This window comes from Helicobacter pylori (assembly GCF_017594925.1).
Taxonomy (GTDB): domain Bacteria; phylum Campylobacterota; class Campylobacteria; order Campylobacterales; family Helicobacteraceae; genus Helicobacter; species Helicobacter pylori_DP.
Genome location: NZ_JAALNT010000002.1, coordinates 112237 through 159115 on the forward strand (window position 1 = coordinate 112237; position 46879 = coordinate 159115).

General features: G+C 39.8%; 44 protein-coding genes and 4 pseudogenes (1 of these 48 cut by a window edge). 24 read left to right on the forward strand and 24 right to left on the reverse strand.

Annotated features, from left to right (window positions below; all coding sequences use genetic code 11):
• Window positions 1-271, forward strand: the 3' end of a protein-coding gene (locus G6069_RS01465) for a glycosyltransferase family 9 protein (RefSeq protein WP_197293146.1). It extends 770 nt beyond the left edge of the window; only the last 271 of its 1041 coding nucleotides appear in the window; its start codon lies beyond the left edge, outside the window; its stop codon occupies window positions 269-271.
• 81 nt (window positions 272-352) lie between these two features.
• A complete protein-coding gene (locus G6069_RS01470; protein WP_197293147.1) occupies window positions 353-1807 on the forward strand; it encodes a glycosyltransferase family 9 protein in 1455 nt (484 codons plus the stop codon).
• Between the two features lie 295 nt (window positions 1808-2102).
• On the opposite strand, the gene G6069_RS01475 is transcribed toward G6069_RS01470, so the two are convergent.
• Window positions 2103-2321, reverse strand: coding sequence for a DNA methyltransferase (locus tag G6069_RS01475; protein WP_231627794.1), 219 nt, complete (start codon window positions 2319-2321; stop codon window positions 2103-2105).
• A gap of 102 nt (window positions 2322-2423) precedes the next feature.
• Here G6069_RS01475 and G6069_RS01480 point away from each other — a divergent pair.
• The 3 genes and pseudogenes from G6069_RS01480 to G6069_RS01490 all read left to right on the forward strand — a co-directional run.
• Window positions 2424-2585: pseudogene (locus G6069_RS01480) on the forward strand (site-specific DNA-methyltransferase); the annotation flags it as partial.
• A 94-nt stretch (window positions 2586-2679) separates the two neighbouring features.
• A pseudogene (locus G6069_RS01485) lies at window positions 2680-3522 on the forward strand (type II restriction endonuclease).
• Window positions 3522-4427: a DNA adenine methylase gene (locus tag G6069_RS01490; protein ID WP_197293148.1), complete on the forward strand. Its 906-nt coding sequence runs from the start codon at window positions 3522-3524 to the stop codon at window positions 4425-4427. The pseudogene G6069_RS01485 and the gene G6069_RS01490 overlap by 1 nt, the downstream one beginning before the upstream one ends.
• 216 nt (window positions 4428-4643) lie before the next feature.
• On the opposite strand, the pseudogene G6069_RS01495 reads toward G6069_RS01490, so the two are convergent.
• Window positions 4644-5907: pseudogene (locus G6069_RS01495) on the reverse strand (glycosyltransferase family 9 protein).
• Between the two features lie 234 nt (window positions 5908-6141).
• Between G6069_RS01495 and G6069_RS01500 the strand changes: the two are divergent.
• From G6069_RS01500 to trpA, 7 genes and pseudogenes are all read left to right on the forward strand, one after another.
• A pseudogene (locus tag G6069_RS01500) lies at window positions 6142-6336 on the forward strand (glycosyltransferase family 9 protein); the annotation flags it as partial.
• A gap of 230 nt (window positions 6337-6566) precedes the next feature.
• Window positions 6567-8069 carry an anthranilate synthase component I gene (trpE, locus tag G6069_RS01505; protein ID WP_197293182.1) on the forward strand — a complete coding sequence of 501 codons (1503 nt, stop codon included), beginning with the start codon at window positions 6567-6569 and terminating at the stop codon, window positions 8067-8069.
• Complete coding sequence (locus G6069_RS01510; protein ID WP_197293150.1) at window positions 8066-8650, forward strand: aminodeoxychorismate/anthranilate synthase component II; 585 nt, start codon at window positions 8066-8068, stop codon at window positions 8648-8650. Before trpE ends, G6069_RS01510 begins: the two co-directional genes overlap by 4 nt.
• Window positions 8647-9654, forward strand: a complete 1008-nt coding sequence (gene trpD / locus G6069_RS01515) for an anthranilate phosphoribosyltransferase (protein ID WP_197293151.1) — start codon at window positions 8647-8649, stop codon at window positions 9652-9654. The genes G6069_RS01510 and trpD overlap by 4 nt, the downstream gene beginning before the upstream one ends.
• A complete protein-coding gene (trpCF, locus tag G6069_RS01520) occupies window positions 9647-11005 on the forward strand; it encodes a bifunctional indole-3-glycerol-phosphate synthase TrpC/phosphoribosylanthranilate isomerase TrpF (RefSeq protein ID WP_197293152.1) in 1359 nt (452 codons plus the stop codon). Before trpD ends, trpCF begins: the two co-directional genes overlap by 8 nt.
• A gap of 1 nt (window position 11006) precedes the next feature.
• Window positions 11007-12188, forward strand: a complete 1182-nt coding sequence (gene trpB / locus G6069_RS01525) for a tryptophan synthase subunit beta (protein ID WP_197293153.1) — start codon at window positions 11007-11009, stop codon at window positions 12186-12188.
• Window positions 12185-12973, forward strand: a complete 789-nt coding sequence (gene trpA, locus G6069_RS01530; RefSeq protein WP_197293154.1) for a tryptophan synthase subunit alpha — start codon at window positions 12185-12187, stop codon at window positions 12971-12973. Before trpB ends, trpA begins: the two co-directional genes overlap by 4 nt.
• A gap of 344 nt (window positions 12974-13317) precedes the next feature.
• Here the strand turns inward: trpA and G6069_RS01535 are convergent, their stop codons facing one another.
• From G6069_RS01535 to secG, 22 genes are all read right to left on the reverse strand, one after another.
• Complete coding sequence (locus G6069_RS01535; RefSeq protein WP_197293155.1) at window positions 13318-13602, reverse strand: hypothetical protein; 285 nt, start codon at window positions 13600-13602, stop codon at window positions 13318-13320.
• A gap of 176 nt (window positions 13603-13778) precedes the next feature.
• Window positions 13779-15158, reverse strand: coding sequence for a phosphomannomutase/phosphoglucomutase (locus G6069_RS01540; RefSeq protein ID WP_197293156.1), 1380 nt, complete (start codon window positions 15156-15158; stop codon window positions 13779-13781).
• Window position 15159: 1 nt separating this feature from the next.
• On the reverse strand, window positions 15160-17565 hold the full coding sequence (locus G6069_RS01545; RefSeq protein ID WP_197293157.1) for a DUF7494 domain-containing protein: 2406 nt from the start codon (window positions 17563-17565) through the stop codon (window positions 15160-15162).
• A complete protein-coding gene (nuoN, locus tag G6069_RS01550; protein ID WP_197293158.1) occupies window positions 17555-19033 on the reverse strand; it encodes an NADH-quinone oxidoreductase subunit NuoN in 1479 nt (492 codons plus the stop codon). Before nuoN ends, G6069_RS01545 begins: the two co-directional genes overlap by 11 nt.
• Complete coding sequence (locus G6069_RS01555) at window positions 19020-20558, reverse strand: NADH-quinone oxidoreductase subunit M (protein WP_197293159.1); 1539 nt, start codon at window positions 20556-20558, stop codon at window positions 19020-19022. The genes nuoN and G6069_RS01555 overlap by 14 nt, the downstream gene beginning before the upstream one ends.
• 3 nt (window positions 20559-20561) lie before the next feature.
• Window positions 20562-22400, reverse strand: coding sequence for an NADH-quinone oxidoreductase subunit L (nuoL, locus tag G6069_RS01560; protein WP_197293160.1), 1839 nt, complete (start codon window positions 22398-22400; stop codon window positions 20562-20564).
• 2 nt (window positions 22401-22402) lie between these two features.
• Entirely contained in the window at window positions 22403-22705 is a 303-nt protein-coding gene (nuoK, locus tag G6069_RS01565; RefSeq protein WP_000579758.1) for an NADH-quinone oxidoreductase subunit NuoK, read from the reverse strand.
• A complete protein-coding gene (locus G6069_RS01570) occupies window positions 22702-23250 on the reverse strand; it encodes an NADH-quinone oxidoreductase subunit J (protein ID WP_000464221.1) in 549 nt (182 codons plus the stop codon). Before G6069_RS01570 ends, nuoK begins: the two co-directional genes overlap by 4 nt.
• Entirely contained in the window at window positions 23243-23905 is a 663-nt protein-coding gene (nuoI, locus tag G6069_RS01575) for an NADH-quinone oxidoreductase subunit NuoI (protein ID WP_197293161.1), read from the reverse strand. Before nuoI ends, G6069_RS01570 begins: the two co-directional genes overlap by 8 nt.
• Before the next feature lie 10 nt (window positions 23906-23915).
• On the reverse strand, window positions 23916-24905 hold the full coding sequence (nuoH, locus tag G6069_RS01580; protein WP_001277308.1) for an NADH-quinone oxidoreductase subunit NuoH: 990 nt from the start codon (window positions 24903-24905) through the stop codon (window positions 23916-23918).
• The gene (locus tag G6069_RS01585) at window positions 24902-27424 is read right to left on the reverse strand and encodes an NADH-quinone oxidoreductase subunit G (protein WP_197293162.1); all 2523 of its coding nucleotides are present in this window, start codon (window positions 27422-27424) and stop codon (window positions 24902-24904) included. The genes nuoH and G6069_RS01585 overlap by 4 nt, the downstream gene beginning before the upstream one ends.
• Window positions 27421-28401: a hypothetical protein gene (locus G6069_RS01590; protein ID WP_197293183.1), complete on the reverse strand. Its 981-nt coding sequence runs from the start codon at window positions 28399-28401 to the stop codon at window positions 27421-27423. Before G6069_RS01590 ends, G6069_RS01585 begins: the two co-directional genes overlap by 4 nt.
• Window positions 28402-28403: 2 nt before the next feature.
• Complete coding sequence (locus G6069_RS01595; RefSeq protein ID WP_000819168.1) at window positions 28404-28634, reverse strand: NADH-ubiquinone oxidoreductase subunit E family protein; 231 nt, start codon at window positions 28632-28634, stop codon at window positions 28404-28406.
• On the reverse strand, window positions 28631-29860 hold the full coding sequence (gene nuoD, locus G6069_RS01600; protein WP_197293163.1) for an NADH dehydrogenase (quinone) subunit D: 1230 nt from the start codon (window positions 29858-29860) through the stop codon (window positions 28631-28633). Before nuoD ends, G6069_RS01595 begins: the two co-directional genes overlap by 4 nt.
• A 1-nt stretch (window position 29861) precedes the next feature.
• Window positions 29862-30659: an NADH-quinone oxidoreductase subunit C gene (locus G6069_RS01605; protein WP_164866218.1), complete on the reverse strand. Its 798-nt coding sequence runs from the start codon at window positions 30657-30659 to the stop codon at window positions 29862-29864.
• The gene (locus G6069_RS01610) at window positions 30659-31138 is read right to left on the reverse strand and encodes a NuoB/complex I 20 kDa subunit family protein (RefSeq protein WP_001183508.1); all 480 of its coding nucleotides are present in this window, start codon (window positions 31136-31138) and stop codon (window positions 30659-30661) included. The genes G6069_RS01605 and G6069_RS01610 overlap by 1 nt, the downstream gene beginning before the upstream one ends.
• Window positions 31138-31539 carry an NAD(P)H-quinone oxidoreductase subunit 3 gene (locus G6069_RS01615; protein ID WP_001183537.1) on the reverse strand — a complete coding sequence of 134 codons (402 nt, stop codon included), beginning with the start codon at window positions 31537-31539 and terminating at the stop codon, window positions 31138-31140. Before G6069_RS01615 ends, G6069_RS01610 begins: the two co-directional genes overlap by 1 nt.
• 101 nt (window positions 31540-31640) lie before the next feature.
• Complete coding sequence (locus G6069_RS01620) at window positions 31641-32330, reverse strand: SIR2 family NAD-dependent protein deacylase (protein WP_097717029.1); 690 nt, start codon at window positions 32328-32330, stop codon at window positions 31641-31643.
• Complete coding sequence (locus G6069_RS01625; protein WP_197293164.1) at window positions 32327-32791, reverse strand: RDD family protein; 465 nt, start codon at window positions 32789-32791, stop codon at window positions 32327-32329. The genes G6069_RS01620 and G6069_RS01625 overlap by 4 nt, the downstream gene beginning before the upstream one ends.
• Window positions 32781-33386: an orotate phosphoribosyltransferase gene (gene pyrE, locus G6069_RS01630; protein ID WP_079373442.1), complete on the reverse strand. Its 606-nt coding sequence runs from the start codon at window positions 33384-33386 to the stop codon at window positions 32781-32783. The genes G6069_RS01625 and pyrE overlap by 11 nt, the downstream gene beginning before the upstream one ends.
• A 3-nt stretch (window positions 33387-33389) precedes the next feature.
• On the reverse strand, window positions 33390-33947 hold the full coding sequence (gene frr / locus G6069_RS01635) for a ribosome recycling factor (protein WP_197293165.1): 558 nt from the start codon (window positions 33945-33947) through the stop codon (window positions 33390-33392).
• Window positions 33947-34549, reverse strand: a complete 603-nt coding sequence (gene secG / locus G6069_RS01640) for a preprotein translocase subunit SecG (RefSeq protein ID WP_197293166.1) — start codon at window positions 34547-34549, stop codon at window positions 33947-33949. Before secG ends, frr begins: the two co-directional genes overlap by 1 nt.
• A 121-nt stretch (window positions 34550-34670) precedes the next feature.
• Here secG and G6069_RS01645 point away from each other — a divergent pair, with 121 nt between their 5' ends.
• The 12 genes from G6069_RS01645 to G6069_RS01700 all read left to right on the forward strand — a co-directional run.
• Window positions 34671-35393 (forward strand): methyltransferase domain-containing protein, encoded by a 723-nt coding sequence (locus G6069_RS01645; protein WP_197293167.1) that lies wholly within the window; start codon window positions 34671-34673, stop codon window positions 35391-35393.
• A 70-nt stretch (window positions 35394-35463) separates the two neighbouring features.
• The gene (gene trpS / locus G6069_RS01650) at window positions 35464-36444 is read left to right on the forward strand and encodes a tryptophan--tRNA ligase (RefSeq protein ID WP_197293168.1); all 981 of its coding nucleotides are present in this window, start codon (window positions 35464-35466) and stop codon (window positions 36442-36444) included.
• A complete protein-coding gene (locus G6069_RS01655; RefSeq protein ID WP_197293169.1) occupies window positions 36445-38226 on the forward strand; it encodes an extracellular solute-binding protein in 1782 nt (593 codons plus the stop codon). It begins immediately after the preceding gene.
• Window positions 38223-39269 carry a microcin C ABC transporter permease YejB gene (locus tag G6069_RS01660; protein ID WP_000562622.1) on the forward strand — a complete coding sequence of 349 codons (1047 nt, stop codon included), beginning with the start codon at window positions 38223-38225 and terminating at the stop codon, window positions 39267-39269. Before G6069_RS01655 ends, G6069_RS01660 begins: the two co-directional genes overlap by 4 nt.
• An 8-nt stretch (window positions 39270-39277) precedes the next feature.
• Window positions 39278-39856, forward strand: coding sequence for an SH3 domain-containing protein (locus G6069_RS01665; RefSeq protein WP_197293170.1), 579 nt, complete (start codon window positions 39278-39280; stop codon window positions 39854-39856).
• A gap of 7 nt (window positions 39857-39863) precedes the next feature.
• Window positions 39864-40655, forward strand: coding sequence for a shikimate dehydrogenase (locus G6069_RS01670; RefSeq protein ID WP_197293171.1), 792 nt, complete (start codon window positions 39864-39866; stop codon window positions 40653-40655).
• Window positions 40655-42589, forward strand: a complete 1935-nt coding sequence (locus G6069_RS01675; RefSeq protein WP_197293172.1) for an RNB domain-containing ribonuclease — start codon at window positions 40655-40657, stop codon at window positions 42587-42589. Before G6069_RS01670 ends, G6069_RS01675 begins: the two co-directional genes overlap by 1 nt.
• Window positions 42579-43601 carry a DNA polymerase III subunit delta gene (gene holA, locus G6069_RS01680; RefSeq protein ID WP_197293173.1) on the forward strand — a complete coding sequence of 341 codons (1023 nt, stop codon included), beginning with the start codon at window positions 42579-42581 and terminating at the stop codon, window positions 43599-43601. The genes G6069_RS01675 and holA overlap by 11 nt, the downstream gene beginning before the upstream one ends.
• 129 nt (window positions 43602-43730) lie before the next feature.
• Complete coding sequence (gene rpsF, locus G6069_RS01685) at window positions 43731-44153, forward strand: 30S ribosomal protein S6 (protein ID WP_197293174.1); 423 nt, start codon at window positions 43731-43733, stop codon at window positions 44151-44153.
• 9 nt (window positions 44154-44162) lie between these two features.
• Window positions 44163-44708 carry a single-stranded DNA-binding protein gene (locus G6069_RS01690; RefSeq protein WP_000482424.1) on the forward strand — a complete coding sequence of 182 codons (546 nt, stop codon included), beginning with the start codon at window positions 44163-44165 and terminating at the stop codon, window positions 44706-44708.
• 22 nt (window positions 44709-44730) lie between these two features.
• The gene (gene rpsR, locus G6069_RS01695) at window positions 44731-44988 is read left to right on the forward strand and encodes a 30S ribosomal protein S18 (protein WP_000440196.1); all 258 of its coding nucleotides are present in this window, start codon (window positions 44731-44733) and stop codon (window positions 44986-44988) included.
• A 475-nt stretch (window positions 44989-45463) separates the two neighbouring features.
• Window positions 45464-46879: SabA family sialic acid-binding adhesin (locus G6069_RS01700; protein WP_197293175.1), on the forward strand; the 1416-nt coding region annotated here is incomplete at its 3' end.

The following is a 46879-nucleotide window of genomic DNA, read 5'->3' on the forward strand; positions in this document are numbered from 1 at the left end:
CCATAGTTTAGTGGATTTAGCCAAATTGTGCGCGAATTTAAGCGTCTATATCGGGAACGCTTCAGGCCCTTTGCATGTGAACGCTTTGTTTGACAACCAATCTATCGGGTTTTATCCTAACGAACTCAGTGCTTCTATTGTCAGATGGCGGCCTTTTAATGAGCGTTTTTTAGGCATCACCCCGCCTAATGGCTCAAACGATATGGGTTTGATTGACATTGAAAAAGAGGGTGAAAAGATTGTGGGTTTTATCAATTACCGCAAGATGTAGCTTTGATAAGAGACTTTTTGCTATAATCATATCTTTGTTTATTCTTATGTTTGATTGAACGCTAAAAAATAGGAGCTATTTTTGAAATTTTTACTCTCTTTGTTTTTAAAATCAAAATTATCCTATCTTTATTATTACCCTTATATAGCTTTCGTTTTGATGGTTGCAACCATTGCAAAAATTCCTCTTATTCAAAAAATTCCTGTTATTAGAAGGTTCTTTAACAGTCGTTATTCCTTTCAAAAAGATAGCCTTATTCGCATCCAAAACCAACTAGACAGATTGCTCACCCTTACAAAGCCTGCTCCTCCACCCATTCGTAAAAAAACCTTATGTTTTATCCGCTTGGACATTATTGGAGATTATATACTCTATCGCAATTTTTTACCTCTTTTTAAAAAATATTTTGAAGATTATGAAACCACCTTTATTGGAAACACCGTTATTAAGGACATAGCGACCCATTGCGATTCCCAATATATAGATAAGTTTATCTTTTTAGATAACGCTTATTGGGAAAAATACTTGCGGATTGGTGCTAATGGCTCACGCCTTTCAAAATTAAAAGAATTGTTATTTTTTCTCCCAAAGTTCATGAGAAAACGCTACGAAGATGTTTCTAATTTAAGAAAAGAAAGCTATGAGATATGCATTAATAGTTCTATGTTTTATTTTTCAACTAAAGAAGACGCTATTATAAAGCACTTGATTGCCGAAAATAAAGTGGGGGTTTTTTGCACCCACCCAATAGAATCTTTCTTTAGGACTGATTATAGAAAGAGAGGGGAAATTAGAAAAAGCTTTTACACGCATTTATTCTACCCTAAAGAAGTGCCGCAATTTCTCTATGATTCCAATCAAGATTTTTTTCAGTCTTTTTTTAAGCATTTTAAAGGCGTGGATATAGGGTTTGTTGAACTTGAATTAAAACTCCCCATCGCTTTTGAATATGAAAAGTTTAAGAATATTCTAAAGCCACCTTATGGTGTGTTGAATCTCGGGGCTAGCGATGATTTTAGAGTGTATAAGCGCTTTGATGAGATGATCTATTTTTTAAATCCTGACTACCAACTCGTTCTTTGCGGGAACTCTAAAGAAGATGAAAAGCTTGCCCATTCCATTCTAAAACGCCACAAAAATGCCATTTCTTTAGTCAATCAAACCGGTTTGATAGAATACCTCTATCTTTTAAAGAACGCTAGTTTTGCGATGGGCAATGAGTCTTCTATCACGCATTTGAGCGCTTGTTTGAAAATCCCTTATGCGTTCATAGTCTCTTCAGGTCTCTCAAGCCCAAGATTCCACCCCTACCCAAAGGGAATTGGTCCTAATATCCACATGATCTATCCAAGGGATTTTCAAAAAATAATTTCTAGGTCTAATGGGATATTCAAAGCCATGACTATGCCGCACCCGCCAGTGGATTTTGTGAACCCGCAAGATATTATTAGCGCCATTAAATGTTTTGCACCCCATCTCTTGAAAGAAGATGCGCCATCTAATACCAACGAAACAACCTATTTTGAACGAGTTTGATTGCGTTACAAGCTTTTAGAAGATAACTTCAGCTTTAGATGGTAAAAAGCATAGAAATCTGCTTTTGACTGAGTAATGATATAAACTCTTTTCAAATTCACGCTCTTAAAAAGGCTTTATTTTTCAACGAAGACGCTTGGACTTTTGACTTTAATAGATAAATCAGGTAAATATGGACAATCATAACCCTACCACTTTCTAATATCCATTCCCATAAACCTGATACAAGTTTTCCTTATACCTAAACTCACACTCTTTTAAATGGAGTAAATGGTTGATTTATGAGTGGTTTTTGCTATGTTAAACGATACAACAAAAACGCATAACTCCCCGATCCATTCACATGCAAATCGCAAAGCATGCCCGTTACAAAAACATTAGAAATGGGGCTTACTTTAGAGCCTCTATCGCAAATGAGAGCGAGATTAGGTAAGGCAGAATAAAGGGAAGGCTGAACCTCCGCCTCTGCGATAGATATTGTTGTCGCTCGCTTCTTTGCTGATGAATGCGGCATCAAAGTCAAAATCTCCGATGGCTTTGGCTTGGCGCGATAGGATAAGGGCGATATTGGTATTAAATGGGGGGTATAACTTTGTAGCGAGTATTATTTGGAAACAATTTAAACGCGCTAGAAAAAATGGGCGTGGATATTAAAGAGACTTTAGAAAATTTATGGGGGGTTGGAGTGGAGTTTTTCAATGAAAAAATGGTGAAATTTAAAGGGAATGATAAAGAAGTAGAGATTTTAAAAGCCTTAAAAGAAGCGCTCATTTGGTAAGGAGAAGCAAATTTTTACAACACTAAAAGCGATAACTTTCGTGTTATAATTAGTTGGATACATTTGGTAGCAATTGAGTGTTTGAAAGGTAGTTATGGAGTCAGTCAAACAAAATTTTATTGAAAAACTTAAGGTTTTTGCAACAGAATTAACTGACCATGTTACAACCCAGTTGGGAGATTGGAAAATCAAAGGATTTATTGATATAGATAAAAATATTTATACAATTTCATCAGATACTAAAATTATTTCAAAAATTCTTGAAATCCAACTTTTTCCTAAGTTTAAAACATTTGCTAAGAAAAATGGGTATGAAATCATTATTGCTGAAAAATAAAATTGGTATCCTGATCTATCTTTTGTGTGCGAGAAAAATCCAAACATCAAGTTTGCTGTAGATATAAAAACAACTTATCGATTAGATGATTGCTTGGGTTTTTGTAATGGTTTTACATTGGGTTCGCATGGTGAATATTTTAGGAATCGCGCTAGCACAAAAAATACCCAATTCCCCTATTCGCATTATCTGGCTCATATTTGTTTGGGTATTTTATACACACGATCTGCCTCTAGCGGTATAGATGAAACAGAAATTTTACAATTAGAAAAGTTGGATAATATTACTTCTGTTATCAAAGATTTTATATTTTTTGCTGAAGAGAAATGGAAAATCGCTAGCGATAAGGGCGGGAGTGGCAATACGGCTAATATTGGCAGCATTCAATACATTGATGATATTTTGCAAGGGAATGGCGTGTTTAAAAATCTTGGCGAACAAATTTTTGATGAATATTGGATCAATCAAGGCATGTTAATGATACCTGATTTAAAAAATCAAGGTAGTTTTAAAAAACTGACAAAATTAGCTGATTTCCTTGAATTTAAAGGAATTGATATTCAAAAAATCAATCTTATAAAAAATAGGAGCAAGTCTTAATGATGAAAACACTGATCCAACCCATAAAATCCCAAGGTATTAAGACCAAATTAGTAAATTGGATTAAGGGGGTTTCAAAAAAGGTTGCATTTGAGCGTTGGGTTGAGCCGTTTATGGGGACAGGCGTTGTGGCTTTTAATATCCAGCCTAAAAGAGCGTTATTATGCGATAGCAATCCGCATTTAATCCATTTCTATCAAGCCATTCAAGATGAAAAGATCACTCCAAATATTGTGAGAGAATTTCTCAACGAAGAAGGTTTGAAATTATTGCAAAGCAATGGAGAATATTACTATGAAGTGAGGGAACGATTTAATAAAGATTGTGATCCTCTTGATTTTCTATTCTTAAATCGCGCGTGTTTTAATGGCATGATACGCTTCAATCAAAAAGGGAAATTCAATGTGCCGTTTTGTAAAAAACCGCAGCGTTTCGCCCAAAGCTTGGTTACTAAGATTGTCAATCAAGTAGAAAATACAGCAAAAATGATTAAAAGCAATCATTATGAATTCAAGTGTCAAGATTTCCAACAAACTATTTTAGAAACGAACAAAAGCGATTTAATTTATGCTGATCCCCCTTATATTGGAAGAAATGCAGATTATTTTGATTGCTGGAATGAAGAAAATGAAGTTACATTGCAACAAGTGTTGTCAAAATCCAAGTGCAATTTCATTCTTTCTACATGGTTTAGCAATAAATATCGTAAAAATGATTATATTTTTTCTATTTGGAAAAGTTACCCTATCGTAACTAAAGAGCATTTTTATCATGTTGGAGCTAAAGAAAATAATCGCAATATGATTTATGAAGCATTATTATCCAATATACAGATGAGCGATACAGATTTAAATAGGGGTATTAAAGACGCATTGACGCACAGATTAGAGATTAGTGCTCTATAACATGCATGCTAAATTTCTAATAAGGCAATTATCGTTATAATCTTTCTCATGTTTTTTAAGGAGCGTTATAATGAAAACGAACGAAGCGCAATTTTATTTGGAACAGACCTAATTGCATAATTACAATCTCTATTTACACCCCTTATCTAGTTAGCCACCCTAAAAGCAAGGATGGAAAACGGCGTTAGAATAATGGATGGCGTTGTTTGGACTGCTTTACACTTCTTCTATGAAGTAATCTTTATCAATATCATCAGGAGTGTTATCTTTTAATAAATGCGGGGCGTGCTCTTTGATGCTTGCTATCACGGCACTAGGTTTTATCGTATTCACATCTCGTTGTTCCCAAATTTTCTTTGATTCTCTAAGATTTGCAAATTCGGTGGGATAAATCACATGATGGGTAGCGCAAAGCGTTTTAGGATAAGGGTGAAAGGTCGCATAAGAACTGCCATTGCTTAAAATAAAGATGTAAGGCACTTTAAGAGCCGCTGCAAAATGAGCGATACTGGATTCATTCCCTAATGCAAATTCAGCACCCTTAATGATATAGGCGTATTCTAATAAGCTAGTTTTCCCTACTAATGATATGGCATTTTTATGAGCTTTTACCAATTTAGCAGCTTCTTTTGCTTCTGTGGGCGTCGTCCCGCAAATCACTAGCTGAATGTCTTCATTCAAATAACGCACAATCCTATTAAAATACCTATAACACCTAAAAAAATCGCTTGATCCCAAATTCAACACGCCATAGCGAGAACTCAAACCATTGAGTAAATTTTGCGAACTTTCTTTAAGAACAGAAAATGGTGGCAATTCCATGCCAAAAGGCACAGGAGCTAAATCCACTCCTTTAAAAATTTTGAAAAAAGCAGAAAATAAATCCTGATGGAATTCAAATAAGAATTTGCTCACCTTAGGGATATTGAAAAGATGGGTGTAAAAATGGCTGATTTTCCCATCGCTAACATAGACATAATGATGGCCCCTATCCACAAAAGGTTCATGCCTTACGCTAACCTTAAAAGAAGCGTCTAAGTGTTTCATCACTATATCATCTCTTAAAATGTCACCCCAAGGCAAAATGGGGTTAATGGCAATCTCGTAATGCGTTTTTTTAAGCATCAACAATTCATTGTAGCGCTTGATGAAAAATTTGAGCAAATAACGCAGAAATCTAAAAGCATGCTGCCTGCTGTGAATGTATCCATTATTATTGATTCCAAATGGAATGATCTAAGAAAATAAATTCATCAATATAAGGGCTATCGGCAACCACACTCAAATCTTTGATGATTGAATTGCCAATAAAAACAATTTTATAATCTTTGTAATACTCTTTGAAGGGGGCAAAAAAATTGCGCGTTAAAATATAATCGCCCACCACATCCAATCTCACAATGCACAAGGCTTTTTCTGTGGCGTTTTGGCGTTTAATGGGGGTGATAGAAAGCAGCTTGTCAATTAGGCGTTGCGTCATTTCAAAGAGCCTTAAGAGACCAATCGAAGTCTTTTGGTTAAAATAAGCGTATAACAGCACAATAGGTAATAGTAGTATTGCAATAGGTAATAGTAGTTTCAAAATATTAATCCCAAACAAAAATTTTATCTTGTAGTGTAACACAAATTTAAAACTTTGATACACCAGCACCACAGATTTAGGCACAGATCTAAGGCTAAAAACAATGATTAATGGCTTCATTAAGTGAGTCAAAACCCCTCTATTGGGTTTTATCCTAACGAACTCAGTGCTTCTATTGTCAGATGGCGGCCTTTTAATGAGCGTTTTTTAGGCATCACCCCGCCTAATGGCTCAAACGATATGGGTTTGATTGATATTAAAAAAGAAAGCGAGAATATTATGGGATTTATCACAAAAAATCTTTCTCATCACGCGCAAGAAAGATAACCGCAACAAACATTACGCAAGCGGTCTTAAAACGCTCAAAAATTTAATCGGATTGAAGCGGTTTTTCGCATTCTCATTAAAATTTCTAATTTCCTCATAAATTGAACCTTGAGAAATCCAATTTGAGTTTAAGTTAGATTAGCCCTTGCAGGCTCTATAAGGCTATTAATTTATTGCCCATTTATCTATTTCTTGTAAAATACGAGTTTATTTTTAGCGTGAAGAAATTGATGATTAGCCTGATAGAAAAAGCCCCTTACATTCCCTACCCCCTAGCTCTTTATGAAAAGTTAGAGCAACGGCACACCTTGCTTTTTGAAAGCGCTGAGATTGAGAGCAAAGCGCACACCAAATCCCTTTTAATGGCTAAGGCTTGTTTGAAGCTAGTTTGCAACCACAATATCGTAACCATCACTAGCCTAACGCCTAATGGTGGGGCGTTTTTACAAACATTGAGTGCGTTTTTCAAAACGCCTATACAGGACAATGCCCTAACCTTAATTTATACCAAAGATAAAAAAATCCAAGACGAGTTTTTAAAACTCTTTGAGCCTAGCCCTTTTGACGCTTTAAGGGGGCTTTTTAAAAGCGTTAAAACAAAACCCAAACACCCTTTTACGCTCTTTAGCGCGGGCGTTTTTTCTTTTGAAATGCTCAATTTTTTTGAAGATTTGCCCCACTTAAAAGCAAACGACAACACCGCGCATGACTTTATTTTTTATGTCGCGCAAAATTTGATCATCATAGATCATAAAGAAAAAAGCGCTGAAATCTTAGGGGCGTGTTTTGATGAGCGCTTTAAAACAGAGATAGCTAAAGAATTACAGGATTTAAAAGAGTTGGCTAAAAACATTAAAAGCGATTTTATCCCTAAAAAAGCTAAGCAAAGCACAGAAGTTAGCGTTAGTTGCGATGATAGCGAGTTTGAAAAAAGGGTGCTATCCTTACAAGAAGAAATCAAAAAGGGTGAGATTTTTCAAGCGGTGTTGTCGCGCAACTTTTATATGGAGTGCTTGGAGGGTTTGAGCGCGTATTATCATTTAAAGCTAACTAACCCTAGCCCCTATATGTTCTATATCAAAGACAGCGATTTTATCCTTTTTGGGGCAAGCCCTGAGAGTGCTTTAAAATACAACGCCTTAACGAATACGGCTGAGATTTATCCCATTGCTGGCACTCGTTTAAGGGGCAAGGACAAACAAGGGAATATTGATTACGATTTGGATAGTAAAATGGAATTTGATTTGCAACACGACTATAAAGAAAGGGCTGAACACATCATGCTAGTGGATTTAGCCAGAAACGACATGGCTAGGGTTTCAAAAAAACGCTATTGCGACAAGCTTTTAAAGGTGGATAAATATTCCAATGTCATGCATTTAGTCTCAAGGGTTGTGGGGGAATTGAAAAAAGGGTGCGATAGTTTGCATGCTTACAGGAGCTTTATGAACGCCGGCACGCTCAGCGGAGCGCCTAAAATCTCTGCGATCAAGCTCATTTACCAATTAGAAAACCAAAGGAGAGGCTCTTATGGAGGGAGCGTGGGGTATTTAAATAGCGAGGGCTCTATGGATTCTTGCATCACAATCCGTTCATGTTTTGTCAAAAACAATAGGGCGCTGATCCAAGCAGGAGCTGGCATCGTGTTAGACAGCGTGCCGCAAAACGAAGCGAATGAAACAAGAGCCAAAGCGCAAGCCCTTATTGATGCGATCAGGAAAACAAGCTTATGAAAATCTTTTTTATAGATAATTTTGATTCTTTCTCTTATAATTTGGTGTATGAATTAGAGTGTTTGGGTTATGAAGTGGCCGTTTATCAAAACGATATTGAGCCTGATTACCTTATGGATTTGATGAAAAAAGAATCAAAAATCTCCTTATTGTTCATCTCACCCGGGCCTGGTAACCCTAGTAATTCAGGCAATCTTTTAAAAATCATTGCAATGGCTAAAAAGAAATTCCCCATTTTAGGGGTTTGTTTAGGCTTACAAGCCTTAGCGCAAAGCTATGGGGCTAAAATCATAAGGAGTAAAGAAATCGTGCATGGCAAAGCGACGACTATCGCGCTCAAAAAGCATGCCGTTTTTAAAGGCTTAGGCGAGAGCATGGTGGTGGGGCGTTACCATTCTTTAATGGCGAGCGGGTTGCCTAAAAATTTAGAAGTGATCGCTGAGCATGAAAATATCCCTATGGCTATTGTCAATGAAGAAGATAAGATCCTAGCTTACCAATTCCACCCTGAAAGCATCATGACTTTACAAGGGAGGGCGTTGTTAGAGCAAAGCGTGGGGTTTTTAGAAGGGTTATTATGAAAGAGATTTTAAACACCCTTTATCATCAAAAAGACTTGAACGATGAAGAAGTCCAAAAGTTATTCACCCTCATTATCAACGAAAAAGTAAGCCCAGTGCAACTTGGGGCCATTTTGTGCGCTTTAAAAATCAAGGGCGAGAGCTTTAAGGAAATTAGCGTTGCTGCAACCACGCTTTTAGAGCATGCCCCTAAGCCTTTTAACAGCGGATTGGATTTAATAGACAATTGCGGCACAGGGGGCGATGGGTTAAAAACGATTAATATTAGCACGATTGCTGCGCTCATTGCTAGCTCTATGGGGTTATCTATGGCTAAACATGGATCAAGGAGCGTTTCCAGTCATAGCGGGAGCGCGGATTTGTTGGAAAATTTAGGCGTGAATATTGAAATGAACCCCATGCAATTAGAAAATTGTTTCAAACAAACGCGTTTTGGGTTTTTATTCGCGCCCTTATACCATCAAAGTTTTAAAAAATCCGCCCCCTTAAGAAAAGAGCTTTTCACTAAAACGATTTTTAATTGCTTAGGGCCTTTAATCAACCCCTTAAGGCCCAAAATCCAGCTTTTAGGCGTGTATGACAAATCCTTGTGTAAGACCATGGCGCTAGCGTTAAAGGCTTTGGGCGTTAAAAGGGCGATGGTGGTTAATGGAGGGGGGACAGATGAAATCGTGTTGCATGACATTACGCATGCGTGTGAATTGAAAAATAACGAAATTTTAGAGTATGACTTGAGCGCTAAAGATTTTGATTTACCCCCCTATGATTTGAAAGAATTACAGATTGAAAACGCCAAAGAAAGTGCTCAAGCATGTTTAGATATTTTAGAAAATAAAGGCAAAAATTCGCATACAATGGTGGTTGTGGCGAATGTGGCGAGTTTGTTGTATTTAAGCCATAAAGCTAAAGATTTAAAAGAGGGCGTGGGCATGACTTTAGAGCATTTAAAAACCAAAGCGCCTTATGCGCATTTGCAAAAAATCATAAGGTTAAGCCATGCCTAGCGTGTTAGAAAACATCCTTAAAGACAAACTCCTAGAAGTCGCTGTGCTCAAAAAAAATCACACTTTGCCCGCAAACATAACCCCAAGCGATAGGGATTTTAAAAAGGCGTTACTAGAAAAAAAAACTAGCTTTATTTTAGAATGCAAAAAAGCATCGCCCTCCAAAGGTTTGATCAGGAAAGATTTTGACTTGTTGGAAATAACGAAAACTTATGAAAAATTTGCCTCTTGCGTTTCAGTTTTAGCCGATTCTAAATATTTTTTAGGCTCTTATGAAAACATTAAGATTGTTTCGCAACATTCCACTAAGCCCATTTTGTGTAAAGATTTTATCATTGATGCTTTCCAGATCAAACTCGCTAGGGTTATGGGGGCTAATGCGGTGCTTTTAATGTTAAGCGTGTTAGATGATAAAAATTATTTAGAGCTTTTCAATCTCGCTAAATCTTTAAACATGAGCGTGCTGACTGAAGTTTCCAACCAGCAAGAAATTGAGCGCTTGCTCAAACTCCAATACGACATTATAGGCATCAATAACAGGGATTTACACACCCTGACAACCGACATTAATAACACGCTCAAATTACGCTCTCTCTTGCCTAAAGACGCGCTCGTTATCAGTGAGTCCGGTATTCATTCGCATGCGCAAATCAAAGCCCTAGCCCCTTATGTGAATGGCTTTTTAGTGGGCAGCTCTTTAATGAAAGAAAAGGATTTGAAAAAAGCGTGCGTTAAATTGATTTTAGGCGAAAATAAAGTGTGCGGGCTTACAAGGATTAAAGACGCTAAAGCCGTTTATAAAAACCATTTTATTTATGGGGGTTTGATTTTTGAAAAATCTTCGCCCCGATACATCAAGCCTAAAAAAGCCCTAAAAATCACAAAAGCGGTTAAAAAATTGGATTTTGTGGGCGTGTTTGTGAAAGATAAAATTAAAAAAATCCAAAAAATCGTTAAAAAACTTGATTTAAAAGCGGTGCAGCTTTATGGCTATTCGCCTAAAAAAATCGCTCAATTAAAAAAATCGCTCCCTAAAACTTGCGCGATCTGGCAAGTAATAAGCGTGATGAACGCTAAAGATTTAGCACCTAAAACTAAAGAGGCCTCTCTAATCTTATACGACACTAAGGGGGATAAAATGGGAGGCAATGGCGTGAGTTTTGATTGGGAAATTTTAGAAAATGTCAAAACGCCTTTCATGTTAGCTGGTGGGCTTAATTTGGATAACATTCAAAACGCCTTGAAAATTAAAGCGTTGGGTTTGGATTTCAATTCCGGTTTAGAAATAAGCCCTGGGATTAAAAATAAGGATAAAATCAAGCGCTTAGCCCGAATTTTAAGAGAGTACTAAGATGAATCAAAAAGCGTATTTTGGGGAGTTTGGAGGGAGTTTTGTGTCAGAGTTGTTAGTGCCTGCATTAAGAGAATTAGAACAGGCGTTTGATGCGTGTTTGAAAGATGAAAAATTCCAAAAAGAATATTTTCATCTTTTAAAGGATTTTGTGGGCCGTCCTAGCCCCTTAACCTTGTGTCAAAATATCGTTTCTAACCCTAAAGTTAAGCTTTATCTCAAACGAGAGGATTTAATCCATGGCGGGGCGCATAAGACTAATCAAGCTCTAGGGCAAGCCCTTTTAGCGAAAAAAATGGGTAAAACAAGGATTATTGCTGAAACGGGCGCTGGGCAGCATGGCGTTGCAACGGCTATCGCTTGCGCGTTGTTGGGTTTAAAATGCGTGATTTTTATGGGAGGCAAAGACATCAAGCGCCAGGAAATGAATGTTTTTAGAATGCGTTTATTAGGCGCTGAAGTGAGAGAAGTCAATTCAGGGAGCGCGACGCTTAAAGACGCCGTGAATGAGGCCTTAAGAGATTGGGCGAGCAGTTACAAGGACACGCATTATTTGCTAGGCACAGCCGCCGGGCCGCACCCTTACCCCACAATGGTTAAAACCTTTCAAAAAATGATAGGCGATGAGGTTAAAAGCCAGATTTTAGAAAAAGAAAACCGCTTGCCTGATTATGTGATCGCATGCGTTGGGGGGGGGTCTAACGCTATAGGGATATTCAGCGCGTTTTTAAACGATAAAGAAGTGAAACTCATAGGCGTAGAGCCAGCCGGTTTAGGGCTAGAGACTAATAAGCATGGGGCGACTTTGAATAAGGGGCGTGTGGGGATTTTGCATGGGAATAAAACCTATCTTTTACAAGATGATGAAGGCCAGATTGCAGAAAGCCACAGCATTAGCGCCGGGCTTGATTATCCAGGGGTGGGGCCAGAACACAGCTATTTAAAAGAGAGTGGGCGCGCGGTTTATGAAAGCGCAAGCGATATTGAAGCGCTAGAAGCCTTCAGGTTGTTGTGCCAAAAAGAAGGCATTATCCCGGCATTAGAAAGCTCACACGCCTTAGCGTATGCCTTAAAACTCGCTCAAAAATGCGAAGAAGAAAGCATTATCGTAGTGAATTTAAGCGGTCGGGGGGATAAGGATTTAAGCACCGTTTATAACGCTTTAAAAGGGGGTTTAAAATGAGGTATCAAAACATGTTTGAAACCTTAAAAAAACAAGGAAAAATGGCGTTTATCCCGTTTGTAACCTTGGGCGATCCTAATTATGAATTGAGTTTTGAAATCATTAAAACCCTAATTATTAGCGGGGTGAGTGCTTTAGAATTGGGGTTTGCTTTTTCTGATCCTGTGGCGGATGGCACCACCATACAAGCGAGCCATTTAAGGGCGTTAAAACACGCTTCTATGGCTAAAAATTTCCAGCTTTTAAAAAAGATTAGAGACTACAACCATGATATCCCCATAGGGCTTTTAGCGTATGCGAATCTCATTTTTTCTTACGGCGTTGATGGCTTTTACGCTCAAGCTAAAGAATGCGGTATAGATAGCGTTTTAATAGCGGATATGCCCCTAATAGAAAAAGAATTAGTCCTAAAATCCGCTCAAAAGCACCAAATCAAGCAAATCTTTATCGCCAGCCCTAATGCGAGCGTTAAAGATTTAGAACAAGTTGCTATGCATTCGCAAGGCTATATCTACACTTTAGCCAGGAGTGGGGTTACAGGGATAAGCCATGCTCTAGAGAACGATGCAAGCGCGATCATCAAAACCTTAAAAGCCTTTAGCCCCACCCCCGCCTTATTGGGCTTTGGCATTTCTCAAAAAGAACACATCACAAACGCTAAAGAAATGGGTGCTGATGGCGTGATTTGCGGCTCAGCGTTAGTCAAAATCATAGAAGAAAATTTAAACAATGAAAACGCCATGCTAGAAAAAATTAAAGGGTTTATAGGAGGAATGATTTTTTAAGGCTTTTAGGCTTTGTTGCGTTAAAAATTAAAGATCACAGATTAACATCATCATCAGGTTTTATTGCATGCACATTATTATTGGGTGTATTTTTCTAAATCTGTGAAAGGCACTGTTCTTGTTGTATTGGGCTTTCCGATTCTAGGCATACCATTCACCAAATGTGTAGCGTAGTCAGGCGTTAGCGTAGGAAATACTGCCATAAGCCTAACAATAATATAAAAGTAACCTTATAGTGTGGTTGATAGCGGCTTAAAATCGCAGGTATTTTGATAATAAAAAGGCTGATTTTGATATACCAAGCCATAAGCTCTTTATAATACTTCTAAAAAACTATTGATTGTTTAGTCCTTTTCGTCTTCGGGTTCTATGTCTATTATGTTATTGTCATGGTTGATTGTTTTTAAAGCATTTACGATTTCATCCATCTTTTCTTTTGCTTCAAGTGCCTTTTTATATCCTTCAGCCGCTTGTTTATATCCTTCTTTTTCTTCTTGAGCTATACTCCATAGTGCTTTAAAGATTGGTTGCATTTCAGCTTTTTTGCTTGCTTCTACAAGACCTCCGTGTTCCTTTTTCATTTCGTGAGTGAGATGAGAAGCATTTTTATTTTTGCCCTTTGTATTCATAAAAATCCTTTACGATTGATTTAAAACTTTTCATTATAATAAGCTTAGGATTAGCTTAAATAGTGCAAAAAATTTGAGATCTTATGATTTTATGTGTAGTTTTAAAGCGATTTGTTTAATTGATCTAATATTTTTAAGAGTAAGGGATAAGAAATGAGATTATCCCAAGCTCTATTTTAAAGTTTTTCTAATAACCCAAGCAACGCCCTTTTATACTCTAACGCCGTTGCTTCATCCTTGCCTTCAAAACGGCTGACTAAATAGGGGGTGGTGTTGCTTGCACGAATAAGCCCAAAACCATGTTCAAAAACCACCCTCACGCCATCAATGCTGATGATTTCTTTGATTTTAGGGAAATGACTTGGCGGGTTTTTAAGCGCTTTTTGCAGGTTATGAATGATTTCAAATTTTTCTTCTTCGCTCACGGCGATTTTTTCTTCAGGCGTGGTGTAGGAATAGGGGAGGTTTTTAATGGTGTTTTCCAAATCGCTTGGACTTTGTTCAAGCAATAACTCCAAAGCCCTTAAACATGCGTAAAGGGCGTCATCATAGCCAAAATAGCGTTCTTTAAAAAAGATATGCCCGCTCATTTCAGCCGCAAAATGCGCGTTGGTTTCTTTGAGTTTGATTTTTAAATTGCTATGCCCGGTTTTATACATGAGCGTCTTGCCAAAGGTATTAATCGTGTTATACATCACTTGAGAGCATTTGACTTCGCCGATCACAAAGGGGGTGATACCTTGAGCATGCAAGCGTTTAGCGAATAAAATCGCTAATTCATCGCCCGCATAGATATGATGAGAGCTTAACATCGCAATCCTATCCGCATCGCCATCAAAAGCAAAGCCTATAGAAATAGCGTTTTCTTGCATGTGTTTTTCTAAATCTTTTAAGTTTTTCGCTTCGCTAGGATCTGGGTGGTGGTTAGGGAAATTCCCATCAGGATCGCTATAAAGGCTGCTAAAATCAATGTTTAAAGCCTTTAAAATCGGCTCTAGCCCTAACGCTCCCACGCCATTGCCAAAATCTAGGGCGATTTTGTATTTTAGATTTTTTAAATGCTTAAAGTCCTTGATCAAATAGCGCTGATACGCTTCTAGGGCATTGACTTTCTCTGGTGTTTCTTTTAAGGGTTTTATTTCATGCTTGGCGCTTAAAAGCGTGTCTTTTAAAGCTTGAATGTCCTTGCCATAAAATGGGTTTTGGTTGAGCGTGATTTTAAAGCCGTTATATTCTTTGGGGTTGTGAGAGCCAGTGATCATGATGGAATTAGGGCATTGAATACCATTGATTTCATTAAAGGCCGCAAAATACGCTACCGGTGTGGGGATTAGCCCTAAATCATACACTTTCAAGCCGCTTGATTGCAGCCCCGCGCTCAAAGCTTCAAACAAAAAGCGCCCATGCACCCTGGCGTCATGCCCTACAAACACGCTTTTATCGCATTCTCGCATGATTTTCCCTAACTCCACGCCGATACTAAAAGCCCCCTTCTCATCTAAAGTGGTGGGGTAAATGCCTCTAATATCGTATTCCCTAAAAATGCTAATGTCCATGTTATGACTCCTTGTTTTTGAATAAATTTAAACCCTGTTCGCATAAATTTTGCCATGCGTTTGTTTGATCTTTTTGTTTTAACTGAACGCATTTTTCTAAACTGGCTCTAGATTTTGCTTTTTGATGGGTTAGATCCAGTAAGCTAGATTGTAAATACAAGGCTTTTTGGTGATCTTCTAAAGAAAGCCTGCGGTTTAAGAGTTTGTCTAGCGTTTCTAACGCTTTTGAATAATCTTTGGTGGTCCTGTAAGCATCAATGAGAGCAAATTCGCTAAAAGGCGTGTAAGAATAGTCCTTATAAGCGTCTTGGAGTTTGAGTAAGCTTGTGGCATAAATTTTGACGCTTTTAGGGTCTTTTTCATTCTCTAATAATTTAAAATAAACCAACGCCATGCGTTTATCGTCTTTGAAATGCTTTTCTAAAAACGCATACAAATTGAGGGCCAATCCTTTTTCATTGTTTTGCATGTAATCTGAAAATAAAACAAAAGCAATATCATAGAATTCTTTTTTATTCAAGTTTTGAGCGAGAATCAAAGCGTCTTTAGAAGCCAGAGTGGAATTTTTAAAATCCCCTAAGCGGTAGTAATTGCGCCCCAAACGATAAAGCCATACCAATTTCTCGCTAGGGGTTTTAGCCGCTTTTAAAGCGTTTAGGGCAATAATTTGCGCTTTTTCTTTGAGCGATGCGAAATACAAGCAATCAAAGGCTTGGATTTCTTCTTGGGGGTTAAATTCAAAGGCGGTGATTTGGGATAAGTATTTTAAAGCTTCTTTGCAACGATGATCCTCTAATGGGGTTTTAGCAAGGACATTGAGCGTTTTTTGGATCAAAGGAGAATCTTTAGGTAAATTTTTTTGCATGCCTAAAACTTCAGCATAGCGCTTATTTTCAAACAAGAGTTGGGCTTTCAACTCTAAAGCTTTTTGGGCTTCATTAGAATTAGGGAAATTTTGAATGATTTTATCGTAGTGGGCGATTTTTTCTTGCGTGTTCCCCTCCATGGAAAAAAGGGCTTTTTCATCGCGCGCTCTAACGACAGAAGCCCGCTCCAATTCCGCATGGTCTTGCAAATATTGCAGGTTGTAAAGGTGGGCGTTCTTAAAATCCTTGATCCTTGCATACAACGCCCCTAAATCATAAAGCGCTTGCTCTTTAGCTTTCAAGTCATCGTCTTGATTAAGGAGCAAGTGAGCGATCTCAATCGCGCTTGCATTCATCTGGTTTTTTTTCAATAACTTGAGCAAGTCTAGGGCTGATTCGCTGTGTTGAGAAATATAATCAGGGTTGGATTGAACCACCTTATCAATGAGGTATTTAGCGTTATTAAAATTTTGATAGTTTATCTCTGCTTCAGCCCAATTAAGCGCGATTTCACTCGCACTCTCTTTGTCTTTAGCGTTAGAGAAAGCTTCTTTGAAAAGCATGTTAGCGTTGCTCAAATCAGAGCCTTCAGCCGCTTCAATGGCTAAACGCATTTGGGCTAAGGGCGCGTAGCGGGAGTTTTTGTATTCTAAAAGAATGCGTTTGTAATAACGCATGGCTTGTTTGTAATTGTTGTTTTCATCTAAAGCTTTGGCGACATAATATAGCGCTTCAGGGATATTAGGATCAGTCGGGTAATTTTTAATCCACTTAGTGCCAATATCTATGAGTAAGGATTTTTTAATGCCTAATTTACCTAATGCGATAATTTCCAATAAATACAAGTCTTTTTTAAACATCGTTTGAGGGTAATTTTTAAACGCGCGGCTGATCGTGCGTAAAGCATCAAAATAGGCTTGCGAATCCATTTGTTTTTTAGCCTCTAAATAAGCGTTTAAGTCATAGCCCTTTGTGGTGAGTAGGGGTTTGTTATTCACATCTAGCTCTTGAATGATAGGGGTTTGAGCGTCTTTAATGACAATGGGGAAATTCAAGCCTTTTTGAGCGTTGTCTTTTTCGCTCAAAAAAGGGATATTTTGATCATAGCCTATGATTTGCCACATTTTGGCTTTAGGATCATTTTCCACAAAAAGGGGGATCGCTTTTTTATAATCCCTGTCAAAAGAAAAAAGGGTGAGCCTTCGCATCACTTTGGGTTTGATGTGTAAAATGAATTGTTGTTGGTGCATGGAATAGGTGATATTGAAAAAAGCGTTTTCTAAAGGGGTAAAACCCTCCTTAGGAATGGAGTCTATCACGCATTCTATGGGGCGTTTAGCGTGTATAATGGATAGAGAGGCTTCAATCCCGCTTGGCGGTTTTTCATTGGTATAAAAACAAGAAAACGCCTTATTGTGTCGTAAGGTTAAAACCGAAAAATCTTCCCCCCCTTCTTTGCCTTGCGTGAGCGTGAGGCTTAAGGCGTTGAGCGAATGGGAGAGCAAACCCATTAAAAGAAAGATTTTTGACTTAAGCCACAAACTCTAAAAGCCCTCGCATCATAAACACAGAGAACAAGCACGCTAACGCCATAGCAATAATGACCGCATAAATGGGCATGGTAGCGTTTTGGGTGTAAATATCGTTTTGAGCATAACCTTGGGTTTGTAAGGGCTTATTGAAAAACATCGCCACGAGCCAACGGAAATAATAAAACGCAGCCACCGCGCTATTAACTAACATCACCACCGCTAAAAGAATGTGATTGCTCTCTAAAGCGCTTTCAACGGCTAAAAATTTCCCCCAAAACACGCTAAAAGGCGGGATCCCTGCAAGCCCAAAAACAAAAATAGCGCCCAAGATCGCCACTAAAGGGTGGGTTTTGATAAGGCCGTTGAATTTAGAATAGGGGTGATCGTAGCGTTCATCCCATGTTTTTTCCCGGCTTTTTAAGAGCCATAAAAGGCCAAAAGCCCCAATGTAAGTGAAGGCGAACATGAACCAATAAACAAACATCGCCTGTTGGCTATCTTGAGTGTGGATAAACACGCACGCTAAAGCGAACCCAGAATGCGAAATGGAGCTGTAAGCGAGCATTCTTTTGACATCTTCTTGCCATAAAGCAATGAAATTAGGAATGGTGATAGTCATAAGAATCAAAACATAAAAAATATCTTCTACCCAAGCGATGCGGGTGTCTATAAACGCCCCAAAAAGGCGAGTCGCTACCACAAAGCCAGCGATTTTAGGCACAATGGAAATATAGCTCGCAAAGACTGGGTTATTGCCCTCATACACATCAGGCATCCAGGTATGGAAAGGCACTAAAGAAACCTTAAAGCCAATCGCTCCAATCAAAAAAATAGCGCCCATCGCAAAGAGCATGGGGTTTGTAACGCCCTCAGTGTGCAAGTATAGGGTAATGACTTCAAGATTCAAGCTCCCTGTAAGCAAGTAAAAAGCCATCGCCCCCATAGCAAAAAATGCGCTCGCCATCGCCCCCATAGTGAAATACTTGATCCCTGCTTCCAAGCCGTAGCGTTTATCGCTCAACGCCATTAACACACAAAGGGGTAAGGACGCTGTCTCTAACCCAATAAGGATTAACAACAAATGGTTGCTTGAAACCATGAACTGAAAGCCAGCGACAATAAACAAGTATAAAGAATAAAACTCAGCGGTCTGAAATTCGTTGAAGCGCTCTTTTGAAAGGGCTAAGAAAATGAGAAAAAAGGCTGAGATCAAGACAATGCTTTGAGAGATGAGCGAGAGCGCATCTAAGCTTAAAAACCCAAAAAAGGCGTTTTCTTGCTCTTCTAACCCTAAAACCACCAAAAAATCCAAAACCAAAAAGAGCATGCATAAAAACACATTCAAATTGCGTGAAAACCTAGAAGTGAAAGCGTTGATTAAGAGCGTGAAAATCCCCCCACACACCAACACCAGCATGGGCAAAATGCTCTCAAAATTAAAGCTATCAAAAGAGATATGGAGACTATCTATTAACATAAGAGACCTCTTTTATCTTAGTGTCCAATGAACCTAAAAAAGGGAGCGAGCGGATTTCTATCACCTCTAAAAGCTGCTTAGAGCCTTGCTCAATCGGTTTTAAAAGGATTTTAGGATAAATCCCTAAAATCAAAATCAAAGCTAAAATCGCACTTAAAACCCCTACCTCACGAGCGTTTAAATCTTCAAACACGCTGATTTGATTGTTCCCGGCTTTCAAATTGCCAAAGAAGACATCTTTATATGAAGTGAGCATGTAAACCGCTGAGAGAATGATGCTTGTTCCGGCAATGATAGCCAAAAGAGGGTAAGTGGCAAAAAACCCTAACAAGCTTAAAAACTCTCCCACAAAACCAATGCTTAAAGGCATGCCCACGTTCGCCATTAAAACAATCATAAAAAAGGCGGCAAAAACAGGAGCGCTTTTAGCGATCGATCCAAAGCGAGCGATTTCTAAACTGCTGGCGCGTTCTTCCAAGATACCAGCGAGCAAAAATAATCCCATGACGATAATACCATGCGCAAACATCATAAACACCGCCCCTGAAACCCCCTCAACATTGAAAGAAAAAACCCCAAGCACCACGACTCCCATGTGCGAGAACGAGCTATAAGCGATGAGAGTTTTTAAATCTTTTTGAGCGTAGGCTAGAAAACCTCCATAAATGATCATGCATAGCGCCACAATGGCTATAGGGGTTAAATAGATTTCTGAAAGTTCAGGAAAAAGCGGGAGCAAGAAGCGTAATAAAGCGTAAGTCCCCATTTTAGAAAGCAAGGCCGAAAGCATGACAGAGCCTAAAGTAGGAGCGTTAGAATACGCATAAGGCAACCATGTGTGTAAGGGAAAGAGCGGGATTTTAACCGCAATCCCTATTAAGAAAGCCACAAAGAGCCAGGTTTTAACCCCGCTAGAAAAGTTCAATTGATACCAATCTAAAATATCAAAACTCATCATGCCGTAATTACTAGCGTAGTAATACCCAATGTATAAAATGCCTAAAAGCATGCACAATGACGCTAAAAAGGTGTAGAGGAAAAACTTCATGCCGGAATAGATTTTATTATTACGGCCAAAACGACCAATGAGGTATAAAACCGGCAAGAGCGAGATTTCCCAAAAAGCGTAGAAAAAGATCATATTGAGAGAAGAAAACACGCCCATTAAAATCCCCTCTAACAACAACAAACAAATCGCAAAGTCTTTACGACGCTCTTTGACATAAATCACGGACAATAACACCACAATAGCGTTTAAAAGCAATAAAAAGAGCGCGATGCCATCAACGCCCACATGGTAATTCACGCCAATTTGATAGGCTAATTCCTTCATTTCTTCAAACTGCATGCCTGCTGTTTGAATATCAAACCCATGCCATAACAACAAGATTAATAACAATTCAATCAAGGCGATGACGATCGCATACGCCCTACTCGCTTGATCGCTCATAAAGAACGCTAATAGCGCGCTCAGCATGGGGAAAAAGATCACCACGCTTAAAAGATGCGCATGTAAAAACTGCATTTCTTATCTCCCAAAAAAAGCTACAAACGCTAACAAGATTAAAACCCCAGCCACCATGAAGCGCAGCATGGAAGTTAAATTCCCATCTTGGCTAGCCCTAAACACACGCCCTATGACAAAAACGCTTCTTCCTATAGTATCCACTATCGCATCAATGATCCTTAATTCCACGACCTGGTGCAAGAATGAAGCGATGGCGCTAAAAACTTTTGCAATCCCTTGATAGAGTTGCGGGATATAGTATTGGTTGAGCAAGAGCTTGTATAAAAAGCCCCCCTCTTTTTTGGAAGTGATACCATTTTTATATTTAAATATGGCATAGGCGATACTTAACAACGCCACTATGGTGGTGATACTGATTAAAAGAGCGAGCGGGACGGGATATTCTCCAACGCTGGGGATCACTTGAGAGATGAAATGAAAAAACGGCTCTTCAAAAAACCCGGCAATGACCGCCAAAATCCCTAACGGCAGCATGCTTAAAAGCATGAAATTTTTGGCTTCATGGGGGTGGTTGATTTCGTGCTGTTTGGGCGCAAAAAACACCAGCATGGTGAGCCTGAAGCTATAAAAAGCGGTAAAGATCGCCCCAATTAAAAGTATAAACCATAAAATGTGGTGGTGCATCCCAAAAGCCACTTCTAAAATTTTGTCTTTGGAAAAGTATCCTGCGAAAGGGTAAATCCCGCACAAAGCCACCGATCCTATAATCATAAAGATCGCTGTGATTTTCATAGGCTTGTATAAAGCGCCCATTTTAGTAATATCCAAATTGTCTTCCATCGCATGCATGACATTCCCTGATCCTAAGAAAAGGAGGGATTTGAAAAACGCATGCGTGAAGAGATGGAAAAGTGCGATCGCATAAGCCCCAAGACCGGCCGCTACAAACATATAACCCAATTGAGAAAGCGTGGAATAAGCCACAATGCGTTTTAAATCCTTATTGACTAAAGCCATGCTCGCTCCAAAAAGAGCCACAAACGCCCCTAAACATGCGATGAAATAACCCACTTCAAACACCGCGCTATACAAGGGATTGGCTCTAATGACCAGATACACCCCAGCGGTTACCATTGTCGCTGCATGGATGAGAGCGGATACAGGGGTTGGCCCCTCCATAGCGTTGGCTAACCATGTGTGCATAGGGAATTGTGCGCTCTTGCCCATAGCGCCAATGAAAAGAAACACGCTAATGCAAAAGAGCATGGAATAATCGGCGTTATTGAGCATGCTAAAGACTTCTTTATACTGAAGAGTGCCAAAATTCCAAAAGATCAAAATAATCCCCATGAGCATGCCTAAATCCGTGATTCGATTCATCACAAAGGCTTCAATAGAAGCGTTGTTCGCACTTGTTTTATGATACCAAAAGCCAATGAGCAAGTAAGAGCATAGCCCCACCCCTTCCCAGCCAATGAAAAGCCCTAAAAAATTATCGCTCAACACCAACACCAGCATGGAAAACACAAAGCCGCTAAGGTAGGAAAAATAGCGGTTAAACCCTATATCATGCTCCATATAGCCTATAGAATACACATGCACTAAGAAAGAAACTAAAGTGACCACGACAATCATGACCGCATTGATATTATCCAGCATGAGAGAAAAGCCGACTTTAAAATTCCCTACCACGATCCAATCAAACAAGTATTTTTCATAGCTTTGATGATGCCATGCTTGAATGAAAAGAACCACCGCACCAATGAAAGAAACCAGCACGCACAAAGAATTGAAAACGCCCACATGCAACGCTTTAGCTTTAGCCCCAAACAGCCCCGCATAAAGCGCGCCGATTAAGGGCAAAAACAACACCACTGACAGCAAAGAAGAATACTGCATGCTCAACCTTTCATAGCGTTTAAAGAATCAATATCTAGGCTTTTGAATTTCTTAAACCACAAAATCACCAAGCCCAAACCAATAGCCACCTCACTAGCGGCAATAGCGATAATAAAGAGCGCAAACATCTGCCCGTCTAAATTGTGCGTGTATTTAGAGATCGCTACAAAACCGATATTGATCGCATTGAGCATGATTTCTGTAGAAAAAAAGAGCAACAGAATGTTTTTGCGTTTCAGCATGCCCGCTAAGCCAATGCAAAAGAGCAGCCCTGAAACAATCAAATAGTGGTTTAACCCTATCATAGAGATTCCTTTATAAATTGCGTGTGATTTTTCCCATGGATTTTTTGAATCCCTGTAGCGATGCCTCCAACCATAGCGACTAAAAGCATTAAAGCCGCCGCTTCAAAAGGGATGAGGTAATTGGTAAAAAGCACATAGCCAATGGCTTTAATGTTAGGGATTTGCGCGTCAATAGCGTTGGAATTGACTTGCTTAGAAAGGTTTTCGCCAATGCTAGGAGCGCTTAAAATCAAGGTGAGTAATATTGCCACGCCAAATGAAAGCACGCACAAGATTTTAGGGCTTTGCTTGCGTTCAACCACTTCTGCAGCGGAGTTGAAAAACATCATGCCAAACGCATACATCACAATGACCGCCCCCACATACACCGTGATTTGCACCACGCCCAAAAACTCAGCGTCTAGTAAAAAGAAAAAAGCGGAAATAAAAACCATGCTGCTAGCAAGAGCGGTAATGGCATAGAGGATATTCGTGGTGGTGATCACCACTAACGCCATGCTTAAAGTAAGGATCGCAAAGAAATAAAAGGCAATGGTTTCAAACATTTTCATCTCCCTTATTGCTTTCTGAGCTTGTTGGAGTCTCTTCTTGTGATTCTTCTTTTGAAGGCTCTTGGACATAATCTAAAGGGGTGGCTTGCATGCGTTCATTGTAATTAGGGCTTACCGCACCAAAGCCTAAAAACTCGGCATGCGAGCAGTTTTTAGCGTCTTGTTCGCTCGTTAAGAACTCGCTTTTAGAGCCGTATTGGGAGCGTTGGGTGCTGGCGTTTTCAAACCGATTCCCCATAACAATCGCTAATTCTGGGCAAACCTCTGCGCACAACCCGCAATAAATGCAACGCCCTAAATTGATCGTGTAAGAATCGATCTTTTTGCGGTTGTCTTCGCCCTTATGCGTGATGATCCTTATGCAATTGCTCGTGCAAATCTTTTCGCACAGCCCACAACCTATACACCTTTCAGAGCCTGAGTCTAAAAGCCGTTGCAGATTATGCACCGCTCGATAACGAGGGCTTAAAGGGAGTTGCTCCATAGGGTAATGGATGGTTACGCTTGGGCTAAAAAATTCCTTGATCGTAAGCCCTAACCCTTTGAATAGATCCAAACCCAAGCTCGTTTTAATGGTGTCTTTAAATTGCTCGGTCGCACTATGGACTTCGGATCGTTTAGGAAGTTGCTTGTATTCTTGTTTGGCCATAAAACCTCCTTTAAATTAAAATGATAATGCCCGTTAGCACAATATTCAATAACGCTAAAGGCAGCATGATTTTCCAGCACATATCCATCAGTTGGTCTGGGCGCACATGCGGGTAAGTCGCTCTAACCCACATGGATAAAAAGACAAAAAAGCCCGCTTTAATCAAAATCGCTATGCCTCCAGGGATAAAGCCCCATGCGTTAAACCCGCCAAAAAACACAATAGAAATCACAAAGGAAAAAGCGAATAAATGCGCGTATTCCGCTAAAAAGAACATGCCCCATTTCAAGCCGCTGTATTCGGTGCAATACCCTGCTACAATCTCGGCTTCATGCTCTAACAAGTCAAAGGGGGTTCGATTCAATTCAGCATAGCTTGCGATCAAAAACAAAACAAACGCTAGAGGCTGCTTAAACACAAGCCAGTCTAAAAACCCACCGCTTTGGTAATGATTGATTTCCACTAAAGAGAGCGATCCTACCACCATTAAGGGGGCTAGAATGGTTAAAGTGCTGACCACTTCAAAGCTGAGCAGTTGGATCGTCGCTCTTGCGGAGCCAATTAAAGAGTACTTGTTATTAGAGGCAAGCCCGGCTAAAATAGGCGCATAAATCCCTGCTGAACCCACGGCTAAGAAAAACAAAAAGCCAATGTTGATGTCAGAAATAAGGGGCTTAATCTCATAGCCAAACAGAGTGAAATTAGGGAAAAAAGGGATAGGTGCCATGGACACAAACGCACTCACCATCGCAATAATGGGCGCTAGCGTGAAAATGAACTTGTTCGCGCCTTGGGGGATAATGTCTTCTTTGGTGAAAAGCTTAATGCCATCTGCTGCGACTTGCAAAAGCCCAAAAGGCCCCACATAACAAGGCCCTAAACGGCGTTGGAAGTAGGCTAACACTTTCCTTTCAATATAAGTGGCAAAGCCTCCTAAAGCCGAAAAAACAGCGACTAAAATCAAAATTTTAATCAAGGTTTCAATGATATAAGCGCTCATGCTTGCTCCTTTAAATCCACGCTATCAAACACGCCCTCTCTAAAAAAGCTAGAATGGTTTTTCAAAAGAGAAGGCGAGATAACAAACACCTCTTGATCCAAGCTTTCATCAAGATACAAAACGCCTGTTAATTCCTCTTCTTCTTTAGATAAAGTGATGCTTTGCCCCACTTCTTTATTCAATTTTTTTAAGAAAGCTTTAGACACATAGACACCGGCTTTTAATTGCAAATTCTCGCTTTTATTGGTAGCGTTATTGAATTGCGTTTCTGGGTATTTTAAATACGCGTTGAAAGCGATTTTTTCTTTTAAAGGCTTGATAGGCTCGCATTCTGTGGTTTCGCATTCTTTAGCGCTCTTTTCAAAAGGGCTTGTTCCTAGCAGATAGCCTCTGTGATTGATTCTGTCGTTAGTGAAATAGTTGGTTAGATGGTCAAATTCTATGGCTTTAAAGCCCGCTTCTGTAGGGAGTTTGTGGGTGCATTCTGTGAGGTTTTCTTCCACAAAGTCAAAGCCTTGCATAATATCGCTCAAGTCATAGCCTTCAAACCTCAAAGCCGGTTTTAAGGGCAACACACGCCCTTCAATATTAGTGATCGTGCCTTCTAGCTGGTTGAGGCTAGGTAAAATAAAATCCACTTTGCTGACAGCGTCTTTTCCAAAAACCCTATCATCGCTATTGATAGTGAAATCCCCTTGAGCGCGAATGCCTACAATTTTTTCATGTTCAAAAACTTCTTCGCTCAATTCACAAAGGGAAACGATGCCTAAAGCGTTGGCGCTTGGGGGGATAAGAATGAGTTTAATAGCGCTTTTTTGGGCTAACAAACGCAACATTTTAGCGATATTGTGGGCTTGTTTATGGCTATAGATTTCTTCGCCAACCACTAGCAAAGTGTTATTTGATTTTTGCAAAAGAGCCAGAATTTTTTCATAAGTTTCTAAATTGATGCCCGCTTCTTCAAGCAACAAGTAAGTGGTTTTGGTAGGGACTTCAATTTTTTCTTCTTTAACCTCTGTCTTGTTTTCTTCTTGATTTTCTTCTTTTGGGGTAGCTGCTTCTGTTTTATCTTCTTCTTTATTTTCTCCAATGCTGCACCCTTGCTCGGCTTGTTCTAAAGCCTTTTTTCGCTCTTCTTCTAAGGCTTTAAGAGCCACTTCATCCACAATGCTTTGCTTGGAATCTTCTAAGCTTTTTAGAGCCACGCTTTCAATGTTAAGCATTTTTAAAAGCATGCCTAAAAGGATTTCTTCAGCCCCCACTTCATGGGTGATGCAAAAAGAGCTTCGGCACAAATTCGCTAGCGCGTTATCTTTGATAGGGTGCATAGCGATTAAAGAAGCTTTATTGAGTTTGAGGGCGTTATTGATGGCATAGCGCACCAAAGGGTTTTCTGTTTTGATAGAAGAGCCAATCGTAATGACTAAATGAGAAGTTTTAATCTCTTCAACGCTGGGGCGTTTAATCTCGCCCAATACCTTTAAGAATTGCTGGAAACGATACGCTTCTTGATTGTAGATTTTAAAACCAAGCTCTTTCCTCAAACGCTCTATCAAAAACGCTTCTTCATTCGTAATATCCCCACCTATTCGCACCGCTTCGCATTCTTTGAGGGCGTTTTGAGCTTCTTTAAGATTAACGCTGCCTTTAGGGCTAGAACTCACGTCAAAAGCAAACCGGCCTGCCCCACAAATAGGGTTATGGTAAAAATCATTAAGCACCCTAAAAATCTTAGACTCTTCGCCTAGAGTATCAAAATGGCGCACATCATAAGAAATCAAACACCCGGCTGAACAGTGCGAACAGGTAGAATGGATCTTTTTTAATTCCCATGCGTTAGCCGTGTAAGCGAAATCTTTATAACTCAAAGCGCCCACAGGGCATACCGCAATGCATTCCCCGCAATCATAGCAAGGCACGCTACCCACAAAAGAAATAATGCCTTTTTGCTTACGACTCCACACGCTAAAAGCGTCTTTGGACATGCTGTCTTTAAATTTATCCGGAGCATGCAAGTCGGCTTTAGTGGCTTTAAGGTTGTTTTCGCCCACATTGTCCTTACAAGTGGTTACGCACCTTTCGCACATGATGCACAAATTAGGATCATACAAGGCTTTTGCCCATGAATCTAGCGCTTTAAAATCATCAGCCACCGCATAGGGTTGGTGCTCCACGCCGGTTAAATGCGTCATGTCTTGCAATTCGCACTCCCCGCTCTTATCGCACACGCCGCATTCTAGGGGGTGGTTGACATCATAAGTTTGCATGATGCTTTTTCTCTCATCCATGAGCGTGGGGGTGTTAGTGAGAATGGTGGCGTTATTTTTGGCTTTCGTGTTGCAGCTATAAATGCGTTTGCCATCCATTTCAACCATGCACATTTTGCATGCGACTGTGGGCGAGCAACCGCTTAAATAGCAAATGGTAGGGATGTAGATCCCAGCGCTCCTAGCGGCCTCTAAAACGCTTTGTCCCTCTTGGCATTCAATCGTTTTGCCATTGATATTCATTGTGATCATGAAATTCCTTGAGAGTGGGATAAAATAGGGATATAAGGGTAGGTGTCAAAAAACGCCCCTTCTAAAATCGCAATCAAGCCCTTCAAATTAGGGCTTTCTTCTAACTCGCATTCTAGCGTTTGATTTAAGATTTGAAACTTTGCTTTAGAATGCTTAATCTTGTTAGCGATCTTAAATTGCTTGGAAAAAGATAATTTGGGGGTTTCAAGGCTCTTATAAGAAACATAGACAAACGATCCGTTGGCCTCACTGATTTGTTCTAAAGACTCTAAATCTTTAAGCTCTGATTCAAAAGGCAAAACGCCCTCTTTTAGGGCTGTTTCTAGCAACCATTCTTGATCTTTAGAATCATAAAAAGCGGCCGTTGCGCTTGAATCATAGCAAGGGATGTGTAAAATTTCTAGGTAGTTTTGCAACCCGCTCAAAAGGGTGTATAAAAAGGCGTTATTGGCATGCTTAGTGATTTCTCTGTTTAAAACAAGCGCCCTTTTTTTCGCTTTAACAATAAGCACGATAAGCTCTTGCAATTCTTCTTCGCTCATGTTCGCTTCAGAGCTTAAATACCCCACATCTATTTTTTCTAAAACATGCCCTTTTAATTGGGAAGTTTGTTCTAAAATACCCCTTAAAATCAAAGCCAAAATCGCCGCTTCCGTGTGGATTTCATAAGACGCAAAAAGGCAATTTTCTTGCAAGTCTTTTGTATCTTGTAAGGGTCTTAATAGGGCGTAGGGGCGTTTTGATTGGTTAATGCTTCCTAAAATCCATCGTTCGTTTTCATTCAAACAAGCGTTTGAAAACCCCCCAAACAAAACGCACAAATCGCTTTTTTCTAAAAGGTTTAAGCTATCTTCGCTCAATTTGTAATTGATCTTAAACCCTTTTTGAAGAGATAATTTTTCTAAATAATAAGCTTCTTTCAAACTAATTGAAGAGCTTGCGCTTAAGGGAGAATTTAGGGGGTTAAAGCCGCTCAAAATCAAGCCTTTTTTCTCACGACAATCGTCCAATCCGCTTGATTGAAACGCAAAGAATTGAGGAGCTCATGCCCTTTAGATTGGATAAATTCAGCGCTTTTAGGGATGTTAGAAAAATCCCCCACTTCAAACATGAAAATAGCGACTTCATTAGGTTGCATTTCTTTTTCAATCAATTCTTCTAAGCGTTCAAAAATACCTGCTTTTAAGGGACGTAAATCAAAGCGTTTCATCTATCCACCTCGCCAAACACCGCATTGGTTGAGCCAATCACGGTTACCGCATCCGCTAAATATTGCCCCACTAAAATATCGCTTAAAGCCCCAATGTGATAAAAGCTAGGGGCTCTGATTTTTAGCCTGTGAGGGTAAGGCTCGCCCTCTGAATGGATAAAAAACCCTAATTCCCCTTTAGGGCTTTCTGTGGGGGCATACACTTCCCCAATTGGCGGGCGCATGCCTTGAGCCACTAAAACAAAATGCTGCATCAAGGCGTAGTTTTGCGTCATTATATCTTCTTTAGGGGCAGAAATATAATGCGGGTTTTGAGCCATGATAGGCGTATCGGTTTTAGCATACATAGGAATGAGCTGTTCAACGATGCGAATGCTTTCATCAATTTCTAACATATACAAACAATACCTATCATAACTATCGCCATAATTGCCCACCGGCACATCAAAATCAAGCTCTTTATAAAGCTCATAAGGCTCTTCTTTCCTAATGTCATAAGCGATCCCAGTCCCTCTTAACATGATACCGCTCATGCCCCAACTTTGCGCCATTTTTGGCGTTACAACGCCCACATTTTCCAAGCGCATCCGCCAAATACGATTCTTATCCAATAAGCCTTGAATGAGTTTTTTGCATTCCCTCATTTCGCCTAAAAACTTTTTTAAGCCTTCTAACCAATTAGGGGGTAAATCCAAAGGCACGCCCCCAATCCTTATAGCGTTATGCGTGAGCCTGGCCCCGCAATAATCCTCCATCAAATCCAAGCCGTATTCTCTCGTTTTAAACGCATACAAAAACACGCTCATCGCCCCCACATCTAAAGCATGCACGCTGATAAAAAAGATGTGTGAGATCATGCGGTTAAGCTCTAGTAAAATCGTGCGGATCACTTGCGCTCGACGAGGGATTTCTAAATTGAGCAAGGTCTCTACCGCATAAGCGTAAGCGTAATTATTGCTGGTAGAAGAAGTGTAATCCAGTCTGTCGGTAGTGGGCATGTATTCGTTATAGGTCATGTTTTCGCCTAATTTTTCACAGCCTCTATGCAAGTAGCCAATTTCAGGGGTAGCCTTAATGATTTTTTCGCCCTCCAATTCCAAAATCAAGCGCAATTGCCCATGGCTACTAGGGTGTTGAGGGCCAAAGTTTAAAATCATTTGGTTATCGTCATGTTCAAAAACGATGTTTTCAAACTGAGGGTTGAGTTTCGTGAAATTTTGAGCCATTTTATAGCCTCTTTTTTAAGATAGTGGGGGCGATTTTGTGCAAATCTTTGACAAAAGGGATTTTCTTAAACGCATGCTTTTCTTCTGTTTCTTTTAATTCTTCACCCTTGCCCTGCTCATAGCCAATTTTGGCGAAATTGAAAGTGTCTTTTTCATCCACCCTCGCGCTGTCTCTCTGCTCTTTGCCCACCACTTCTCGGTATTCTTTGCCAAAAATTTTATCCACTTCATACCATTGGGCGAATTCATCGCCTTTGAGCGGGTAAGAGCGCAACAAGGGGTGGCCTACCCAATCATGCGGCATGATAAGACGTTTCAAATAGGGGTGTTTGTCAAACACAATACCAAGCAAATCATACGCTTCCCTTTCGCTCCAATTAGCCGAGCGGTATAAAAAGCTCAAAGAATCCACGCTCTCATTAGGCAACAGAACGCATTTCACGCGTACCCTACGGCGGTTCTTACAACTATCGCTAAAACCCACAAATTGATAAAACAATTCAAAATACCCTTTTTTAGCGCACAAATCTATCGCGCTCATTTCACTCAAGCACTCATAACCCAAATGCCTTAAAATCGTAGCGACAGAAAAAATATCGTCTTTTTTGATCCAAAACACAGCCGTGTTAGTCTCTATATATTTGTCTAAAACCTCATGTTTGTAAGAAAGATGGTTGTAAATGACCTCATAAGCACTGCCCTCTAAATATTTTTTAGGGGTGGGTTCTATGATTTTATAGGGGTCATGCTGGCGCGATTGTTTTTGCACATCTTCATAGGGGGATTGTTTTCTTACCATCACACTAACCTTTTGGGAGCGTCTTGTTTGATCGCTTTAGAGCGTCTGATTTTATCTTGCAAAACCATAAGAGCGTATTGTAAAGTTTCTGGGCGTGGTGCACAACCGGGCAAGTAAATATCCACAGGAACGATCCTGTCTGCTCCTTGAACGGTCGCATAAGTGTTGAACATCCCGCCCGTGTTAGCGCAACTCCCCATAGAAATCACCCATTTAGGTTCAGGCATTTGATCATAGAGCCTGCGCATAAACTCGGCATGTTTTTTAGTGAGCGTGCCAGCGATGATCATCACATCCGATTGCCTAGGGCTCGCTCTAAAAATCGTGCCAAACCGGTCAAAATCAAACCTTGAACCCCCTGTCGCCATCATCTCAATCGCGCAACACGCCAAGCCATAAGTTAAGGGCCAGAGCGAATTAGAACGCCCCCAATTCAATAATTTATCCAAAGTGCTTAGAACAACCGGTGCTTGTTGCATTATTTCACCTCTAATTTTTGCCAACTCAAAGCGTTTCGCTTTAAAGCGTAAATAAAACCAATGGTTAAAAAGAAGACAAAGCCTAGCATTTCAATGAGCCCAAACAAACCTAATTTTTTAAAATCAATCGCCCAAGGAAACATGAAAACGATTTCTACATCAAATAAAATAAAAAGCATGGCCATGATATAGAAATGGTGCGACACTCTATTAGGCTGTTTGAGAGCCACAGGTCCGCATTCATAGGGAGCGAGCTTGAGCTTTTCGCCCTTTTTTTGAGCCATTTTACGGCTTAAAAACCTTTGAATCCTTAAGGTTAAGTTAAACACCCAAAAGGTGAATACCAACAAAACAAAAACGCCAAAATAGGGGTGATTCAATGCTTCTGTGGCTTGTTGCATCAGGCTCTCAAACTCCTTTAATTATTCGCAAATGATGAAGCCAATTAAACCATGTTTTTGCTAATCGTTAGCTGAAAAAATAAAAATTATTTTAACATCTCTTAAGAGGCCATTTCTATGAGTTTGGGCATTAAATCTTGCATGGCATGCACCGCGCTTTCATTAATGCATTGGACATTCTGGGGCAAACGGGCGTTTTTAGCTTTAGGGTCAATGTAATAAATGAGGGCGTCTTTATGTGCATGCGTGTAGAGGCTAGCGGCCGGATAGACTTGCAAAGAAGTGCCAATGATGATTAAAAGGTGTGCTTGTTTGACTAAAGAAATCGCTTCTTTAAGCAAAGGCACCGCTTCGCCAAACCACACAATATCAGGGCGTAATTGCGATTTGTCTTTGGCCAAGTCGCCTAAATTCAAGTCCTTTTCCCACCTATAAATTAAATTAGGATCTTTTTCGCTGCGAACGCTTAATAATTCCCCATGCAAGTGCAAAATGCGAGAAGAACCCGCCCTTTCATGCAAATCATCTACATTTTGGGTGATGATATGGACTTGATAGTGTTTTTCCAATTCCGCTAAAGCCTTATGGGCCTTGTTAGGATAGACTTCAAAAAGCTGTCGGCGCCTTTGGTTGTAAAAATCCAACACCTTTTGCGGGTTCTTTTTCCAGCCATAAGGCGAAGCGACTTCCATGATGTCATGCCCTTCCCACAAGCCATCAGCGTCCCTAAAGGTTTTAATCCCGCTTTCTGCTGAAATGCCAGCCCCGCTTAGGATCACTAAATTTTTCATGTTTCCTCCTTGATAATTTCAATATGAGTGCCGCTGAGTTTGTCATGCAAAAAAAACTTAAAAATAAAAGGCGCAACAAATCCTACAAGTAACCCCATGCTCAACACCCACAAAACAAAGCGCCACAACGCCAAAAAAAAGCCCACTTCTTCACCATTATTTTTGACCAATTTAAACTGAGCGTAACGCATGCCAGGGCTTTGGGATTTAAAAGCGATAAAAAAGCTGTGCGTTAGGGCGTAAAAAAGCAGGCATAAAAAAATCGCGCTCTGGTTTTCCCTAAAATCCTTCGCGCTCCCTAAAATCGCATAAGTCATTATATAAAGCATGGGGGTATAAATCATAAAAATATCGGTGATGAAGGCCTTTAAGCGTAAAGAGAGATACAGCCCTTTTAAAGGGCTTTCTAACGCTTGCTTTTTTTCTGGGGTTTTATTTTTTTTGGTTTTTTTAGTTGCCACGACTTCCTGGCTTTATAGCAACGCTACTAGCGCATAAAGGGCAAGAACTAGGCTTATGCATGTCAAAAACAAAATCTTCTAAAGCAAAAAGGGGTAAATGGCTAGGCAAACATGCGCCCTCTTGGGCTTTCAAATGAGAATGGGTGCGTTTGCAAATACCCCGATTGGCTAAAGCGCCAAAAGCCACGATTTGAGCGCCCTTTTCTTCTAAAACTTTAGCGCATTCCATGGCGGATTTTCCCGTGGTGATGATGTCTTCGCACACTAAAATCTTTTCATTTTTTTTGACTTCAAAACCACGCCTTAATGTCATGGTATTATCCACCCTTTCAGTGAAAATAAAACGCACGCCCAAAGCCCTTGCAAGCTCATACCCAGCCAAGATCCCCCCAATAGCCGGCGAGCATACGCATTCAATATTCAAATGAGCTTCTTGGATTTGTTTGGCTAATTCTTTGGCTAATTGTTCGGCTAGTTTGGGATCTTCTAAAACTTTAGCGGATTGCAAATAATAATTGGAATGAAACCCGCTGCTGAGCAAGAAATGCCCCTCTAACAGCGCTTGAGCGTTTTGATAACATGCCTTAATATCCATGATTTAGACCTTTAAGATCGCGTCTTCTTTGTTTTTCACGCTTTCATCAATTTTTTTAATGGCTTCATCGGTGATTTTTTGGATCTGTTCTTGGGCTTTTTTGCTTTCATCTTCACTGATTTCTTTGTCTTTTTCTAATTTTTTTATCTTGTTGTTAGCGTCTTGGCGGATATTCCTCACAGCCACTTTAGCCTTTTCGCCCATCGCTTTGGCGTCTTTTGCGATGAGTTTTCTTTGCTCGGTTGTCATGGGTGGGAAAAAAAGCTTGATCGCTTCGCCGTCGTTATTAGGATTGACGCCGATATTGGCTTCTTGAATGGATCTTTCAATTTCTTTGAGAAGGTTTTTTTCCCATGGGCTGATTTGAATGGTGGTCGCATCCAAGCTCATCACGGATCCGACTTGATTTAATGCCGTGGGCGTGCCGTAATAATCCACTTTGATGTGATCTAAAATATTGACTGAAACTTTCGCGCTCCTTAGAGTGGAAAAATCCCTGTTTAAAGCTTGAACGCTTTTTTGCATTAGATCTTTGGTTTCGTTATAAATGGCTTGTAACATTATTTTTCATCCTTTTTTTGGTTGGTATGGGCGTTGGTTTGTGTCGCATGCGTTTTAGGCTTTTGGTGGGTGGTGGTTGGGGGCGTTTTGGCGTTCTCTTTGGTTTTTTCAACACCCTTTATACCATTTTCTTTGGCATCATTTTTTTCATTTTTTTCGTTCTGTTTGGGGCTTTCAACAGAGGGTGCTTTGGCTGGCTCTTTAGGAAGTTCGTCAGGCGTTTGTTTTGGCATTAAAGGATTAGTGGGGGCTTGCTCTAAAGGGTTGAGCGTAGGGTTTAATGTGGGATTAAGCGTAGGGTTGAGCGTGCCGGTGGCAGGGACTAAGGGTGAAAGATCTTTGTTGGTTTTGGTTTCATCTAAAATGCTTTTGCCGTATTCTTTGTTGTAAAAATAGCCCAAAGCGATGGTGTTAATGACAAATAACAGCCCTAAAAACATGGTTAATTTCGCCATAAAGCTTGCGGGCCCTTTAGCGCCAAATAAAGAATCGTTGCTCCCGCTATAAGCCCCTAAGCCGATGCTAGAACTTTTTTGCAACAAAACCACCACCACAATCAATACCGCTAAAACAATTTGTAAGCCTAACAGAGCGCTTGTCATAAACACTGATTCCTTAAATGCCTAAAATTTAGAAAAAATTAGGCTTAATCTTACCTAAAATTTGCTAAGAATACACTAAAATTTAGTTTTAATTTTAAGGTAGTGTGTTAAGGCGGTGGTGTTGGATTCTTTTCATTCATTTAATCAGCATGCATTCAATAGGCATGCCAAAACTTATCACCTTTTTGCTCATATCCAGCAACAAATCGCTATCTGTCTTGTTCAATTTTTAAAACAAAAACATTACGCTAAAGTTTTGGATTTAGGATCGGGGAGTGGGGCTGTTTTTAACGCTTTAGAGCGGCAACATATTGTGATTGAAAATTTTATCGCTTTGGATAATTCCATAAACATGCTCAAATTACACCCCACGCATTCTATCAACATTCAAAAAATCTCTTTAGAGCATGCGGATTTTGAAGAACATGTTTTTTGCGATTATGATCTGGTTGTGTCTTCTTCCTCTTTACAATGGGCAAGGGATTTAAAAAGCGTTTTAGAAAAAATCGCTTTTTCTAGTAAGGAGGCTGCTTTAGCTATCCATACGGATTTTAGTTTGCATGAAGTGCATGAGTTTTTAGGCACGCCTTCGCCTTTAAGGGATCTCAAAACGCTCAAATCCTTGATTAAAAACGCTTTTAAACATTTTCAAATAGAATTGGAAAACAAGCGCTTCGCTCTTTATTTCAACCGCAAACAAGATTGCTTGGATTACCTTAAAAAATGCGGTCTTTTGGGGGGTTCAACGCTGAGTTTCAAGCAAAAAAAACATTTTTTCCAAAACATGGCGTTTGAAAAATTGAGCTATGAAGTGTTACTCTTTTCGGGGATCAAGCGTTCTTAAAAACTAAGACAAATTAAAATATTAAAATTAGGTGGTTACAATAACACTAACTAAAACAACGAGAAACAACATGCACAAAAAACGAGTCTTTTCAGGCATCCAACCTACCGGGCAAATCCATTTGGGCAACTATCTGGGGGCGATCAAGCATTGGGTAGAGATGCAAGATGAATATGAAAACCTTTTTTGCGTCGTCAATTCGCATGCGATCACCCTACCCATAGATCCTGCATTTTTAAAATCCCAAACTTATGAGCTAGTCAAATTGCTTTTAGCTTGCGGGATTGATCCCAAGCAATCGGGGTTATTCATTCAAAGTGAAGTGGATGAGCACCCGGCTTTAGCGTGGCTATTAAATTGCCAGGTGTCTATGGGAGAAATGCAAAGAATGACGCAATTCAAAGACAAGTCTTTAAAAAACCCTAAAAGCGTGAACGTGGGGCTTTTCAATTACCCTATTTTAATGGCGTCAGATATTTTATTATACCAAAGCGATTTAGTGCCAGTGGGCGAAGATCAAAAACAGCATTTAGAGCTCACACGAAACATTGCAGAAAAATTTAACAGGGATTTTGGGAACTGCTTTAAAGTGCCAGAGCCTTTGATCGCTAAAGTGGGGGCAAGGGTTATGGGGCTAGATGATCCAAAAGTGAAGATGAGTAAATCGCATCAAGGGGCTAACCATGCGATTTTTCTTTTAGATGAACCGGACATTATTGTAAAAAAAATCAAAAAAGCGGCCACGGATTCTATGGGCGTTATTGCATTTGATGAAAAAAGAGAGGGTATTTTTAACCTTTTAAATATCTACATGCTTTTAAGCAATGAAAGCCCAGAAAACATAGAAGAGCGTTTCAAAAATAAGGGCTATGGGGATTTTAAAAAGGAATTAGCTGAAGTAGTGATCCAGGCTTTAAAGCCTATCCAAGAAAGATACCAAGAAATCAGCGACGATGAGGTGAAAGCCGTCTTAAATTGCGGCGCTAAAAAAGCCAGGCCTTTAGCGAGGGCGACTTACCAAAAGGCTAAAGAATTGATGGGGTTGGTTTAGATGAAAATTTTAAGTTTATGGTTAGGGGTGTTTTGTTTTCTTAAGGCTACACCTTATTTATACTTGGGCGAAGAACCTAAATATAAGGAGAATTTCACGCATTTTGAATACGCTAACCCTAACGCCAGAAAAGGCGGTGTCTTAAGGAATGACGCTATAGGGACTTTTGATAGTCTTAACCCTTTTGTGCTTAAAGGCACTAAAGCCGAAGGCTTGGATTTGATTTATGACACTTTAATGGTGCAAAGTTTGGACGAACCTTTTGCGGAATACCCTTTGATCGCTAAAGACGCAGAAGTGGCCAAGGATAACAGCTATGTGATTTTTACGATAGATAAAAGAGCGAGATTCAGCAATAACGCTCCCATTTTAGCGAGCGATGTGAAGTTTAGTTTTGATACGATCATGAAATTAGGATCGCCTATTTATAGGCAGTATTACCAAGATGTTAAAAAAGCGGTTATCTTAGACAAACACCATGTTAAATTCATTTTCAAAACCACTGAAAATAAAGAGTTGCCTCTCATTTTAGGGCAGTTGCAGATCTTTTCCAAAAAAGCGTTTCAAAAGGATTATTTTGAAAAAAACCCCTTACTCATTCCTGTTTCTAGCGGCCCTTATGTGATCGCTTCTTTTGATGTGGGCAAGAAAATCACCTACCAAAGAAACCCTAACTATTGGGCGAGGAATTTGCCTAGCAGAAAGGGGCAATTCAATTTTGATGAGATCAAATTTGAGTATTACAAAGACGAAACCATTGCTTTACAGGCTTTTTTAAGCGGGGCGTATGATTGGCGCCTTGAAAGCACGGCTAAGGTTTGGGCTAGGGGCTATGTGGGGAAAGCTATGGACAATAAAGAGATTACGAAGTATTTGATAGCCCACAAAATGCCAAGCGGCATGCAAGGGTTTTTCTTCAACACGCGCCGAGAAATTTTCAAGGATAAAAGGGTGCGTGAAGCCTTATTTTATGCGTTTGATTTTGAATGGGCGAATAAAAATTTGTTTTTTTCGCAATACAAGCGCACCACTAGTTTTTTCAGTAACTCTATCTATGCGTCCCCTCCTCTCCCAAGCCCTGAAGAAAAAGTTCTGTTAGCCCCTTATGAAAAGAGTTTAGATGAAAGGGTTTTTAAAGAGTCTTATGTCGTGCCTAGAACCGATGGGCCTGATGTTTTAGGCTATAATTTGAGGGAAAATTTAAAATACGCCCAAAAGCTTTTAGAGAGCGCGGGCTTTTCTTACAAAAACATGCGTTTAGTGGATAAGAATAACAAGCCTTTCAGTTTCACTTTGCTTTTAAACAGCCCAGCCTTTGAAAGACTGGCCCTAGCTTTTGCTAAAAACTTAAGGGTGTTAGGGATTGAAATGAAAATCCAAAGAGTGGATTTAAGCCAGTATGTCAATCGGGTTAAAAGCTATGATTTTGACATGATTGTAGGAGTGATTGGCCAATCGTCTTTCCCGGGTAATGAGCAGCGCTTTTATTTTGGCTCTTTGAGCGCGAAAGAAAAAGGCACAAGAAATTATGCGGGAATCTCTAGTAAAGCGGTAGATGATTTGATTGAAAAAATCATTAACGCTAAAGATTACAAGGAGCAATTGGCCGCCATTCAAGCGATGGATAGGGTGTTGTTGTGGGGGTTTTATGTGATACCGCATTTTTATTTGCCTAATTACAGGATCGCAGCGTATAATTACATCGGCATGCCTGAAATCAGCCCTAGCTATGGATTTTCGCCGTATTTGTGGTGGATAAAAAAAGAAAGGGGTCTTCAATGATCGCTTATATTCTCAAACGCTTGCTTTTGATTATCCCTACTTTATTAGCCATCATGACGATCAATTTCTTTTTGATCCAATCCGCCCCAGGAGGCCCCATAGAACAGATGATGGCTAAAATCAATAACACGCAGTCCAAAGAGATTCAAGGCGTTGTTAAAGAGCGTTCGTATAGGGCGTCTCAAGGGTTGGAGAGCGATTTGTTAGAAAATTTAAAAAAACTCTATGGTTTTGACAAGCCTATAGGGGAGCGCTATCTTCTCATGCTCAAAAAATATCTGCAATTTGATTTTGGGGAGAGCTTTTATCGCCAGATTAAAGTGATAGATTTGATTAAGGAAAAATTGCCCGTATCCATTTCGTTAGGGCTTTTTAGCACGCTTTTGATCTATCTTATTTCTATCCCTTTAGGGATTTTCAAGGCCAAACGCAATAACGAGCCTTTAGACGTGCTAAGCAGCGTGGTGATCATTGTCGCTAACGCTATCCCGGCCTTTTTATTTGCGGTGGTGTTAATCGTGTTTTTTGCCGGAGGGAATTATTGGCACTGGTTCCCTTTAAAGGGGTTGGTGAGCGATAATTTTGAAAGTTTGAGCGCGTTAGGTAAGATCAAGGATTATTTATGGCATATCACCTTGCCCGTTCTTTGCATTTCTTTAGGGGGTTTTGCAAGCCTCACGCTCTTAGTGAAAAACTCTTTTTTAGATGAAATGGGCAAACTTTATGTGGTGAGCGCTAAGGCTAAAGGCTGTTCAGTGGGGCGTATTTTTTATGCGCATGTGTTCCGTAATGCGATTTTATTGGTAGTGGCGGGCTTTCCGCAGGCTTTTTTGGGCATGTTTTTTAGCTCAAGTTTGTTGATAGAGATTGTTTTCAGTTTAGACGGGTTAGGGCTTTTAGGGTATGAAAGCATTGTGAGTAGGGATTATCCCGTTGTGTTTGGTTCGCTCTATATTTTCACGCTTTTAGGCTTGGTAGCGAGTTTGATAAGCGATTTGCTTTGCGTGGTGATTGACCCTAGGATTGATTTTGAAAAGCGTTGAGGGCAGGAATGAAAACTGAGATGAAATATTCTTTAAAACTTTTTATGCAGCCTTTGTTGGTGGTTTTAGCGTTCATGTTGTTGTATGCTTTAGCGCATGCTGCGCTTGGTTTTTATGTGAAAAAAGACAGCGCTCCAATAAACCAGAATTTAGAAAAAACCGAGATAGAGTACCAAAACAGCGCGCTTTCGCCCAAACAAGAAGAATCCAACGCAACCACAACCGCCACAGAACAAAGCCCCACCAAAGACACAGCACCACCTTTAGACACAGCCGCGCAAGAACAAGAGAATAAACAAGAGCAAGAAAAAGAAACCAAACCTAAACAAAACAGCGTCTCGCCCACTCAAAACAACCAAAAAACCCCCAAAACCCCCACAATGGGAAAAAAACCTTTAGAGTATAAAGTCGCAGTCAGTGGCGTGAACGTGCGCGCTTTTCCTAGCACAAAAGGTAAAATCATTGGCTCGCTTCTAAAAGATAAAAGCGTGAAGGTTTTAGAAATCCAAAACGATTGGGCTGAAATTGAATTTTCTAATAAAACAAAGGGCTATGTGTTTTTAAAACTTTTAAAAAAGGCTGAATGAAAGAATAATGAAATTAAAATCGTTTGGGGTTTTTGGAAATCCCATTAAGCATTCCAAATCGCCCCTAATCCATAACGCTTGTTTTTTAACTTTTCAAAAAGAATTAGGGTTTTTAGGGCATTACCACCCCATATTACTCCCTTTAGAAAGCCATATCAAAAACGAATTTTTGTATTTGGGATTGAGTGGGGCTAATGTAACCTTACCCTTTAAAGAAAGGGCGTTTCAGGTTTGCGACAAAATCAAGGGTATCGCGCTTGAATGCGGAGCAGTCAATACGCTTGTTTTAGAAAATGATGAGCTTGTGGGTTACAATACCGACGCATTGGGTTTCTGGCTCTCTTTGGGAGGTGAGGGCTACCAGAGCGTTCTGATTTTAGGCTCTGGGGGGAGCGCTAAGGCTTTAGCGTGCGAATTGAAAAAACAAGGCTTGGAAGTGAGCGTGTTGAATCGCTCTGCTAGGGGATTGGATTTTTTCCAACGCTTGGGCTGTGATTGTTTCATGGAGCCTCCTAAAAGCGCTTTTGATTTGATTATTAACGCCACTTCAGCGAGTTTGAATAACGAATTGCCTTTGAATAAAGAGGTTTTGAAAGGGTATTTTAAAGAGGGCAAACTCGCTTATGATTTGGCGTATGGGTTTTTAACGCCCTTTTTATCTCTGGCTAAAGAGTTAGAAATCCCCTTTCAAGACGGGAAAGACATGCTCATCTATCAAGCCTCTTTAAGTTTTGAAAAATTCAGCGCTTCTCAAATCCCTTATTCAAAAGCGTTTGAAGTCATGCGAAGTGTTTTTTGATGCAAGGGTTTTTAAGAAGCCTGTTTTTTGGGGTTAAAAAGATCCCTAAGCGATTCGCTCCCCTAGTAGAAAAGGGCGTTTTAAAAGAAGCGCTTCAATCAAATAAGGATCGCTATTTTTTAAAAGAAGGCTTTGATATAGGCAAGATTGAAAGGGTAAAAAATAAGGCGTTTTTCATTTCTTTAGCGAAAAATTACCCCAAAGACCCTTTAATCAAAAACTTACCCCCATCTTTTAAAACAGACGCTTTGATTCTATGCCAAATAGAATGTTCTAAAAAACGCCCCATAGCCTTTTTTAAAGCCGCTCTTTTAAATGCAGATCACACGATGATAGCTTACTTGGCTAAAGAAAAAAACCAGATTGTGGCTATCCCTTTTAAAGAGCCTTTTAAAAAACCTATTTCTTTAAAGCACAGCCAAAGATCCTTATTAGAATTGCCCAGGCATTGCGTGGTAAAGATCGATCTTAAAAAGCGTGAAATCAGCGAAATTTTAGGGGCTTTAGAAGACCCTTTAATAGATGAAAACCTTTCTTTAAGCCTTTTTGACAGGATTAAGGATTTTTCAAAAGATTGTTTGAATTTAGCCCAACATTACGCGCAACTCAAAGCGAGCGATTTTAAAGACAGGATCGATTATTCTCACATCCCTTTTATCACCATTGACCCCAAAGACGCTAAAGATTTTGACGATGCGATTTTTTATGATCAAGAAAAAAGGGTTTTGTTTGTGGCGGTTGCTGATGTGAGCGAATTTGTGCCGAAACATTCCAGTTTGGATAAAGAAGCTAGGCTTAGGGGTTTTAGCGTGTATTTCCCTAACAGCGTCTATCCCATGCTGCCTTTGAGTTTGTCTCAAGGGGCATGCTCATTAAAAGCGTTTGAAAAACGCCTGGCTTTAGTGTATGAAATCCCTTTAGACGATTTGAAAAACGCCCGATTATCTCAAGGCGTTATTGAAGTTAGGGCTAATTGCACTTATGAAGAAATCAATCATTTTTTAAATACCCAACAAAGCTCTTTAGATAAAGATTTGCAACAAAGCCTTTTAGGGTTTTTAGAAATGGCTTTAAAGTTAAAAAAGGAGCGTTTAAAAAAAGGGTTTAATTTCAATTCGTTTGAAAACAAGCTGTATTTAAATAAAGAAGGGCGTATAGAAAAAATTGAAACAGAAAAAGAAAGCAGCGTGCACACCCTTATAGAAGAAGCCATGCTGTTAGCCAACCAGTCTAGTGCAGGGTTATTAGATGAGCATTTTCAAAATAAGGGGATATACCGCACCCATAAAGAGCCAAGTTTGGAGCAGCAAAAACGCCTCTACGCTAAGCTTTTTGATTATGAGATTGTGCGCCCTAAAAACATGGGCTTTTTTCCTTTTTTAGAGCATGCCTTAAAGATAGCCAAAGAAAAGAGTATAGAAAGAGAAGTTTCGCGCTTGATCATTAAGTCTCAAAATTTAGCCCTTTATAGCCCCATGCAAGAAAGCCATTTTGGTTTGGGGTTTGCCAGCTATACGCATTTCACTTCGCCCATTAGACGATACAGCGATTTAGCCTTACACAGGCTTTTAAAAGAATTATTGTTCCATCAGGCTAAAGGCTGCTCGTATTTGTTAGAAGAAACGCCTGAATTATGCGCTGAGTTGAACGCTTTGCAAAAAAAGGCCGCTTTGATTGAAAGGGATTTTATCAAACGCAAATTCGCTCGCTTAGCTTTAGAACTTTTAGAAAAAGAATTTTTGGGCGTGGTTTTGGAGGTTAAAGATTGGGTGGTGGTGGGGTTAAAAGAATTAATAGGGCTTAAAGTTTTAGTCAAAACGAACAAGGTTTTTAAGCCTTTAGAAAAGGTGCGCGTTACAATCACGCATGCGGATTTGATTTTAGGGCAAGTTAGAGGCGAAATCACAGAAAGGATTAAAGAGCATGTATCGTAAAGATTTGGACCATTATTTAAAACAACGACTCCCTAAAGCGGTGTTTTTGTATGGGGAGTTTGATTTTTTTATCCATTATTATATTCAAACGATTAGCACGCTTTTTAAGCTCAGTAACCCTGACACAGAAACTTCGCTTTTTTATGCGAGCGATTATGAAAAAAGCCAGATTGCGACCCTTTTAGAGCAGGATTCTTTATTTGGAGGGAGCAGTTTAGTCATTTTAAAACTGGATTTTGCGCTGCATAAGAAATTTAAAGAAAATGATATCAATCTTTTTTTAAAAGTTTTAGAGCGGCCTAGCCATAACAGGCTTATCATAGGGCTTTATAATGCTAAAAGCGACACCACCAAATACAAATACACTAGCGATGCTATCGTTAAATTTTTCCAAAAAAGCCCCTTGAAAGATGAAGCCATTTGCGTGCGCTTTTTTATGCCTAAAACTTGGGAGAGTTTGAAATTCTTGCAAGAAAGGGCTAATCTTTTACATTTAGACATCAGCGGCCATCTTTTAAACGCTCTTTTTGAAATTAATAACGAAGATTTAGGCATTTCGTTTAACGATTTAGACAAGCTAGCGGTTTTAAATACGCCCATCGCTTTAGAAGACATTCAAGAATTAAGCTCCAATGCGGGGGATATGGATTTGCAAAAGCTCATTTTAGGGCTTTTTTTGAAAAAAAGCGTGCTTGATATTTATGATTATTTGTTAAAAGAGGGCAAAAAAGATGCGGATATTTTAAGGGGGTTAGAGCGGTATTTTTACCAGCTTTTTTTATTTTTCGCCCACATTAAAACGACCGGTTTAGTGGACGCTAAAGAGGTTTTAGGCTACGCTCCCCCTAAAGAGATTGCCGAAAATTACGCCAAAAACGCCCTGCGTTTGAAAGAAGCCGGCTATAAGAAGGTTTTTGAAATTTTTAGGTTATGGCGCATTCAAAGCATGCAAGGGCAAAAGGAATTGGGCTTTTTGTATTTGACCCCCATTCAAAAAATCATTAACCCTTGAAAAATGCTGAAAGGTGTTAATAAAACTAAATTTAATCCAAAAACAAGCGAAAGCAAGGTATAATTGAAAGTTTTTTAGACCTTGCTCTTTTTTAGTAAAAAAAGGGCTATACAACCACAAGGAGAATGGATGAGGCATTATGAAACGATGTTTATTCTCAAACCTACTTTAGTAGAAGAAGAGATTAAATCCAAAATTGAATTTTACAGAGAAGTGATCACTAAGCATCACGGCGTGATTGAAACGAGCCTGGATATGGGCATGCGTAATTTGGCTTATGAAATCAAAAAGCATAAAAGAGGCTATTATTATGTGGCGTATTTCAAAGCAGAGCCGTCCATGATTTTAGAGCTTGAACGATTGTATCGCATCAATGAAGACGTGTTGCGTTTCATTGTGATCAAATACGAAAGCAAGAAAGAAGTGGAAGCGTGGCATGCGTTAGTGGATAGGGCTAATAAAAAGCCATCGCACGCCAAAGAAAAACACGAAAAAACCGTGCATTCCCACCACTTAGAGGAAGCAGAAAGCGTAGGATCTCATAGCGAATAAGGGCTTATCATGTTTAATAAAGTGATTATGGTAGGGCGTTTGACTAGGAATGTGGAGTTGAAATATTTGCCTAGCGGTTCGGCTGCGGCTACAATAGGTTTAGCCACAAGCAGGCGTTTTAAAAAGCAAGACGGCACGCTAGGCGAAGAAGTGTGCTTTATAGATGCGCGTTTGTTTGGGCGAACGGCTGAAATCGCTAACCAGTATTTGAGCAAGGGTTCAAGCGTTTTGATAGAGGGGCGTTTGACTTATGAAAGTTGGATGGATCAAACGGGCAAAAAAAATTCCCGCCACACTATCACAGCGGACTCGTTGCAATTTATGGATAAAAAGTCAGACAATCCCCAAGCAAACGCCATGCAAGATAGCATGACGCATGAGGGTTTCAACAACGCTTATCCCGCTAATCATAACGCTCCCAGCCAAGATCCTTTTAACCAAGCCCCAAGTTATGCGCAAAACGCTTACGCTAAAGAGAATTTACAAGCACAGCCGTCCAAGTATCAAAACAGCGTGCCTGAAATCAATATTGATGAAGAAGAAATCCCCTTTTAAGGGTTAAAATTAAGGAGACATTATGGAAAGAAAACGCTATTCAAAACGCTATTGCAAATACACTGAAGCTAAAATCAGCTTTATTGACTATAAAGATTTAGACATGCTCAAGCACACGCTATCAGAGCGCTATAAAATCATGCCAAGGAGGTTGACAGGCAATAGCAAAAAGTGGCAAGAAAGGGTGGAAGTAGCGATCAAAAGAGCCCGCCACATGGCTTTAATCCCCTACATTGTGGACAGGAAAAAAGTCGTGGATAGCCCTTTTAAACAGCACTAAATTTTTGATTAGGGCTAATAGGGGGCATGCCCTTTTAATCTTATTTAATCTTGGCTTGGCTTTTATGGAGTGCTAGCGGTAAAAACGACAAAAAGCATTTTTTAAAACAAAATGAAAAATCTTGATTTTAGCGGTGGTTTCTTAAGCGTTATTAGAAATCTAGTGGGAATGTTATTTTGAAAATACCCCCTTAAGAGTTTTACAACCAAATCCAAAACGATCCCACCAAGCAACTAAACCCCCATCTTTACCGCTATCCCTATTAAAACAAATTTTAAAACCTTTTTAATCATTTAAAATAGCTCAAAAATACCCCAAAAACCCTTTTTTTTTTTTTTTTGAAACAACAAAACCCCCATTAGCGCAAAAATCTTATCAATTCATGCTACAATTAACGAAATCTTGTGATAAGATCTTATTCATTTAAAAGACTTATCTAACCATTTTAATTTCAAGTTAATTTCAAGGAGAAAACATGAAAAAACACATCCTTTCATTAGCTTTAGGCTCGCTTTTAGTTTCCACTTTGAGCGCTGAAGACGACGGCTTTTACACAAGCGTAGGCTATCAGATCGGCGAAGCCGCTCAAATGGTGAAAAACACCAAGGGCATTCAACAGCTTTCAGAAAATTATGAAAAGTTGAACAATCTTTTGAATAATTACAGCACCCTAAACACCCTTGTAAAGCTATCCTCCGATCCGAGCACTGTCAACGACGCAAGGGATAATCTAGGCTCAAGCGCTAAGAATTTGCTAGATGTCAAAGCCAATTCCCCCGCTTATCAAGCGGTGCTTTTAGCATTGAATGCGGCAGTGGGGTTGTGGCAAGTTACAAGCTACGCTTTCACTGCTTGTGGTCCTGGTAGCAATGAGAGTGCAAATGGAGGTATCCAAACCTTTAATAATGTGCCAGGACAAAATACGACGACCATCACTTGCAATTCGTATTATGAGCCAGGACATGGCGGGCCAATATCCACTGCAAATTATGCGATCATCAACAAGGCCTATCAAATCATTCAAAAGGCTTTGACAGCGAATGGATCTAATGGAGATGGGGTCCCCGTTTTAAGCAACACCACTACAAAACTTGATTTCACTATTCAAGGAGACAAAAGAACGGGTGGCAAACCAAATACACGTGAAAAGTTCCCATGGAGTGGTGGGAAATATATTCACACCCAATGGATTGGCACAACACCACAATCAACAGAAACAAAGATCAACACAGAAAATAACGCTCAAGAGCTTTTAAAGCAAGCGAGCATCATTATCACTACCCTAAATGAGGCATGCCCAAACTTCCAAAATGGTGGTAACCGTTATTGGGAAGGGATAAGCGGCAATGGGACAATGTGTGGGATGTTTAAGAATGAAATCAGCGCTATCCAAGGCATGATCGCTAACGCGCAAGAAGCCGTCGCACAAGCCAAAATCGTTAGTGAAAACACGCAAAATCAAAACAGCTTGGACGCTGGAAAACCATTCAACCCCTACACAGACGCAAGTTTTGCTGAAAGCATGCTTAAAAACGCGCAAGCCCAAGCGGAGATTTTGAACCAAGCCGAACAAGTGGTGAAAAACTTTGAAAAAATCCCTACAGCCTTTGTAAGTGACTCTTTAGGGGTGTGTTATGAAGTGCAAGGAGGTGAGCGTAGGGGTACCAATCCAGGTCAGACAACTTCTAACACTTGGGGGGCAGGCTGTGCGTATGTAGGACAAACGATAACAAATCTTAAAAACAGCATCGCTTATTTTGGCACTCAAGAGCAGCAAATACAGCAAGCCGAAAACATCGCTGACACTCTAGTGCATTTCAAATCCCGATACAATGAATTGGGCAACACCTATAACAGCATCACCACCGCGCTCTCTAGCATCCCTAACGCG

Excerpts from the sequence above, each read along its gene's own strand:
- G6069_RS01475 (WP_231627794.1), bottom strand. The coding sequence starts at position 2,321 with ATGCCGCATTCATCAGCAAAGAAGCGAGCGACAACAATATCTATCGCA.
- G6069_RS01490 (WP_197293148.1), top strand. The coding sequence starts at position 3,522 with ATGATGAAAACACTGATCCAACCCATAAAATCCCAAGGTATTAAGACC.
- trpE (WP_197293182.1), top strand. The coding sequence starts at position 6,567 with ATGATTAGCCTGATAGAAAAAGCCCCTTACATTCCCTACCCCCTAGCT.
- G6069_RS01510 (WP_197293150.1), top strand. The coding sequence starts at position 8,066 with ATGAAAATCTTTTTTATAGATAATTTTGATTCTTTCTCTTATAATTTG.
- trpD (WP_197293151.1), top strand. The coding sequence starts at position 8,647 with ATGAAAGAGATTTTAAACACCCTTTATCATCAAAAAGACTTGAACGAT.
- trpCF (WP_197293152.1), top strand. The coding sequence starts at position 9,647 with ATGCCTAGCGTGTTAGAAAACATCCTTAAAGACAAACTCCTAGAAGTC.
- trpB (WP_197293153.1), top strand. The coding sequence starts at position 11,007 with ATGAATCAAAAAGCGTATTTTGGGGAGTTTGGAGGGAGTTTTGTGTCA.
- trpA (WP_197293154.1), top strand. The coding sequence starts at position 12,185 with ATGAGGTATCAAAACATGTTTGAAACCTTAAAAAAACAAGGAAAAATG.
- G6069_RS01535 (WP_197293155.1), bottom strand. The coding sequence starts at position 13,602 with ATGAATACAAAGGGCAAAAATAAAAATGCTTCTCATCTCACTCACGAA.
- G6069_RS01540 (WP_197293156.1), bottom strand. The coding sequence starts at position 15,158 with ATGGACATTAGCATTTTTAGGGAATACGATATTAGAGGCATTTACCCC.
- nuoN (WP_197293158.1), bottom strand. The coding sequence starts at position 19,033 with ATGTTAATAGATAGTCTCCATATCTCTTTTGATAGCTTTAATTTTGAG.
- G6069_RS01555 (WP_197293159.1), bottom strand. The coding sequence starts at position 20,558 with ATGCAGTTTTTACATGCGCATCTTTTAAGCGTGGTGATCTTTTTCCCC.
- nuoL (WP_197293160.1), bottom strand. The coding sequence starts at position 22,400 with ATGCAGTATTCTTCTTTGCTGTCAGTGGTGTTGTTTTTGCCCTTAATC.
- nuoK (WP_000579758.1), bottom strand. The coding sequence starts at position 22,705 with ATGATAGGGTTAAACCACTATTTGATTGTTTCAGGGCTGCTCTTTTGC.
- G6069_RS01570 (WP_000464221.1), bottom strand. The coding sequence starts at position 23,250 with ATGTTTGAAACCATTGCCTTTTATTTCTTTGCGATCCTTACTTTAAGC.
- nuoI (WP_197293161.1), bottom strand. The coding sequence starts at position 23,905 with ATGGCCAAACAAGAATACAAGCAACTTCCTAAACGATCCGAAGTCCAT.
- nuoH (WP_001277308.1), bottom strand. The coding sequence starts at position 24,905 with ATGAGCGCTTATATCATTGAAACCTTGATTAAAATTTTGATTTTAGTC.
- G6069_RS01585 (WP_197293162.1), bottom strand. The coding sequence starts at position 27,424 with ATGATCACAATGAATATCAATGGCAAAACGATTGAATGCCAAGAGGGA.
- G6069_RS01595 (WP_000819168.1), bottom strand. The coding sequence starts at position 28,634 with ATGAAACGCTTTGATTTACGTCCCTTAAAAGCAGGTATTTTTGAACGC.
- nuoD (WP_197293163.1), bottom strand. The coding sequence starts at position 29,860 with ATGGCTCAAAATTTCACGAAACTCAACCCTCAGTTTGAAAACATCGTT.
- G6069_RS01605 (WP_164866218.1), bottom strand. The coding sequence starts at position 30,659 with ATGGTAAGAAAACAATCCCCCTATGAAGATGTGCAAAAACAATCGCGC.
- G6069_RS01610 (WP_001183508.1), bottom strand. The coding sequence starts at position 31,138 with ATGCAACAAGCACCGGTTGTTCTAAGCACTTTGGATAAATTATTGAAT.
- G6069_RS01615 (WP_001183537.1), bottom strand. The coding sequence starts at position 31,539 with ATGCAACAAGCCACAGAAGCATTGAATCACCCCTATTTTGGCGTTTTT.
- G6069_RS01620 (WP_097717029.1), bottom strand. The coding sequence starts at position 32,330 with ATGAAAAATTTAGTGATCCTAAGCGGGGCTGGCATTTCAGCAGAAAGC.
- pyrE (WP_079373442.1), bottom strand. The coding sequence starts at position 33,386 with ATGGATATTAAGGCATGTTATCAAAACGCTCAAGCGCTGTTAGAGGGG.
- frr (WP_197293165.1), bottom strand. The coding sequence starts at position 33,947 with ATGTTACAAGCCATTTATAACGAAACCAAAGATCTAATGCAAAAAAGC.
- secG (WP_197293166.1), bottom strand. The coding sequence starts at position 34,549 with ATGACAAGCGCTCTGTTAGGCTTACAAATTGTTTTAGCGGTATTGATT.
- trpS (WP_197293168.1), top strand. The coding sequence starts at position 35,464 with ATGCACAAAAAACGAGTCTTTTCAGGCATCCAACCTACCGGGCAAATC.
- G6069_RS01655 (WP_197293169.1), top strand. The coding sequence starts at position 36,445 with ATGAAAATTTTAAGTTTATGGTTAGGGGTGTTTTGTTTTCTTAAGGCT.
- G6069_RS01660 (WP_000562622.1), top strand. The coding sequence starts at position 38,223 with ATGATCGCTTATATTCTCAAACGCTTGCTTTTGATTATCCCTACTTTA.
- G6069_RS01665 (WP_197293170.1), top strand. The coding sequence starts at position 39,278 with ATGAAAACTGAGATGAAATATTCTTTAAAACTTTTTATGCAGCCTTTG.
- G6069_RS01670 (WP_197293171.1), top strand. The coding sequence starts at position 39,864 with ATGAAATTAAAATCGTTTGGGGTTTTTGGAAATCCCATTAAGCATTCC.
- G6069_RS01675 (WP_197293172.1), top strand. The coding sequence starts at position 40,655 with ATGCAAGGGTTTTTAAGAAGCCTGTTTTTTGGGGTTAAAAAGATCCCT.
- holA (WP_197293173.1), top strand. The coding sequence starts at position 42,579 with ATGTATCGTAAAGATTTGGACCATTATTTAAAACAACGACTCCCTAAA.
- rpsF (WP_197293174.1), top strand. The coding sequence starts at position 43,731 with ATGAGGCATTATGAAACGATGTTTATTCTCAAACCTACTTTAGTAGAA.
- G6069_RS01690 (WP_000482424.1), top strand. The coding sequence starts at position 44,163 with ATGTTTAATAAAGTGATTATGGTAGGGCGTTTGACTAGGAATGTGGAG.
- rpsR (WP_000440196.1), top strand. The coding sequence starts at position 44,731 with ATGGAAAGAAAACGCTATTCAAAACGCTATTGCAAATACACTGAAGCT.